The sequence below is a fragment of the Streptococcus sanguinis genome, from assembly GCF_019929145.1.
GTDB lineage: Bacteria > Bacillota > Bacilli > Lactobacillales > Streptococcaceae > Streptococcus > Streptococcus sanguinis_U.
In genome coordinates this window covers 519,044-576,714 of the sequence record NZ_JAHZOW010000001.1, presented here as the reverse complement: position 1 = coordinate 576,714, position 57,671 = coordinate 519,044, and the positions used below count along the sequence as shown (strand labels likewise).

At 41.8% G+C, this 57,671-nt stretch carries 53 protein-coding genes, 4 tRNA genes, 2 pseudogenes and 1 CRISPR repeat array (2 of these 60 running past the window's edge); of the genes and pseudogenes, 12 read left to right on the top strand and 47 right to left on the bottom strand.

The window, feature by feature from the left end; translation table 11 throughout:
- From K1I94_RS02880 to K1I94_RS02855, 6 genes are all read left to right on the top strand, one after another.
- Nucleotides 1-851, top strand: the 3' portion of a protein-coding gene (locus K1I94_RS02880) for a ribose-phosphate diphosphokinase (protein WP_223314337.1). It extends 106 nt beyond the left edge of the window; 851 of the gene's 957 nt are visible here — the last part of the coding sequence; its start codon lies beyond the left edge, outside the window; the stop codon is at nucleotides 849-851.
- A gap of 10 nt (nucleotides 852-861) precedes the next feature.
- Nucleotides 862-1,974, top strand: coding sequence for a cysteine desulfurase family protein (locus tag K1I94_RS02875; RefSeq protein WP_317627921.1), 1,113 nt, complete (start codon nucleotides 862-864; stop codon nucleotides 1,972-1,974).
- Nucleotide 1,975: 1 nt separating this feature from the next.
- Nucleotides 1,976-2,323, top strand: a complete 348-nt coding sequence (locus tag K1I94_RS02870; protein WP_111675786.1) for a DUF1831 domain-containing protein — start codon at nucleotides 1,976-1,978, stop codon at nucleotides 2,321-2,323.
- A gap of 118 nt (nucleotides 2,324-2,441) precedes the next feature.
- On the top strand, nucleotides 2,442-2,663 hold the full coding sequence (locus K1I94_RS02865; RefSeq protein WP_032909716.1) for a DUF4649 family protein: 222 nt from the start codon (nucleotides 2,442-2,444) through the stop codon (nucleotides 2,661-2,663).
- Between the two features lie 123 nt (nucleotides 2,664-2,786).
- Nucleotides 2,787-3,434 carry a redox-sensing transcriptional repressor Rex gene (locus tag K1I94_RS02860; protein WP_060976342.1) on the top strand — a complete coding sequence of 216 codons (648 nt, stop codon included), beginning with the start codon at nucleotides 2,787-2,789 and terminating at the stop codon, nucleotides 3,432-3,434.
- Between the two features lie 24 nt (nucleotides 3,435-3,458).
- Nucleotides 3,459-4,151: a gamma-glutamyl-gamma-aminobutyrate hydrolase family protein gene (locus tag K1I94_RS02855; protein WP_060976341.1), complete on the top strand. Its 693-nt coding sequence runs from the start codon at nucleotides 3,459-3,461 to the stop codon at nucleotides 4,149-4,151.
- A gap of 69 nt (nucleotides 4,152-4,220) precedes the next feature.
- On the opposite strand, the gene radC is transcribed toward K1I94_RS02855, so the two are convergent.
- From radC to gyrA, 3 genes are all read right to left on the bottom strand, one after another.
- A complete protein-coding gene (radC, locus tag K1I94_RS02850) occupies nucleotides 4,221-4,904 on the bottom strand; it encodes a RadC family protein (RefSeq protein WP_002900302.1) in 684 nt (227 codons plus the stop codon).
- Nucleotides 4,905-5,059: 155 nt separating this feature from the next.
- Nucleotides 5,060-5,815 carry a class A sortase gene (locus K1I94_RS02845; RefSeq protein WP_002904537.1) on the bottom strand — a complete coding sequence of 252 codons (756 nt, stop codon included), beginning with the start codon at nucleotides 5,813-5,815 and terminating at the stop codon, nucleotides 5,060-5,062.
- 14 nt (nucleotides 5,816-5,829) lie between these two features.
- A complete protein-coding gene (gene gyrA, locus K1I94_RS02840; protein WP_221761857.1) occupies nucleotides 5,830-8,289 on the bottom strand; it encodes a DNA gyrase subunit A in 2,460 nt (819 codons plus the stop codon).
- 194 nt (nucleotides 8,290-8,483) lie between these two features.
- On the opposite strand from gyrA, the gene K1I94_RS02835 reads away from it, so the two are divergent.
- The gene (locus K1I94_RS02835) at nucleotides 8,484-9,470 is read left to right on the top strand and encodes an L-lactate dehydrogenase (protein ID WP_002895436.1); all 987 of its coding nucleotides are present in this window, start codon (nucleotides 8,484-8,486) and stop codon (nucleotides 9,468-9,470) included.
- A 46-nt stretch (nucleotides 9,471-9,516) separates the two neighbouring features.
- On the opposite strand, the gene K1I94_RS02830 is transcribed toward K1I94_RS02835, so the two are convergent.
- The 13 genes and pseudogenes from K1I94_RS02830 to parE all read right to left on the bottom strand — a co-directional run bounded on the left by K1I94_RS02830 (nucleotide 9,517) and on the right by parE (nucleotide 21,766).
- Nucleotides 9,517-9,933 carry an NUDIX hydrolase gene (locus K1I94_RS02830; RefSeq protein WP_223314336.1) on the bottom strand — a complete coding sequence of 139 codons (417 nt, stop codon included), beginning with the start codon at nucleotides 9,931-9,933 and terminating at the stop codon, nucleotides 9,517-9,519.
- 58 nt (nucleotides 9,934-9,991) lie between these two features.
- Nucleotides 9,992-10,063, bottom strand: a tRNA-Arg gene (locus K1I94_RS02825).
- 87 nt (nucleotides 10,064-10,150) lie between these two features.
- The gene (gene rpsA / locus K1I94_RS02820) at nucleotides 10,151-11,353 is read right to left on the bottom strand and encodes a 30S ribosomal protein S1 (RefSeq protein WP_002897515.1); all 1,203 of its coding nucleotides are present in this window, start codon (nucleotides 11,351-11,353) and stop codon (nucleotides 10,151-10,153) included.
- Nucleotides 11,354-11,516: 163 nt separating this feature from the next.
- Nucleotides 11,517-11,588 (bottom strand) — tRNA-Gln (locus K1I94_RS02815).
- A 13-nt stretch (nucleotides 11,589-11,601) separates the two neighbouring features.
- Nucleotides 11,602-11,682, bottom strand: a tRNA-Tyr gene (locus K1I94_RS02810).
- Nucleotides 11,683-11,731: 49 nt separating this feature from the next.
- Complete coding sequence (locus tag K1I94_RS02805) at nucleotides 11,732-11,962, bottom strand: DUF2969 domain-containing protein (RefSeq protein ID WP_002895433.1); 231 nt, start codon at nucleotides 11,960-11,962, stop codon at nucleotides 11,732-11,734.
- 105 nt (nucleotides 11,963-12,067) lie between these two features.
- Nucleotides 12,068-13,093, bottom strand: a pseudogene (locus K1I94_RS02800) (branched-chain amino acid aminotransferase); the annotation flags it as partial.
- 169 nt (nucleotides 13,094-13,262) lie between these two features.
- On the bottom strand, nucleotides 13,263-15,713 hold the full coding sequence (parC, locus tag K1I94_RS02795) for a DNA topoisomerase IV subunit A (RefSeq protein WP_223314335.1): 2,451 nt from the start codon (nucleotides 15,711-15,713) through the stop codon (nucleotides 13,263-13,265).
- 81 nt (nucleotides 15,714-15,794) lie between these two features.
- Nucleotides 15,795-16,595 carry a HEPN domain-containing protein gene (locus K1I94_RS02790; protein WP_223314334.1) on the bottom strand — a complete coding sequence of 267 codons (801 nt, stop codon included), beginning with the start codon at nucleotides 16,593-16,595 and terminating at the stop codon, nucleotides 15,795-15,797.
- A complete protein-coding gene (locus K1I94_RS02785; protein ID WP_398578206.1) occupies nucleotides 16,585-17,082 on the bottom strand; it encodes a restriction endonuclease subunit S in 498 nt (165 codons plus the stop codon). The genes K1I94_RS02790 and K1I94_RS02785 overlap by 11 nt, the downstream gene beginning before the upstream one ends.
- Nucleotides 17,083-17,117: 35 nt before the next feature.
- Nucleotides 17,118-17,714: pseudogene (locus K1I94_RS02780) on the bottom strand (restriction endonuclease subunit S); the annotation flags it as partial.
- Nucleotides 17,715-17,773: 59 nt separating this feature from the next.
- Nucleotides 17,774-19,807 (bottom strand): HsdM family class I SAM-dependent methyltransferase, encoded by a 2,034-nt coding sequence (locus K1I94_RS02775; RefSeq protein WP_223314331.1) that lies wholly within the window; start codon nucleotides 19,805-19,807, stop codon nucleotides 17,774-17,776.
- Nucleotides 19,808-19,822: 15 nt separating this feature from the next.
- Nucleotides 19,823-21,766 (bottom strand): DNA topoisomerase IV subunit B, encoded by a 1,944-nt coding sequence (gene parE, locus K1I94_RS02770; RefSeq protein ID WP_223314330.1) that lies wholly within the window; start codon nucleotides 21,764-21,766, stop codon nucleotides 19,823-19,825.
- A 190-nt stretch (nucleotides 21,767-21,956) separates the two neighbouring features.
- Between parE and plsY the strand changes: the two genes are divergently transcribed.
- The gene (gene plsY, locus K1I94_RS02765; protein WP_223314329.1) at nucleotides 21,957-22,607 is read left to right on the top strand and encodes a glycerol-3-phosphate 1-O-acyltransferase PlsY; all 651 of its coding nucleotides are present in this window, start codon (nucleotides 21,957-21,959) and stop codon (nucleotides 22,605-22,607) included.
- A gap of 39 nt (nucleotides 22,608-22,646) precedes the next feature.
- Here plsY and nt5e read toward each other — a convergent pair whose 3' ends face one another.
- The 13 genes from nt5e to K1I94_RS02700 all read right to left on the bottom strand — a co-directional run bounded on the left by nt5e (nucleotide 22,647) and on the right by K1I94_RS02700 (nucleotide 35,939).
- Nucleotides 22,647-24,806, bottom strand: coding sequence for a cell surface ecto-5'-nucleotidase Nt5e (nt5e, locus tag K1I94_RS02760; protein WP_223314328.1), 2,160 nt, complete (start codon nucleotides 24,804-24,806; stop codon nucleotides 22,647-22,649).
- 167 nt (nucleotides 24,807-24,973) lie between these two features.
- Complete coding sequence (locus tag K1I94_RS02755) at nucleotides 24,974-26,242, bottom strand: dihydroorotase (protein ID WP_223314327.1); 1,269 nt, start codon at nucleotides 26,240-26,242, stop codon at nucleotides 24,974-24,976.
- Between the two features lie 12 nt (nucleotides 26,243-26,254).
- Nucleotides 26,255-26,719, bottom strand: a complete 465-nt coding sequence (locus tag K1I94_RS02750; RefSeq protein WP_002904550.1) for an NUDIX hydrolase — start codon at nucleotides 26,717-26,719, stop codon at nucleotides 26,255-26,257.
- Nucleotides 26,720-26,727: 8 nt separating this feature from the next.
- Complete coding sequence (locus K1I94_RS02745; protein WP_223314326.1) at nucleotides 26,728-27,381, bottom strand: uracil-DNA glycosylase; 654 nt, start codon at nucleotides 27,379-27,381, stop codon at nucleotides 26,728-26,730.
- A gap of 10 nt (nucleotides 27,382-27,391) precedes the next feature.
- Complete coding sequence (locus tag K1I94_RS02740) at nucleotides 27,392-28,024, bottom strand: hypothetical protein (RefSeq protein ID WP_223314325.1); 633 nt, start codon at nucleotides 28,022-28,024, stop codon at nucleotides 27,392-27,394.
- Between the two features lie 51 nt (nucleotides 28,025-28,075).
- Nucleotides 28,076-28,828, bottom strand: a complete 753-nt coding sequence (locus tag K1I94_RS02735; RefSeq protein WP_223314324.1) for a DUF4336 domain-containing protein — start codon at nucleotides 28,826-28,828, stop codon at nucleotides 28,076-28,078.
- Nucleotides 28,825-30,363, bottom strand: coding sequence for a glycosyltransferase family 39 protein (locus K1I94_RS02730; RefSeq protein ID WP_223314323.1), 1,539 nt, complete (start codon nucleotides 30,361-30,363; stop codon nucleotides 28,825-28,827). The genes K1I94_RS02735 and K1I94_RS02730 overlap by 4 nt, the downstream gene beginning before the upstream one ends.
- A 110-nt stretch (nucleotides 30,364-30,473) precedes the next feature.
- A complete protein-coding gene (gene pyrE, locus K1I94_RS02725; RefSeq protein ID WP_002906489.1) occupies nucleotides 30,474-31,103 on the bottom strand; it encodes an orotate phosphoribosyltransferase in 630 nt (209 codons plus the stop codon).
- Nucleotides 31,104-31,182: 79 nt separating this feature from the next.
- Nucleotides 31,183-31,875, bottom strand: coding sequence for an orotidine-5'-phosphate decarboxylase (gene pyrF, locus K1I94_RS02720; protein WP_002912559.1), 693 nt, complete (start codon nucleotides 31,873-31,875; stop codon nucleotides 31,183-31,185).
- A gap of 248 nt (nucleotides 31,876-32,123) precedes the next feature.
- The gene (locus tag K1I94_RS02715) at nucleotides 32,124-33,062 is read right to left on the bottom strand and encodes a dihydroorotate dehydrogenase (protein ID WP_223314322.1); all 939 of its coding nucleotides are present in this window, start codon (nucleotides 33,060-33,062) and stop codon (nucleotides 32,124-32,126) included.
- Between the two features lie 11 nt (nucleotides 33,063-33,073).
- Entirely contained in the window at nucleotides 33,074-33,880 is an 807-nt protein-coding gene (locus K1I94_RS02710; RefSeq protein ID WP_263281124.1) for a dihydroorotate dehydrogenase electron transfer subunit, read from the bottom strand.
- A 208-nt stretch (nucleotides 33,881-34,088) separates the two neighbouring features.
- Complete coding sequence (locus K1I94_RS02705) at nucleotides 34,089-35,063, bottom strand: hypothetical protein (RefSeq protein ID WP_002897495.1); 975 nt, start codon at nucleotides 35,061-35,063, stop codon at nucleotides 34,089-34,091.
- A 30-nt stretch (nucleotides 35,064-35,093) separates the two neighbouring features.
- Nucleotides 35,094-35,939, bottom strand: coding sequence for a hypothetical protein (locus K1I94_RS02700; protein ID WP_125330383.1), 846 nt, complete (start codon nucleotides 35,937-35,939; stop codon nucleotides 35,094-35,096).
- A 246-nt stretch (nucleotides 35,940-36,185) separates the two neighbouring features.
- Between K1I94_RS02700 and K1I94_RS02695 the strand changes: the two genes are divergently transcribed.
- Nucleotides 36,186-37,094 carry a LysR family transcriptional regulator gene (locus tag K1I94_RS02695; protein WP_002895403.1) on the top strand — a complete coding sequence of 303 codons (909 nt, stop codon included), beginning with the start codon at nucleotides 36,186-36,188 and terminating at the stop codon, nucleotides 37,092-37,094.
- Nucleotides 37,095-37,135: 41 nt separating this feature from the next.
- Here the strand turns inward: K1I94_RS02695 and K1I94_RS02690 are convergent, their stop codons facing one another.
- The 6 genes from K1I94_RS02690 to rpiA form a co-directional block, all read right to left on the bottom strand.
- On the bottom strand, nucleotides 37,136-37,867 hold the full coding sequence (locus tag K1I94_RS02690; RefSeq protein ID WP_223314320.1) for an NAD-dependent protein deacylase: 732 nt from the start codon (nucleotides 37,865-37,867) through the stop codon (nucleotides 37,136-37,138).
- 11 nt (nucleotides 37,868-37,878) lie between these two features.
- Entirely contained in the window at nucleotides 37,879-38,640 is a 762-nt protein-coding gene (locus tag K1I94_RS02685) for a hypothetical protein (protein ID WP_223314319.1), read from the bottom strand.
- On the bottom strand, nucleotides 38,637-39,350 hold the full coding sequence (gene deoD, locus K1I94_RS02680; RefSeq protein ID WP_223314318.1) for a purine-nucleoside phosphorylase: 714 nt from the start codon (nucleotides 39,348-39,350) through the stop codon (nucleotides 38,637-38,639). The genes K1I94_RS02685 and deoD overlap by 4 nt, the downstream gene beginning before the upstream one ends.
- Before the next feature lie 334 nt (nucleotides 39,351-39,684).
- On the bottom strand, nucleotides 39,685-40,497 hold the full coding sequence (locus K1I94_RS02675) for a purine-nucleoside phosphorylase (protein WP_002912574.1): 813 nt from the start codon (nucleotides 40,495-40,497) through the stop codon (nucleotides 39,685-39,687).
- 29 nt (nucleotides 40,498-40,526) lie between these two features.
- Nucleotides 40,527-41,738 carry a phosphopentomutase gene (locus K1I94_RS02670; protein ID WP_223314317.1) on the bottom strand — a complete coding sequence of 404 codons (1,212 nt, stop codon included), beginning with the start codon at nucleotides 41,736-41,738 and terminating at the stop codon, nucleotides 40,527-40,529.
- Between the two features lie 13 nt (nucleotides 41,739-41,751).
- Nucleotides 41,752-42,429 carry a ribose-5-phosphate isomerase RpiA gene (gene rpiA / locus K1I94_RS02665; protein WP_223314316.1) on the bottom strand — a complete coding sequence of 226 codons (678 nt, stop codon included), beginning with the start codon at nucleotides 42,427-42,429 and terminating at the stop codon, nucleotides 41,752-41,754.
- A gap of 175 nt (nucleotides 42,430-42,604) precedes the next feature.
- Between rpiA and mnmE the strand changes: the two genes are divergently transcribed.
- A complete protein-coding gene (gene mnmE / locus K1I94_RS02660; RefSeq protein WP_125332573.1) occupies nucleotides 42,605-43,978 on the top strand; it encodes a tRNA uridine-5-carboxymethylaminomethyl(34) synthesis GTPase MnmE in 1,374 nt (457 codons plus the stop codon).
- Between the two features lie 96 nt (nucleotides 43,979-44,074).
- A CRISPR array of direct repeats spans nucleotides 44,075-45,364; the repeat unit is 36 nt; unit sequence GTTTTGGAACCATTCGAAACAACACAGCTCTAAAAC.
- A gap of 90 nt (nucleotides 45,365-45,454) precedes the next feature.
- Here the strand turns inward: mnmE and csn2 are convergent.
- The 11 genes from csn2 to K1I94_RS02605 form a co-directional block, all read right to left on the bottom strand.
- Nucleotides 45,455-46,117 (bottom strand): type II-A CRISPR-associated protein Csn2, encoded by a 663-nt coding sequence (gene csn2, locus K1I94_RS02655; RefSeq protein ID WP_002897481.1) that lies wholly within the window; start codon nucleotides 46,115-46,117, stop codon nucleotides 45,455-45,457.
- Nucleotides 46,107-46,451, bottom strand: coding sequence for a CRISPR-associated endonuclease Cas2 (gene cas2 / locus K1I94_RS02650; protein WP_002897479.1), 345 nt, complete (start codon nucleotides 46,449-46,451; stop codon nucleotides 46,107-46,109). Before cas2 ends, csn2 begins: the two co-directional genes overlap by 11 nt.
- Nucleotides 46,448-47,314, bottom strand: coding sequence for a type II CRISPR-associated endonuclease Cas1 (gene cas1 / locus K1I94_RS02645; protein WP_223314315.1), 867 nt, complete (start codon nucleotides 47,312-47,314; stop codon nucleotides 46,448-46,450). The genes cas2 and cas1 overlap by 4 nt, the downstream gene beginning before the upstream one ends.
- Nucleotides 47,314-51,426, bottom strand: a complete 4,113-nt coding sequence (cas9, locus tag K1I94_RS02640) for a type II CRISPR RNA-guided endonuclease Cas9 (RefSeq protein ID WP_223314314.1) — start codon at nucleotides 51,424-51,426, stop codon at nucleotides 47,314-47,316. The genes cas1 and cas9 overlap by 1 nt, the downstream gene beginning before the upstream one ends.
- A gap of 307 nt (nucleotides 51,427-51,733) precedes the next feature.
- Nucleotides 51,734-51,805 (bottom strand) — tRNA-Arg (locus tag K1I94_RS02635).
- A 40-nt stretch (nucleotides 51,806-51,845) separates the two neighbouring features.
- On the bottom strand, nucleotides 51,846-52,193 hold the full coding sequence (gene rplS / locus K1I94_RS02630) for a 50S ribosomal protein L19 (protein ID WP_002900259.1): 348 nt from the start codon (nucleotides 52,191-52,193) through the stop codon (nucleotides 51,846-51,848).
- Nucleotides 52,194-52,311: 118 nt separating this feature from the next.
- Nucleotides 52,312-52,638 carry a fluoride efflux transporter CrcB gene (gene crcB, locus K1I94_RS02625; protein WP_223314313.1) on the bottom strand — a complete coding sequence of 109 codons (327 nt, stop codon included), beginning with the start codon at nucleotides 52,636-52,638 and terminating at the stop codon, nucleotides 52,312-52,314.
- A complete protein-coding gene (gene crcB, locus K1I94_RS02620) occupies nucleotides 52,635-53,009 on the bottom strand; it encodes a fluoride efflux transporter CrcB (protein WP_002912583.1) in 375 nt (124 codons plus the stop codon). Before crcB (K1I94_RS02620) ends, crcB (K1I94_RS02625) begins: the two co-directional genes overlap by 4 nt.
- Nucleotides 53,009-53,272 (bottom strand): chorismate mutase, encoded by a 264-nt coding sequence (locus K1I94_RS02615; protein WP_223312982.1) that lies wholly within the window; start codon nucleotides 53,270-53,272, stop codon nucleotides 53,009-53,011. The genes crcB (K1I94_RS02620) and K1I94_RS02615 overlap by 1 nt, the downstream gene beginning before the upstream one ends.
- A 277-nt stretch (nucleotides 53,273-53,549) precedes the next feature.
- Entirely contained in the window at nucleotides 53,550-54,932 is a 1,383-nt protein-coding gene (gene sufB, locus K1I94_RS02610; protein WP_004186747.1) for a Fe-S cluster assembly protein SufB, read from the bottom strand.
- 124 nt (nucleotides 54,933-55,056) lie between these two features.
- Entirely contained in the window at nucleotides 55,057-55,497 is a 441-nt protein-coding gene (locus K1I94_RS02605) for a flavodoxin (protein WP_002915076.1), read from the bottom strand.
- A 105-nt stretch (nucleotides 55,498-55,602) separates the two neighbouring features.
- Here K1I94_RS02605 and K1I94_RS02600 point away from each other — a divergent pair, with 105 nt between their 5' ends.
- Together K1I94_RS02600 and K1I94_RS02595 are read left to right on the top strand one after the other, a co-directional pair.
- Nucleotides 55,603-56,538: a DHH family phosphoesterase gene (locus tag K1I94_RS02600; RefSeq protein ID WP_223314312.1), complete on the top strand. Its 936-nt coding sequence runs from the start codon at nucleotides 55,603-55,605 to the stop codon at nucleotides 56,536-56,538.
- Nucleotides 56,539-56,645: 107 nt separating this feature from the next.
- On the top strand, nucleotides 56,646-56,888 hold the full coding sequence (locus K1I94_RS02595) for a type B 50S ribosomal protein L31 (protein WP_002895374.1): 243 nt from the start codon (nucleotides 56,646-56,648) through the stop codon (nucleotides 56,886-56,888).
- 209 nt (nucleotides 56,889-57,097) lie between these two features.
- Here K1I94_RS02595 and K1I94_RS02590 read toward each other — a convergent pair whose 3' ends face one another.
- Nucleotides 57,098-57,671, bottom strand: partial view of a CAP domain-containing protein gene (locus tag K1I94_RS02590; protein WP_223314311.1) — the final stretch only. The gene runs 1,355 nt beyond the window's last position; 574 of the gene's 1,929 nt are visible here — the last part of the coding sequence; its start codon lies beyond the right edge, outside the window; the stop codon is at nucleotides 57,098-57,100.

Below are 57,671 nucleotides of genomic sequence, written 5' to 3'. Positions count from 1 at the left end.
GCCAATTCTCGGACGGCGAGATTCAGATTAACATTGAAGAAAGCGTTCGTGGCTATGATATTTACATCATTCAGTCTACTAGCTTCCCTGTCAATAATCACTTGATGGAGCTCTTGATTATGGTGGATGCCTGCAAGCGTGCAAGTGCTAATACGATTAATGTTGTCATGCCTTATTTTGGTTATGCCCGTCAGGATCGGACTGCTGCTCCTCGCGAGCCAATCACAGCTAAACTGGTTGCCAATATGCTTGTCGGTGCTGGAGTGGATCGCGTGATTTCTCTGGATCTTCATGCCGTACAGGTCCAAGGATTCTTTGATATTCCAGTAGATAACCTCTTCACTATCCCACTCTTTGCCAAACATTATTGCAATATGGGGTTAACGGGAGATGATGTCGTTGTCGTCAGCCCTAAAAACTCTGGTGTAAAACGCGCCCGCAATTTGGCTGAATATCTGGATGCCCCTATCGCTATCATTGATTATGGCGAAGATGAGGCGGGTCGCTCTGAGGGATATATCATTGGAGATGTTGAGGGTAAGAAAGCTATTCTGATTGACGACATTTTAAATACCGGTCGGACTTTCTCTGAAGCAGCTAAAATTGTCTGTCGCGAAGGTGCAGTCGAAATCTATGCTGTATCCAGTCACGGTCTCTTTGCGGATAAAGCTTCGGAATTACTAGATAATTCTCCTATCAGGGAAATTCTTGTGACAGACTCTGTTGATACCAAAGAAAAAACACCTAAGAATCTCCACTACATTACAGCTAGTGAACTGATTGGTGATGCCATTGTCCGCATCCAAGAGAGAAAACCAGTCAGCCCACTCTTTGCCTATCAAAAGAAATAAGGTAACCAGAGTGATTTATTTAGATAATGCCGCTACAACTGCTTTGTCGCTCGCTGCAATTCAAGCAATGACCAAAACTATGACTGTCTTCGGAAATCCTTCCAGTACGCATAGCCATGGTCGAGAAGCTAGTAAACTCCTTAGGCAGGCGCGTGAAGATATTGCTCAAGCCCTGCATACTCAAAGCAATAAGATTCTTTTTACTTCAGGCGGCACTGAAAGCAATAATACTGCTATCAAAGGCTATGCCCTTCGTCACCAGAACCGAGGGAAGCATATTGTCACCACTGCTATTGAACACCATGCTGTCTTAGAAGTGGTGGAGTACCTAGTAGATAAATTCGGCTTCGAAGCTACTTTTGTTCAGCCGGTAGATGGTCAGATTCGAGCGGAGGATATTAAGAAGTCTCTTAGACCTGACACTATTCTTGTGTCCGTCATGGCAGTTAATAACGAGACGGGTGCCATGCTCCCCATTAAGGAAATTGGTGAATTACTGCAAGAACATCCTGCTGCTTTTCACGTTGATGCTGTCCAAGCAATTGGTAAACTTCCCATCTATCCTGACGAGCTAAGGATTGACTTCCTCTCTGCTTCAGCGCATAAGTTTCATGGTCCCAAAGGCGTTGGCTTCCTTTATGCCAAGAAGATGGATTTTGACAATTTCATGCATGGTGGTGACCAGGAAGAAAAACACCGGGCCGGAACTGAAAATCTAATCTCTATCACAGGCATGGCGGCAGCACTATTGGAAAGCATGGAACATCTAGAGGAAAATCTAGAGCATGCGCAAGACTTAAAAAACAGCTTACTTGCTGACTTATCAGACATTGACTTTTACTTAAATGAAAGTCAACCAAGCTTGCCATATGTCATCAATTTGGGATTTCCCAATCAAAAAAATGATCTGCTTCTGCTTCAAATGGATTTAAACGGCTTTTCCATTTCAACAGGATCAGCCTGCACAGCCGGAGCTATACAACCCAGTCATGTCTTGCAGGCTATGTATGGCAAGGATTCCAACCGCTTGTATGAGTCCATTCGGATCAGCACTTCGGACCAAACGACTCTGCAAGAGATTCAATCATTTACAAAGAAATTAAAAGAAATTTTAGGAGGATAAGATGGCCTTTCAAACATCTGTTAGCTTAGCAAACTGTGAATATACCTATTCACTTCACCCAAATGTCAAGAAATTTACCTTGCGCGACAATACTTTCGCGGAAAGCAAGGTCGGAAACTATGAACTTTCTCGTCTGCTGGAAACTGTTCCCAACAGCGGAAATGGTTTTCTGCTGAAAATCATCGTCAATAAAGATTTGAATGGTTTCAAAATCAACATCACTGATAAATCAGGCCTGCGCTTGGTCAATATTTTCAAATCAGAAGACCATCACATTATCCAGCAAAAATTTTATTTCTTGATGGATAGCCTGGTTGAAAGAAATATTTTTGAAAAGACACCACAATAAGCAAGATTCTCGCAATTTTGCTTTTTTGATTTAGACTCTTAAAAAAACGAGCTTGACTTCTACTTAGAACACTTGAAGAATATCAAAATGAACATTTAAACAAATGAAAGGATTAACGATGGTTGAACTGACCTATTTGGACTCATATAAGGTGCAACGAACACTCACCTACGACGACTTTGACGAATTTCTTCTAGCCTTCTCTGGCTGCGTCACGGTTCCTGACTCGCTCAAAGTACTTTCTATCACTTATAACGGACACCAGCTGCCTTTTACAGGGCTAATTGGAGACTTGTACCGCCAGATGTACCAGTTAGACCTAAGTCCTTACCAGGACTAATCCTTCGCAGTTACAACATAACATAAACTTTCACTCTTTTCTTTTTTAGTGAATCAAACACTCTTAATTAGTTGATTTTTTCACAAACTTCCTATAAAATAGAATTAGAAAGGTTGTGATTTTGTGAAAACTGAAAAAAATACTACAATTCCCCGAGCTACTGCTAAAAGGCTATCGCTCTACTATCGTATTTTTAAACGTTTTAATGCTGAGAAGATTGAAAAAGCAAACTCCAAGCAAATTGCAGAAGCCATTGGTATTGACTCTGCTACTGTAAGACGAGATTTTTCTTATTTCGGTGAACTTGGCCGCAGAGGATTTGGTTATGATGTCAAGAAATTGATGAACTTTTTTGCTGACCTCTTGAACGATAATGCTATTACCAATGTCATGATTGTTGGTGTTGGTAATATGGGACGTGCTCTGCTACACTATCGTTTTCATGAGCGCAATAAAATGAAGGTTGTAATGGCTTTTGACGTAGATGACCATCCAGAAGTTGGCAGCACAACCAGCGATGGGATTCCTATCTATGGAATTTCCCAAATCAAAGAAAAAATACAGTCAGGAAATGTGCAAACTGCCATCCTAACTGTACCTAGCGTAAAAGCTCAAGAAGTCGCATCTATCTTAGTTCAGGCTGGTGTCAAGGGCATTCTCTGTTTCTCACCTGTAAACCTATCCCTGCCTAAGGATGTGGTCGTCCAGTATGTTGACCTGACTAGCGAACTGCAGACTCTGCTCTACTTCATGAGAAAAAATGATTATTAATTTGAAAGAGGTATTAAACACTCTATGAGTAAACCTATTATTGGAATAACCGGAAATGAAAGAGAAATCCCAGACGATCACTTCATCCATATGAGCTATACGGCGACAGGATTCGTTGAGGGTGTCAAAGAAGTTGGCGGAATTCCAATGATTTTGCCAATCGGTGATGAAGAAATGGCTAAACAGTATGTTTCCATTGTCGATAAATTAATCATCACAGGCGGTCAGAATGTATGCCCTCAATTCTATGGTGAAGAGAAAACCATTGACAGCGATGATTATCTACTCAAACGGGATATTTTTGAATTAGCTTTAATCAAAGAAGCTCGCCGTCAAAATAAACCAATTTTCACCGTCTGCCGCGGAACCCAACTTTATAATGTAGCCCTAGGAGGTACTCTTCATCAAGATATTGAAGATCATTGGCAAGATAGCTCTGCTGAGTACACGACTCAAAGCATGGTGACCAAGAACGGTTCTATTCTGCACGAAATCTATGGACCAGCATCTGAAATCAACTCCTTCCACCATCAGAGTATCAAGGATTTAGCGGCTGGCCTAGAAGTCATTGCCTATGATCCTAGAGATAAAATTATTGAAGCAATAACTTCTACTGACGGCAGTCCATTCCTTGGTGTCCAATGGCACCCAGAGTTCTTGTTTGGCTCCAGAGAAGGAGACCTAGCTCTGTTTGATTATGTTGTCAATACTCTTTAAAAAGCCTCTACTCCTAGATAAACTTCTGTTCTACACGAATAGAAGTTTTTTATATTCAAGTAAATCAAATTATATCATATCTGTCTCTTCTCGGTAGCTATAGTAGTTGGACTTAGACACAATCAAATGATCCAAAAGAACCAAGCCCATCATCTCACACGCTTCTTTCATATGCTGGGTCACCTCATCGTCATTTCTGCTGGGAACGACTGAGCCTGATGGATGATTGTGTACCAGTATGATAGATGTCGCTAGATGCTTGAGAGCGTAGTGGAGAATCTCTCTTGGCTCAGCAATGCTTCTGCTGACTGTCCCCATAAAAATAGTCTGCTGATGCAGAATTTGATTTTGACTATTAAGATAAATAGCAACCAAGCACTCCTGCCTCATATCTCCCAATTCCTGCTGCATCTTCTGGGCTAATTTTTGACTGCCCATAATCTGCTCTTTCTGCAGAACCTCTGCTCGGTTAATCCGACGTCCTAATTCGATAATGGCCTGCAGCTCCACAGCCTTAATCGGACCGATTCCAGAAATAGTCTGCAATTCCTGCAAAGTTAAATACTTAAGATCGTTCAAACTGGAAATCGATGATAAAATTCTTTGAGAAACTTGAAAAACAGTTTCTTTTTTGTTGCCTGTCCTGAGGAAAATTGATAGAAGCTCTTGGTTACTGAGTTTTTCAGCCCCTTCTCTCATCAGACGCTCCCGCGGCATCATGCTAATATCATCTTGAAATGAAATGCTATACATAGAAACCTCCTTACCTTATTATTCGGAAAAAGAGTCAAAATCAGCAAGAATAGATACAAAAAATCTTTCGTCCAGAACAAATTTTAGATAAAAAAACACTCCAAAAGTAGAGTTCTTCCTAACCTTTGGAGTGAAATTTTTTTAGTCTCTTGCCTTTAAATCTGCATTTGATTATAGGACTTACTGAAAGATTCAAGAACATCCTTAGGAGCCTTGTCATACTCGACAGAGCCTTCTAACGTTCCCTTGACAATCGTTCGATTGGTTGCTGCAGCATCCTCACAAGTAACCAAAGTAATCTCTGTAACGCCTTCGGTATCCTCAATCAAATCCGTTCGATCTGGAGTTACCGTTTCAACACTAGTGATTACATAAGTATAGACATGCTCTTTATCAGTGATATAGATCTTCATGCCAGCCTTAGCACGATCCAGTGGGGAAAAGAGCATGTTGCTAGCCCCTGTGATGCCAAAGACATGGTGGCTAGCCAAGGCATAATTCCCCTGCCCCATCTGCTGAGTCTCTTTCATCGTACCAGCACCATAATACAATCCAGCATTATCCAGTCCTTTGAAGATCGGCAAATTCATGGATACTTCTGGAATTGAGATGCCTCCGATAACAGGCAGTTGCTGAGCTTTCCACTGAGCATTGATAACTGCTTCTGTAGAAAGTGACTCTACCTTATTAAAATCAAAGCTAGTCTCAGCATTTTTATTTTTATTAATAGAGTCTTTGGAAACCTTGCTGACCTGATATTGGTTGGTATGCCAAACCATAATCATGTTTCGGATTTGCGCATTAAAGATTAAACCCAGAGCCACAATAATTAATAATGACGCAACAATATTGATAAAAATATTTCTTTTGCTTTTTTGTTTTCTTTTTCGACTTCTTTTTCCTTGTACCATATAGAGGTCCTCTTTTACGATTCGTTTTCTTCCTCTGCTACATCTTCTTTATCATCTGCTTCGACGCTTGTAAAGGTGACAATCTGTGCATTTTGGTCCAGACGCATGACCTTAACTCCCATGGTTGAGCGGCCAGTCTGAGAAATATTCGCCACACTTGTCCGAATGATGACACCAGTATTAGTGATAATCATCAAATCTTCCTCGCCAGTTACTGTCATCAGACCGGCAAGAGGTCCATTCTTATCAGTGATATTGGCTGTTTTAATCCCTTTACCACCACGGCCCTTGGTTGGATACTCACTAGCAAGAGTTCGCTTACCATAGCCTTTTTCGGTGATGACAAGCACTTCGTCTCCCTCAGCAATCACACCAGCTCCAACGACCTGGTCCCCCTCTCGAAGATTGACTCCGCGAACACCAGTCGCTATACGGCTCATGCTCCGGACAGCTGTCTCATTGAAGCGGACAGAATAACCAAACTTAGTACCAATGATAACGTCTGCAGCACCGTCCGTCAGAAAGACATTGATTAACTCGTCTTCATCCTTCAAATTCAAAGCTTTGAGACCATTCTGACGAATATTAGCAAATTCTGTCACACTGGTCCGTTTGACCACCCCATGACGGGTAGTAAAGAAGAGATAGGAATCATCACTTCGGTCTTGCTGAACATTTATGATAGTCTGAATAGTCTCTCCTTCATCAAGCTTCAAGAGATTGACTACTGGCAAGCCCTTGGCTGTCCGACCGTACTCAGGGATTTCATATCCTTTGAGACGATAGACTCGGCCTTTATTGGTAAAGAAGAGCAGTCTATCGTGGGTGCTTGTTGAAACCAGCTCTTTGACAAAGTCATCGTCTTTGACACCAGTTCCTTGAACACCGCGACCACCACGTTTCTGAGCAGTGAATTCAGCCTGATTCAGACGTTTGATATAACCTTTATTAGACAGGGTAATCAAAACATCCGCTTCCTCAATCAAATCTTCATCTTCAAGAGAAAGAACTTCTCCCACCATCAGCTCAGTTCGGCGATCATCCGCAAATTTACGTTTGACCTCGTCTAACTCTTCCTTGATAATAGCGATAACGCGCTCTGGCTTAGCCAAGATATCAGCTAAGTCTGCAATCAAGGCAATCAGTTCATCGTATTCTGACTGGATCTTATCACGTTCCAAACCAGTCAGACGGCGCAGACGCATATCGAGGATAGCCTGACTCTGGCGCTCAGATAGCTCAAACTTAGCCATCAATTCAGCCTGTGCTTCTGCGTCCGTTTCGCTATTACGGATAATCCGAATCACTTCATCAATATGATCCAACGCAATCAGCAAACCAGCTAAGATATGAGCTCGAGCTTCTGCCTTTTCTTTATCGAAGACAGTCCGTCGAGTCACCACTTCTTTTTGGTGCTCAATGTAGGCCAACAAAATCTCACGCAGAGACAGAATCTTCGGCACACCATTTTGAATAGCCAGCATATTGAAGCTGAAATTGGTCTGCATCTGAGTCAGCTTGAAAAGATTGTTTAGAATGACATGTGCAGAGGCATCACGACGAACCTCAATGACAAAACGGACCCCTTCACGGTTAGACTCATCACGAACAGCTGTGATACCATCAATTCGTTTTTCCTGCACCAGACGAACAATATGCTCATGGACCTTGGTCTTATTAACCATGTATGGAAACTCGGTTACGACAATTCGCTCACGGCCGTTTTTCATTTCTTCAATTTCAGTGCGAGAACGAAGAACAATCGAACCCTTCCCTGTTTCATAAGCCCGGTGAATACCGGACTTGCCCATAACCAGTGCTCCTGTCGGAAAATCTGGTCCAGGAAGGACTTCCATGATATCGCGAGTTGTTGCATCCGGATTGTCCATAACAAGCTTAACTGCATCAATAGACTCACCAAGATTATGCGGTGGGATATTGGTCGCCATCCCAACTGCAATCCCTGTCGCTCCATTTACGAGTAAGTTAGGGAAGCGAGCAGGAAGAACTACAGGCTCTCTCTCGCTGGCATCATAGTTGTCAATATAATCTACAGTGTTTTTATTAATATCGCGAAGCATCTCCAGAGCAATCTTGCTCATACGTGCTTCTGTATAACGCTGGGCAGCAGCCCCATCTCCGTCCATAGAACCGAAGTTCCCATGGCCGTCTACCAGCATATAACGATAGCTCCACCATTGAGCCATCCGCACCATCGCTTCATAAATAGAGGAGTCACCATGCGGGTGATACTTACCCATGACATCCCCTGTGATACGAGCTGATTTCTTGTGAGGCTTCTCAGGCGTCACGCCAAGCTCATTCATCCCATAGAGAATCCGACGGTGAACAGGCTTGAGACCATCACGAACATCTGGAAGTGCCCGAGCCACGATAACGCTCATTGCGTAATCGATGAAACTAGTCTTCATTTCGCTAGTCAGATTAACATTTACTAAGTTTCTGTCTTGCATTAAAAAATGCCTTTCTTTCATATTAAACTATCCTATATTATACCACATTTTCTTTAATTTTTCAGTATTTTGAACCGTTTGTAAAAACGTTTACATCGCTAGATATACAAGTTGACCGTGACAAAATATACCAAAAGTGGTAGAATGAATGTGTACGGGAAATATTCCCTAAAAAAATAAGGAGATGTTTAGAAATGACTGCTACTAAACAACATAAAAAAGTCATCCTTGTTGGTGACGGTGCTGTAGGTTCATCTTACGCATTTGCTCTTGTAAACCAAGGTATTGCTCAAGAACTTGGTATCATTGAAATCCCTCAATTATTTGAAAAGGCTGTCGGTGATGCTGAAGACCTTAGCCACGCCCTTGCTTTCACTTCACCTAAAAAAATCTATGCAGCTACTTATGCAGACTGTGCGGATGCTGACCTCGTTGTTATCACTGCAGGTGCACCTCAAAAACCAGGTGAAACTCGTCTTGACCTTGTTGGCAAAAACTTGGCTATCAACAAATCTATCGTTACTCAAGTCGTAGAATCAGGCTTTAACGGTATCTTCCTTGTTGCTGCTAACCCCGTTGACGTTTTGACTTACTCAACTTGGAAATTCTCTGGTTTCCCTAAAGAGCGCGTTATTGGTTCAGGTACTTCACTTGACTCAGCTCGCTTCCGTCAAGCTCTTGCTGAAAAGATTGGTATCGATGCTCGTTCTGTCCATGCCTACATCATGGGTGAGCACGGTGACTCTGAGTTTGCTGTTTGGTCACACGCTAACGTTGCAGGTGTGAAATTGGAGCAATGGTTGCAAGCTAACCGTGACTTGAACGAACAAGACTTGGTTGATCTTTTCATCTCCGTTCGTGACGCAGCATACTCAATCATCAACAAAAAAGGTGCTACTTACTATGGTATCGCGGTTGCCTTGGCTCGTATCACAAAAGCTATCCTTGACGATGAAAATGCTGTATTGCCATTGTCAGTCTTCCAAGAAGGCCAATATGGCGTTGAAAATGTCTTCATTGGTCAACCTGCTATCGTTGGTGCACATGGTATTGTACGCCCAGTAAACATCCCACTGAACGATGCTGAAACACAAAAAATGCAAGCTTCTGCTAAAGAATTGCAAGCAATTATTGATGAAGCATGGAAGAATCCTGAATTCCAAGAAGCATCTAAAAACTAATTATAAAAAAACATCTCCTGATAAAAGGGGATGTTTTTTAGTTGTTTTATATAGGTTTGTCGACAAAAATATCTATTAAATAAGGCACGATGAGCTCGCTCTCTATGTCTTTCAAAGAAGTAATCCAGACAAAGTCTGAATGCTCTTCTGGATCTAATATAATATCACGCTGCTCCGTAATCCTACCCGCATAAACCAAGCGTGTGAAAACAGTATCTTTGCTAGAATCAAACTGGCTATCTTCATGGATAATCCTATCAATCCGAATCTTTTGATTAACCTCCTCCATAGCCTCGCGTAGAGCCGCCTCTCTGGGAAGTTCATTCTCTTCTACACTTCCACCTGGAATATCCCAATAAGATGGATAGACATTAGGAAGGCCTCGCTTTATCTTAGACCGTTTGATAAGCAAATACTTCCCCTCTTTCTCGATTAAGGTATGAGAGATTAATTTTACTGTCATTGCATGTGTTCCTCCAAGAAAGAGCAAAAAAGACTCCGAAGAGTCCAATTTTAAGTCATCCACCCTGAGAGAATCGAACTCCCATCTCAAGAACCGGAATCTTGCGTGATATCCATTACACTAAGGGTGGCAACTAATTCATTATAACTGATTTTCTCTGAAAATACAAGTGAAAATCAGAAAAAGAAGTTGAGATTTCTCAACTTCTTTTAACTAATCACAATTCAATATCGCCAAACAAATCAGCCATTGAGAATCCAGTTTGAGTTTCTGGAAGTTCAAAGTCACGTTTTTCTTGACGTTTTGGACGACGAGGACGTGATTGGCGTTTCTCATCTTTTTGTCCTTCTTCTTGAGCTGGACGTTCTTCAAGAGCCTTGATAGAAAGTGATACACGCTCATCAGCAGCATTCACTTCAAGAACCTTAACAGTCACTTCTTGACCAACCTTAAGGGCATCTTTAGGGCTTTCAACACGTTTGTGTGAAATTTGTGAGATGTGAACCAATCCATCGATACCTGGCAATACTTCAACGAAAGCACCAAAATCGGTCAAACGTTTTACAGTTCCTTCGATCACATCGCCTGCAGCAAGTTTTTGCTCAACACCATCCCATGGTCCAGGCGTTGTTGCTTTAAGAGAGAGGGATACGCGACCTTCTTCTTCGTTCAAGTCAAGGACTTTCACTTCGATTTCATCGCCAACTGATACAACAGACTTAGGTGATACGTTACGCTCATGTGACAATTCAGTCAAGTGAACCAATCCATCAACTCCGCCAAGGTCAATGAAAGCACCGAAGCTAGTGATGCGAGCAACTTTACCAGTTACAATATCACCAACATTCAATTTACCAAAGACTTCAGCACGTGCTGCTGCAGCTTCAGCTTCTACAACCTCACGACGTGAAAGGATGAAGCGGTTTTCTTTTGGATCTACTTCTTTAATCTTAGCATCAAACTCTTGACCTACAAAACGCTCAGTGTTACGAACGAAACGAGTATCAAGCATTGAAGCAGGGATAAATCCACGAAGTCCTTCAAACTCAACTGAAAGTCCACCTTTAACAGCACGAGTGCCCTTAACAGTGACAACTTCTTCTTCACGACCAACCAATTTGTCCCAAGCTTTGCGAGCTTCCAAACGTTTTTTAGATACCAGGTAAGTTACGGTGTCTGTATCTTTACCTACTACTTGACGAAGAACAAGCAATTCAAGTGTTTCACCTGGTTTTACAAGGTCGTTGATATCAGCGTCGCGGTCGTTTGTCAACTCACGAAGAGTCAAAACACCTTCAACACCAGTTCCAGCGATTGCAACATTAGCTTGGTTAGCGTCAACAGTCAATACTTCAGCAGTAACGACGTCACCTGGCTCAACTTGGCTAACACTGTTTAGCAAATCTTCAAATTCATTCATCTAAAAAAATCCTCCAACAATCAAGCTTTCGCTTGACATACTACTTATTTATTTTCCTAAGCACCCGCAAATGACATTGATCTATCGTTAACGATTTCCATCCTATAAAGAAATAAAACACCTAAAGACATTTTATTATTTTATCAGATCTATTACCTAAGAACTGGGGTAGCTGGATTCGAACCAACGCATGAGGGAGTCAAAGTCCCTTGCCTTACCGCTTGGCTATACCCCATTAATATAAAGAATGGAGAGAGAGGGATTCGAACCCCCGAACCCGAAGGAGCGGATTTACAGTCCGCCGCGTTTAGCCTCTTCGCTATCTCTCCGACAATCAACGCTATCTATTATAACATTGATACAATGAAAATGCAAGCCCTATTTGCTTAAATTATAGGTTTCAATCAAAGTTTCCACGGCTCTTTCAAGTTTTTTATAAAAACTTTCAGCATTTCCATTTTTGATAATTGCAAACTGGCCATCTAGTTCAGCAATCTCGCCAATAACCTTCTTGCCAATAGCGAGACTATAACCGTCAAATTGGTCTGCTCCGACCTTCACTTTACTATCTGTGATTTGAATTTCAATTTTTTTATCTTTTTTACTCATAACTTACCTCTTTCAAATTTCTATTGTACACGAAAAAGGCTGACTACGCAAGCTATCTTGGGCTAGAATTACAGAAAAACTGCCCCATCAAGGACAGTTTTTAGATTATACTTTTACAATCCAACCTTCTGGCGCTTCAACATCGCCGAATTGAATACCAGTTAATTCGTCATATAGCTTGCGAGTGACTGGCCCGACTTCTGTCTCGCTATAAAAGACATGGAAATCATCTCCATGCTGGATACCACCGATAGGAGAGATGACTGCAGCTGTTCCACAAGCGCCAGCTTCAGTAAATTTACCCAAGTCTGCCAGAGGAACGTCTCCTTCGATCGGTTTGAGCCCTAGTCTATGCTCGGCCAGGTATAGCAAAGAATACTTGGTGATAGATGGCAAGATAGACGGACTGAGCGGTGTTATAAACTCATTATCCTTGGTGATACCAAAGAAATTGGCAGAACCTACTTCTTCAATCTTGGTATGGGTTGCTGGATCCAGATAAATCACATCTGAAAAATGCTTATCCTTGGCAATCTTTCCTGGTAATAAGCTAGCAGCATAATTGCCTCCCACTTTTGCTGCACCTGTTCCGTGCGGTGCAGCGCGATCATAGTCATCTGACACAATGAAGTTAGTCGGAGTCAGACCGCCTTTGAAGTAATTGCCAACCGGCATTACAAAGATAGTGAAAATGTATTCTTCAGCTGGTTTCACGCCAATAATATCGCCGACTCCAATCAAGAGAGGTCGAATGTAAAGAGTTCCACCTGTTCCATAAGGTGGAACATATTCTTCATTAGCTCGGACAACCTGCTTGACTGCATCCACAAACATTTCTGTAGGAACTTGCGGCATAAGTAAGCGGTCGGCAGTTCGTTGCAGACGCTCCGCATTTTTATCCGGACGGAAGAGTTGAATACTGCCGTCCTTAGTTCGATAAGCCTTTAGACCCTCAAAAGCCTGTTGGCCGTAGTGAAGGCAGGGAGAGGACTCAGAAATATGGAGTGTAGCGTCCTCCGTTAATGTTCCTTCTTCCCACTGGCCATTGCGATAGTAAGCTATGTAGCGATAAGGCAGTTTCATATATGAGAATCCTAGATTTTCCCAGTCAAGATTTACAGTCATGATCTTTCTCCTCTTCTTCCAAACTTCATTTTTAGATACTCCCTATTTTACACCTTTTTGAGATATTTTCAAGTATTATTTTCAATTTTCAGAAAATTTTGTTATGCAATCTTCTGTGCCACTATCAAACTTTTAGAAATTGAAAAAAACCAGCTCCTGCGAACTGGTTTGATGATTATTTGATGTAAGCTGAGAAGACTTCTTCGTCTGAAATGGTATCAGAAATGAAGCTGCCGTTGCTGGTTCTCTCAGACAGGCTGAGATCAGCTAGATTGATCTCATAGGCAGTTCCTTTATTAGAAAGCACCTGCAAAATCTGCTCCTCACTAGCTTCTGCTTCTGTTGTGAAGAGATCAAAGTCCACTGCTTCGCCAAAGACTGGTCCAGCCACAAAGACGCGATGTGGCTTGGCCTTAAGCTCTCTCAGAACTTGAAGACCGCGATTTGCCCGACTGGTAACAGGAATATCTGCGACTGCCATACGCTTGAGCGAACCACGCTGAGTCAAGAGGTAAAGTGAGTCTGTATTGGCGATAAAGGCTGCCGCTAGGACATCGTCTTTCTTGAGATTGATGGCTTTAACCCCAGCTGCCTTAGCTCCGATGACTGGTACTTCCTCGATATTGAAGCGGAGAGCATAGCCATTCTTGGTCACGAGCATAACATCATCCAGCTTAATCGGCGCCAGAGCAATGACCTGGTCGTCTTCATTTTTTAGTTTAGCAAACTTAAGCGATTTGGACTTGTAGGTCCGCCAAGGACTGAACTCCTTGCGCTCTACACGCTTGATTTGTCCCAGTTTGGTCGCTGCAAAGTAAGTCCCCTCTTCAAAGCTATCAAGCAATTCTGTATAGATAACCTCTTCCTTGGTATCAAAGTTGCTAATGGTCTGGCTGAGGTGTTCTCCGATTTCTTTCCAGCGGATGTCTGACAGCTCATGAACAGGCCGGTAAATGACATTTCCAAGACTGGTGAAAATCAATAAATGCTGAGTTGTCTTGGCTGGGCTGACGAAAATCAGTCTGTCATCGTCACGCTTGCCCATCTCCTCTAGGGTTGAAGCAGAGAAAGAACGCGGACTGGTCCGTTTGATATAACCAGAACGTGTCACGCTGACATAGGTCTCTTCCTCAACAATCAGACTAGCTGTATCAATCTCGATGGCGTTCGCCGTATCCTGCAGCTCACTGAGCCGCGGATTGCCAAACTTCTTCTTGACATCGCGGAGCTCCCGCTTCATAAGATTATACATGGTGCGCTCATCGCCGATAATGGCAGCCAGCATCGCAATCTTCTCACGCAGCTCTGCTTCTTCCTCTTCCAGAACCACTACGTCTGTATTTGTCAAACGGTAGAGTTGGAGAGTGACGATAGCCTCAGCCTGCTCCTCGGTGAAATCATAGCTAACTTTAAGATTTTCCTTGGCGTCTGCTTTGTTTTCGGAAGCACGAATCAGGGCAATCACCTCGTCCAAGATGGAAAGCACCCGAATCAATCCTTCCACGATATGGAGCCGTTTCTCAGCCTTGGACTTGTCAAAACGGCTGCGAGCTAGAATAATCTCCTTGCGGTGGGCAATATAGCTGGTTAAGATTGGCACAATCCCCACCAAACGAGGTGTGAAATTGTCAATAGCCACCATGTTGAAGTTATAATTAACTTGCAAATCAGTGTATTTGAAAAGATAGTTGAGAATCAGCTCGGTATTGGCGTCTTTCTTGAGCTCAATGGCAATGCGAAGACCGTCCCGGTCGGATTCGTCCCGAACCTCAGCAATACCGGCCACCTTATTATTGACCCGTACATCGTCAATCTTCTTGACCAAGACCGCTTTATTAATCTCGTAAGGAATCTCAGTGATGACGATTTGCTCTTTTCCGCCCTTCAGCTTTTCAATCTCAGTTCTGGAGCGCACCACGACGCGACCTTTACCAGTCTCATAAGCTTTCTTAATCTCATCTCGTCCTTGGACAATAGCTCCTGTCGGGAAGTCTGGACCAGGCAGAAACTCCATGAGTTTCTCCACCTTGGCCGACGGATGGTCAATCATATAGATAACCGCGTCAATGACTTCCGCTAGATTATGAGGCGGAATATCCGTCGCATAACCAGCGGAAATCCCAGTTGCTCCATTGACCAAAAGATTAGGAAAGGCTGCTGGCAGAACAGTCGGCTCCTTCTCAGTATCGTCAAAGTTCCAAGCAAAAGGAACAGTATCTTTCTCGATATCCTGCAAAAGATAGCCAGCCATCTCAGACAGCCGCGCCTCAGTATAACGCATAGCCGCCGGCGGATCACCGTCCATAGAACCATTGTTCCCGTGCATCTCAACGAGAATCTCACGGTTTTTCCAGTCCTGAGACATGCGGACCATAGCATCGTAGATGGAGCTGTCACCGTGAGGGTGGAAATTTCCCATGATGTTCCCGACTGACTTAGCTGACTTGCGGTAGCCCTTGTCAAAGGTGTTGCCGTCCTTGTTCATCGAATAAAGAATACGGCGCTGAACAGGCTTCAAGCCATCTCGAATATCCGGCAAGGCCCGCTCTTGAATGATGTATTTGGAGTAGCGACCAAAGCGCTCTCCCATAATGTCCTCAAGGGACATGTTTTGAATGTTGGACATATTTTTCTCTTACTATTCTTCTTATTATCATACTTTCACTTTAGTAGGATGAATAATCCTACTAAAGTGAAAGTATTTTTCCTATATCACCACATCAAGAAATTCTTTAAATTTTTGAATATCTTCTTGAAAAGTATCTTCCTTTATATCGTTTAACATATCATGTGCTTCTTTAAGTGATTCATAAATTTCATTTAAGTAATAAATATCGTATTTTTCCTCACTAAAATACAATTCTTCAATTTGACCAACACACATTGATAAACTAGTGGCTATTTCTTCTTTATGAAAAGTAAACTCTTGATAATTTTCATGGTCTTTTAATTTTATAAGATTTTTGCCATAATCTTGAATATTTTTTATATATTTTCCCTCTATTATTTCTGAATAATGGATATTTAGATATTCGACAAAGTGAAGTGCATCAGTGTATTCAATACCTTCTGTATGTATATTACCATGGGCATAATCATGCCTAGCTTTAATTAATTTTATATATGCTTTCTTATAGGTATCTGTTATTTTAGGAAGATAAAGTTTAAAATTAGAATCAAAAATTTTCAACTCCGATTTTATCCTATCTAAATCAGGTGTAATAGGATGTGATTCAGGAGGAATCTGTTTTAAAATAAATTTATCCTTAAAACTTTGAGTCTCCTCTTTAAAATCAACTTCCAGTAATTTATATATCGTGTCTTTTAATAGTTGCTCAGATAAAGAATAGATCGCAACAACTAATGAACTTCCTAAATTATCTAATAAAGAATCTGATATAGTGATGAAGCCAGATGCCTGAGTAGAAAGTTGTTTTAACTGATTGTAGCTCGCAATAGAATTTTCTATATTCTCTATACGTTCTTGATACGAAAATTTATAATCCATCAACAATCTCCTTAGTCGCAGCAATTTTTTTGTCAGCCCATGTAACAAGATCCTTGATAACTAACTTCTCAACTACGCGAATAAAGTCTGACATAAATTTATAGTCGATTTGGTTATTTGTTTGAGGAACATCAAACTTAAAATTATGAGTTTGAGAGGCCCGCAACTTACTTCCAAAGTCGTATTTCCCTATTAGTGATTTTTCAATGATAGTCTTGAGATAAAGCAGAGCCTTACTATCTTTCATTTTATCATTCCAAAATACCCCTGTATCATCTCCAGCACCAAACTCATAACCTCTATAAAATGTATTACCAAAAATATCGATGGTTAGAGAATGTTTTGGAAAAACGCGAACATCATTTCCAATATTTTGAACAACACCTGTATTGGTCGTACCAGCCATCACAAAAGGCAAATCTCCGTTTATCTGGTCGTCTTTCTTTAAACGTCGCCCTTGATGAATATTCGGAAACAACGTTAGCATTGTAACTGGAGAAAGCCGAAATACCCCCGACTCCTCTACTCTACTCTACTCTTAGTATCGGAAAGTTTTTCAAACTTGTCAAGTACTTTTTCATCATTTTTTGTAAGGTGATAATCTCTGAGATTTGTTACAGTTAGGTAAGCCTCGAGCGTCTCGATGCGTTCAGCCTCGAGCGTCTCGATGCGTTCAGCCTCGAGCGCTTTGATGTAGTTTTCCATATATTTAAATGCCGGCTTATTGTTGTAGTAAGGTACAGTAACTAAAATCTCTTTTGCCTTATCTCTATTAAATTTGTTTCCATAGTCAAATTTCCCTTTTGTAGCAGTTCTAAAACATATTACAAAATACAGCAAACTGTACTTGTTCCACTCTTCATATGGAAACATTCCCTGTACATGCGAGTAACCTATAAAATCATTTGGTTGATAAAAAATACTATCCGATGTAGTTGTATCAGAAAAAGTAATTATATTTCCCTGCTCTGTAGGTTCTAAATCAACAAAACCCCCAATTCCATTATTTTGGCTAGAATTAACTACCACTGGTACTGAACCAGAATTAGCAAACAGTTTCTGATTTGTTAGACCATAATTTTTAGTAGGACGAATATGAAACAATTTTCCCACTTTGACTTCTCTCCATTCGCCCCCGCTAGCTTCAAATTCTTCATTTAATTTCTGAAGACGAGGGCTTAAGCTTTTTTTGAGTCATCATCTCCCTTGTTTTTTAGAAGTTGGTCAACTTCCCAAGCTAGGTAGTCGGCAACAGTCTTTTTAAAATCGTCCAAGGTTGGTTTGGTATCAATTACTTGATGCTGCTCAAAATTCCAGTCATTACCTTTATCAGTGATAAAATCTTCAAAATAGACTTGTTCTAAATTCCAGAGCTCTTGATCAACTTTTGCACGAGTTCCAGCTTTGTAAATCTTGATAATATCCTGGTAACGCTGAACAGGACTATCTATTTCTGAAATTCCTCGTTTTGCACGTTTATATCCATCATTTCTGAAATCAATAAATTTAACCATCTGCTCATAGTCATGTTTTTTATGAGCTTCAAAAATATAAATAGAGGTTTGTACTCCTGCCATGGGAACGAATAGATCAACTGGCATTTTGATTGAAGCTAACAATGTATGTTTCTTCAAGATAGCCTTAGCAGTCTCTGTCGCCTTACCTGACCCAGCACTGTCTTGGATAATGATAGCACCAAGTCCGCCTTTCTCCATTTTATCCAGGCCATAGGCAATGAATGGCAGGCCATTTTCTTTGTAAGAAAATGGAGGATTTAACAAGACACGATCTGCTTTAAAGTCTGCAAAAAGACTTTCAGGACGATTAAAAGCAGAACCTTTTTCAATACGACTAGAACCGTCTCCACGCAAAATCATATTAGTTGTCGCTAGGGTGTACATTTCTGCATTGAGTTCAATCCCTAAAAGATTATTTCGTTTAATGTTTCTAATTGTTTTTTCTGCTCTAGTTGTTCCTTTACCATACTTTTCATTAGCACTATCTGTCATTAATTCCATAGCAGAAATCAAAAATCCAGCAGAACCGGTTGCTAAGTCCATCACCTTGTTATTCATATCAATGTCAAGAATTTGAGACATCATTTTGGTCACATAAGGAGGAGTCAATACGATTCCGATTTCCTTCCCATCACCAAGAGCATACTTAAGGAACTCAGAGTACATCTCTCCCATAATATCAATATGGCCACCTAAACCATCAATTGATTTAAAGATATATTCAAAAATGAAAGTGAAAATTTGCTTTGTCACTGATGATGAGCCATCAATAAACTTAGCAACTTCTTTATCCGTCTCATGTAATTCATCTCGTTGACTGTCCTTGGAAATTTCAGCAAAAGATGCCATCATCAATTTCAATTTTTCAGGATTAATATTTCTTTCATCTAAAAAAGATTTAATTTGATCAACAACTTTTTTACCATCTCGTTTAGATGCCGATTGGATACCTTTAAGATCATCAGGAGTTAAACCATCATCTACATGTTTTCCATCGCTATCTACTACTTCCTGCATAGCCAAAAGCATACCAGACACATACAAAACTCGCTGTGGAGCAGTAATATTATGATTGTGCATAAGCTTATTTAACTTTTTAGCATAATTTTGCAAAGTTGCCTGGCTATCAATAAGGATTTGATGCTTGTCTTCTTCACTAAGTTTTGCTTCATTATAAAATTCAGCAAAAGTTTTTTCATTTTCGAGAAAGTCTAAAGTTGTGACAGTTGTAACTTCTTTATAGGCATTTTCTGCAGAACCAAAAACATAATAGACTTTAATAGCAACATTTTCGGCATTATCACCTGCAATTCCAATCGCAATAACTTCATTGTATTTCCCGCTGTCAATTACCTTTCGAGAATAATGAATAGCACCATTTACAGCAAAAGAATTAACTGAGTTATAGTCAAATTTCAATCCATCTTTTGTTTGAGCTACCAATTTATTCAGTTTAAGCTTGTCCTCAATGATAACAGGCACTTTGTATCTGTCAACATATTTTTCAACATGAAAGTCTGGCGTACCAGTCTTCGTCTTCATTTTAGTCTTAGCAGCTCCTTTCAGAGCTGATTTAAGCTTAGGACTCATTGCCGATTCTTCGTTAAAATCTACAAGTTTGACTAATCCTAAACCCTCTAACTGTCGTTTTACCCAATCGTTCACATCTGATTCTAATTTCCAATTTACTGTCATGTTTTATCTTTCTTATTAAAATGCTGTTACTTCCTCAAGCGTAAACTTGACGTTATCCTCAATCCACTTGCGGCGTGGTTCGACCTTGTCGCCCATGAGGACATTGACGCGGCGTTCGGCGCGGGCCAGGTCTTCGATGGTGACACGGATGAGGGTGCGAGTATCGGGATTCATGGTGGTCTCCCAGAGTTGGTCGGCGTTCATTTCACCGAGCCCCTTGTAGCGCTGAAGCATGGCACCCTTGCCAAACTTGCGGCGCAGGTCGTCCAGCTCACCGTCGGTCCAAGCATACTCGACAACTTCGCTCTTGCCCTTGCCCTTGGACATCTTGTAGAGAGGCGGCAGGGCAATATAGACGCGGCCAGCCTCGACCAGCGGGCGCATATAGCGATAGAAAAAGGTCAGCAGCAAGGTCTGGATATGGGCACCGTCAGTGTCCGCATCGGTCATGATGATAATCTTGTCATAGTTGGCATCCTCAAGGGTAAAGTCTGTACCAACACCCGCTCCAATCGTGTAGATCATGGTGTTGATTTCTTCGTTCTTGAGAATATCGGCCATCTTAGCCTTAGCAGTATTGATAACCTTACCGCGCAGGGGCAAGATGGCTTGGAACTTACGGTCACGGCCTTGCTTGGCAGAACCACCGGCAGAGTCTCCCTCGACCAGATAGAGTTCGTTCTTGGCTGGATTCTTGGACTGGGCCGGAGTCAGCTTACCAGAGAGCAAGCCCTTGTCTTTTTTATTCTTCTTGCCATTCCGACTTTCGTCACGCGCCTTGCGAGCCGCTTCTCTGGCATCTCTGGCCTTGATAGCCTTGCGGATAAGATTAGATGCCAGCTCACCATTTTCCAAGAGGAAGAAGGTCAGCTTGTCAGAGACGATGGAGTCCACGGCCGGACGAGCCAAAGGGCTACCCAGCTTGTCCTTGGTCTGGCCTTCAAACTGCAGGTGCGCCTCAGGGACCAGGATGGACAGGACAGCAGCCAGACCCTCGCGGTAGTCCGAGCCTTCCAGATTCTTGTCCTTTTCCTTGAGCAGGCCCGTCTTTCTGGCATAGTCGTTCATGGCTTTGGTGATAGCAGTCTTGAACCCCGTCTCGTGGGTACCGCCGTCCTTGGTGCGGACGTTATTGACAAAGGACAGGATATTATCGGCGTAGCCGTCGTTATACTGGAGGGCCACCTGAACTTGAAAGCCGCTTTCCTCACCCTCGAAATAGAGGACAGGAGTCAGGGTTTCTTTGTCTTCATTGAGATAGCTGACAAAGTCTTCAACCCCATTCTCATAGTGAAACTCTACTTCTTCGCCAGTCCGCGCATCGGTCAGCGACAGACGGACATTCTTAAGAAGAAAAGCTGATTCCTTAAGCCGCTCAGCAATAGTATTGTACTTGAAGTCCGTCGTTGAAAAAATCGTATCATCCGGCATGAAGGTCACTTTGGTCCCAGACTTAGACTTAGGTGCAGTGCCGATTTTCTTGAGCGTAGTGACTGGTTTCCCACCATTTTCAAAGCGCTGCTTGTAAACAGTACCATCCCGCGTGATTTCCACTTCCAGCCAGCTAGACAGGGCATTGACAACAGAGGACCCTACACCGTGGAGACCGCCCGAGGTCTTATAGCCGCCTTGGCCGAACTTACCGCCAGCGTGGAGAACGGTGAAGATGACCTCAACCGTAGGAATACCCATAGCGTGCTTGCCGACTGGCATCCCGCGTCCGTGGTCTGCGACAGTCAGACTTCCGTCTTTGTTTATCGTCACATCGATTCGGTCACCGAAGCCTGACAGGGCCTCATCGACAGCATTGTCCACAATCTCCCAGACCAGATGGTGGAGTCCCGCTCCGTCGGTCGATCCGATATACATTCCTGGACGTTTGCGGACCGCGTCCAACCCTTCTAATACCTGAATAGCATCGTCATTATAATTGTTAATATTAATTTCCTTTTTTGCCACAAGAACCTCCTAATGATTCATCTTTTCTATCTTACAAGTTTTTGGCAAATATTGCAAAGATTTTTTTGAAAATAATGCTGATAAGGACTGATTTTACACGAAGAACAATCCAATATCCGAGTAGACATTTCCTGCTATAAATTCTATCCTTTTCTATTGTAAGAAAGCGAAATAATGGTATAATAAAATCATGATGAACACGATAATTGGATTAATACTAGCATATTTACTGGGCTCTATTCCGACTGGGCTTTGGATTGGGCAAATTTTCTTTAAGAAGAACCTGCGGGAATACGGCAGCGGCAATACCGGAACGACCAATACTTTCCGAATTTTGGGAAAGACAGCGGGGACGGCTACTTTTGCTATTGACTTTCTCAAAGGAACTGCAGCGACCCTGCTGCCTTTCTTTTTGCATATTGAGGGTGTTTCGCCGCTTGTTTTTGGTCTCTTGGCTGTAATCGGCCATACCTTTCCTATCTTTGCTGGCTTTAAGGGCGGCAAGGCCGTGGCAACCAGTGCAGGGGTTGTTCTGGGCTTCTCACCTGCCTTCTTTGTCTATCTGATTGTCATCTTTGCCAGCATCCTCTATCTAGGAAGTATGATTTCTCTGGCAAGTGTGCTCTCAGCAGTCATAGCTATCCTGTCGGTTCTGCTCTTCCCTCTAGTTGGCTTTATACTGCCCAGCTACGACCTCTTCTTCACTCTGATTATCATTGCGCTGGCTTTGATTATTATCCTCCGGCACAAGGACAATATCCAACGTATCAAAAAGAAAAAAGAAAACTTAATCCCTTGGGGCTTGAATATCACACATCAAAATCCTGAGGCTAAGAAATAAAACGGAAGTGAACAACTTCCGTTTTATTGTGTCTTCTAACTAGTCTTCTTTATGACTTTTCTTAATTCCTGCCAATCCCAAGAATCCTAAAACCATACCAACTAAGCTCAGGGCAACGGCTGATTCGCTGCCTGTCTGTGGCAGTCCTTTAGCTGCAGGATCCTTAGTAAAGGTCTTGGCAACATGGACAGGTACTTGCTTGGTTTGTTTTGGAGTGTTGATCAGTGGTGCTGCCTGTTTTCCAGGATCAGCTGCTTTGGCACCAGCTGGGTAGGAAGCTGCATTGGCCGGATCTGTTCCTTGCTTGATTTCTTCAATATCTGTATAACCATCGCCATCTGTATCCTTAGTGGATGAAATAGAGATAGCACGGGAGTTTGGATTGATGACCGCATAGGCTGTCAAATCTGCTTTTGCCAGATAGTCAGCAAAGGCCACATCCATAGATGGTCCTTCTTCGCGAGGGCCGCTCAGCATAGTATAGCCGTCACCACCAGCAGCCAGGAAGTCGTTTGTCGTCAGATAGTAGGTCTTATTTGGATCAAGAGGCTCATAAACACCAGTTTCTTTGTTCTTAATCTCAATGTGGAGGACACGCTGATTAGCTGGCAGAGTGGTGTCGTAGTAAACTTTAGCTCCAGAGATTTGCAGGTAACCACCGCTTGGTTCCAGCAAGGGTTGTCCGTTCTCATCCAGCACAGGCTTGCCATCTTTTTCCTGAAGGATAGAGCCCAGAGATTTGGCAAACATATCTGCGATATTTTGACCAGTCACCTTGATTTGAGAAATAGTGTTCCCAAAAGGCAATACAGCGATAACATCTCCCTTGGTGATTGGCTTGTCTTTAGCAATAGTTTCACGCAGGCCGCCTCCGTTAGTAACAGCCAAGTCTGTTTTATTGGCAAAGCCAGTTTGACCATAATCGTAGAGAGCATCGGCTACGACATTACCCAGATTGGTTTCCCGAACGCGGACATTTTCACGATCGCCATTAAGCTCTACAGGACTGTTAGCCACGATAACCTTGGCATTATCTGCGTCGTATCTGGCTTTAATCTTGCTGACCATGTCTGCTACAACTGGGTCTGGAGCGACTTTTTTAGCTGTTTCGGCAGGGATTTGCTGAGGATTTCCCAGAAGTTGATTGGCCTTGAAAGTCACTTTACCGATATTGTGTAGGTAGCTACCAGTCTGGTTGTAGGTGACATTATCGCCATAAGTCGTAGACTCTACTGTGTGGGAGTGGCCGTCAATAACGGTTACGCGCTTGCCCTTGAGCTTAGGATTTTTAGAAAGAGCTTCAGCCAATGTTGAGCCACGCCACTCAGTCGGCGTGGTCGTGTCAACACCCAAGTGAGCTAGAACAACGTAGTTTTTGTAGTTCTTTCCTTCTGCCGCTGCGCGTGCTTCGATTTCGTCAATAACCCGATTAACCTCTGTGATTGGATCAGTGAAGGTCACACCTTGGATGTTTTTAGGGTGAGTTTTTGTAGCAGTTTCTGGTGTTGTCACACCGATTACTACGAATTCGTCTCCCTCAACCGCTGGATCCTTGTCTACAATGGTAGAGGCTTGGAAAACTCGAGCATTATTAGCGTAGGTATTGGAGCTGAGAAGTGGGAATTTAAGAATTTCCTTGTATTTCTTTGCCTCATCTAGACCAAAGTCAAACTCATGGTTCCCGACTGCCATAGCATCGTAGCCTATTTCATTGAGGATTTTAGCCCGTTCTTCCCCTTTTGAACTATTGGAAATTGGCAGACCCTGGAAAGCATCCCCCGCATCCACAACTAACGCTTTAGGGTTTTTAGCACGCTCTTCCTTGATAACAGTAGCTAGCTTAGCATCACCGATAACGCCTTTTTCCTCTACGATGCGGCCATGCACATCGTTAGTATGGAGAATCGTAGCCTCTGGCAGATTTTCGGACTGGGCTGGTGCTGCAGCGGCTTCTGTCGCTGCTGGAGCAGCCGGAGCCGCTGTATTCTGACTATCTGCTGCTGGCTTTTCTTCTGCTGAAGCTGCTGGAGCAGTTGGTTGCGCTTCAGAAGCTGTCTCAGCAGCTGGCTGATTGGTCAACTCAGTCGTTGCCGGCTCTGGACTAGCCTGTGCCTCTTCTGCAGAGACTTGATGAGCCAAAAAAGCAGGTGCCAAAAGCACTGTTGATAGAACAGGTAAGATGAAAAATTTCTTCTTCATATAACGAACACTCCTCTTTAGTATTTTGTTATATTATACATCTTTTTTGCTTAAAAAGGAACTAAATCAACACTATTTCAACAAACATTCGGTTTTTCAGAAAATTACTAGAAAATTTTCTGTGTTAAAAAAGGCTCTGAAATTCATCAGAGTCTGAACTATATTTATTATCCCTCAAAGACAACTTCCCCATCACAGATGGTAAACTTCACTTGGCCTTTAAGCTTTTCACCAACGAAAGGTGAATTGGTAGCCTTGGAAGCAAAATGGTCCGTCACAAGTCTATCTGCTTCTGGGTCAAATATTGTCAAATCGGCTGGACCATCCTGAGCAATAAAGCCAGCATCAAAACCATACAACTGAGCCGGATTAAAAGTCATTTTCTCCAAAAGTTCCATCAAGCTCAGATGACCAGCATCTACCAAGTAGGTCAGTCCCAGAGAAAGCGAAGTCTCAAGACCAGTCATGCCAGAAGGCGCCTGAGTGATGTCTGCTACATTTTTCTCGTCAGCATGATGTGGAGCGTGATCCGTCGCAATGACAGAAATGACACCAGACTTGAGCCCCTCAATAACCGCTAGCCGGTCCGATTCTAAGCGCAGAGGCGGATTCATCTTAGCATTGCTGCCCTTGGTCAATAGCAGAGCTTCTGTCTTAGAGAAGTGCTGAGGTGCTGCTTCAGCGGTGACTTGAGCGCCTAGCTTCTGAGCGAATTCCACCACTTTTACACTCTCAGCCTTGGACAAATGCTGGATATGCACATGAGCCTTTGCATCATAAGCAATCATGACATCGCGGGCAACCATGCTGTATTCTGCCACACCTGTCGCGCCACAGATATGAAAATGCTCTTTGGCAATATGCTCGTTAAAACCGAGTATGCCGTTGAGATTGGGATCTTCCTCATGCAAGCTGATAAAGGTGTTATTTTTACGCGCTTCTACGAGCGCTTGACGGACAATGCCAGCGTTGGTCAGTGGAATACCGTCATCAGAAAAACCTACTGCACCAGCTGCCAAGAGACCTTGGAAATCTGTCAGATGCTGTCCATCAAAATTCTCTGTGATTGTCGCGACCGACTTGATATGGATATTTTCACGACTAGCCGAGTCCAGCACTTCCTTCAGAGTTTCAACTGTAGAAATGGTCGGATTGGTATTGGCCATCATTACAACGGTCGTAAAACCACCTGCTGCTGCTGCCAAGGCCCCCGTGTGAATATCTTCCTTATGAGTCTGGCCCGGCTCCCGGAAATGCACATGTATATCCACCAAACCTGGAGCCACAACCAAACCACTGGCATCAATAACTTTTGCTCCTTCTGCCTGCAAATCTTGACCAATTTTAACAATCTTCTTCCCCTCAACCAAGAGGTCGGAAATTTGGTCAAAACCAGTCTTAGGATCCATAACTTGTCCGTTTTTGATTAATAGCATCGTCTCATCTCCTTATTCGTAAAAATCCACCTGAGTATCCAGCAGCTTATCTCCGTCATAAACAAACTTTGCAGAAAAGAAAGGCTTGTCTTCTAGAAGCCACTCAACAAAGGTATGATCGCCTTCCCAGGTTGGTTTAGACAAAACCTGATCATAGGGCACCCATTCCAAAGTCCCTTCGTTGCAGTCAATCAGTTCCCCCTCAAACTCAGTCACCTTGAAGACATAGGTGTACCAGTCCAAGTCGGGAGTAAACTCTGGAAAAGTAATAACGCCTTTGAGAACAGGTTTAGCCTTTAGTCCTGTTTCCTCTAGAATCTCGCGTGCTGCGCATTCCTGAGGGGTTTCTCCTCGCTCTAACTTACCGCCGACACCAATCCATTTCCCAGCGTGGACATCGTTAGGCTTTTTGTTGCGATGCAACATAAGAAACTCCCGGCCATTATCGATATAACAAATCGTTGCTAACTGAACCATACTACCTCCTAAGCCAACCAATCGATAGGTTCCAAGCCCTTATTCACTAAGAAATCATTGGTACGAGAAAAAGGTTTACTACCAAAGAAACCACGGTAAGCAGACAGCGGGCTTGGGTGAGCCGACTCGATTATCAAATGTTGAGGATTGCTTATCAAGGCTTTTTTCTTGCGGGCGTATGAACCCCATAGGATAAAGACGACTGGATCAGACTTTTCATTGACTACCTTGATAATAGCATCTGTAAATGGCTCCCAGATTAAACCTGCATGCGCATTGGCCTGACCAGCAGGCACAGTCAGCCCAGCATTGAGCAAGAGAACACCTTGCTGAGCCCAGGAAGTCAAATCATGCGACTCTTTCACTCCGATATCATCAGCCAGTTCTTTGAGAATATTTTGCAAAGAAGGCGGAGCTGGAATATCATCAGGTACTGAAAAACTCAAGCCCTGTGCCTGTCTTGGTCCATGGTAGGGATCCTGCCCCAAAATAACCACCTTAACATCTGCTAAATCTGTCGTCTGAATCGCATTAAAAACCTTTTCCCGAGGTGGGTAAATGGTCCCTGAAGCATACACTTCGTCTAAAAAATGATTGATTTTTGCAAAATAACCTTCCGGCAGCTGTTCCTTAATCAAAGCGTGCCAAGCTGAATGCTGCATACATGTCTCCTTACGTCTCAATTTCACGAACTTTTTCATCTAGCTCTATGGCCGGATAATGGTCAGCTAGATAAGCTCTAAAGCGACTCCAATTTTTCTCTTTGTACTTAAGTGGCATAAACTGTTCCCTATAGTCTTGATTTCTAACAATAAGGAAGAACTTCGGTGGCAAAAGAGACTTGCTTTTCTTGCCCTTGTATCGACTATATTTCTGATATTTATTCAAGAAAATCTGCCAAATTTGAGAATCCAACTTTCTAAAACAGAAATAGTTATGATAAGTAATGAGGCAATTCTTATAAATCAAAAGCTTTAATTCTTTGTCGTGAAAGTCGACCTCTTCTTCTATTGTTTCAAAATCAGGAGTTGGAGATAATTCCTCCGTCATTATTTTAAGATATTTTCTATGCCTGCTGATATGCTCAGTTAATTCAAGAAATCGAACAAAAGCGAAACCAGAAATAATAATTCCACCAGCGACCCCTACATAAGCACTTTTTCTTTCACTCTTACTCGCTTCTTCCCGAACATATCCACTTCCATTATGAACCAAATAAGAAAAAGCAAAAACGGTCAGCAAAATCAGAAGCATAAGAAAAACGATTTTGTATATAAAATTAAAAAACAAACTTCTCTGTATCATAAAATTTTAGGAATATCCTCCTTGGAACAAGGCAATAAGTATTTTCTTTTCCTATCTTATCCACCTAAGCGCTCTTCTGAGTTCTGCTGTGCCATTTTCCAGAAAACAACGACCATGAGCTAGTATGATTTTCTCCGGTTGCCAAGCCAGCATCTGATCTAGACATTCTTTGGCTTCTTTTTGATGACCGATAAAGGTCATGCGGTAGTCAATAGGTGTCTGGCCATCCGGAGCTGCAACTCGAACTAATTTATAAGCTTTGCCGCGAATCTGACTTGGAAAATACTCTGTTTCAAAATTCTCAATCAAATCTGTCAAAATCAAGGTCTGACTGTCCTTATGAAAAAAGACAACTTCCTCAATATAAGTACTTCCCTTGAAAATCAACTGATCTATCTGACCTGCCCAAGCTTCTGGAGCCTCATCTGTCAGCTTTTCATCAAAAGAGACTGGTATTTTCTGCTTGGCTGCTCTCTCTTCCACTCCTGGGCTAGACCAAGCAATTGCCTCAGGATAACGCTTCTTCCAGTCAGCTATATAAGCATAGTGAATCTTATTAGGCGACACAAGGTGTGCAACTGGTCCCAAAGCTTCCAACTGGTCAAACAAAGCTTGATTTGGCTGAATTGGTGAATGACACCAGAGCTGGCCATTTGCTAACTTAATGACAGTCATGCGGGTAGAAAAGGGCAGATTTGTCAGCACCGCATCCATCTCAATCAAATCACCATCAACAATCCAGATATTCTCGGCGATGGGCTTCAAGCTATAAAGCGGTTCATAGATAGGAACAGGTCTTTTCATTCTAAAGACTCCTTCTTTCTAGTCCAAAAGCGAAACTTCCCTAGAGCTTGTGGGTACTGGGCTAATCCTAGGGCGGATAGAATCAAAATCTGTGGCAAAAACTGAATCAGATAACGCGTCTTGCCTCCTTCGAAAATCTGCAGAAAAAGCAGGCCACCAAAAACAGCTAAGGTTAGAAAATTCAGTTCATCACTGGAGCGATATTTCCAAAGGCCAAAGACAAGTCCTGCCGCCATGACAATCCAAACCACCTGCTTGGACAGCGAGAAATAGACAAATTCTGACTTGTCAGTGTTCAGGAAGAAGTCACGGACAAACTGAGTTAAAGGATTATCTTTCGTATCTTGGTAAAAAGGCGATATATAAGGCGTCTTTTCATTTTCAACACTGCGGTAAAGCCAGCCCAAATCTCCTTCTGCTACAGTCAGAGACTGCTTGTGGAAGAGATGATGAGCTAAAGTCAAAGGATTATATTCACTTAAGCGCCGCTTGATTTCCTTGATAACATATTCCTTGGCAAACATGCCATTGTTATAGTCATACTGCTTGTCGGGCTCAATATACTGCAAGAGCCCTTCTTTCATATCTTCCTGATTGTGGCCATTGAAGGTCAGACCTAGATTGATAAAGAGCAGGGGACCTTTTGCTAGTCCCTCTCCCTTCATAATCGGCACTTCCGTCTGATGCTTGGACCAGTAATGCAGCGGGGCGTAGCTAATCACAAAACTGCAAGCAAAAACGACTAGTGTCAGAAAGAACTTCTTCCAGTTCTTTTTGAAAAAGAGGACTCCGAAGACAGCTATCAGTAGAATCATTACTGTTGGTCTAAAGAAGAAAGCTAGACTAGTCATCAGCCCAAGCAAAATACTGCGCCAAACCAGCTGTCGGCTGGTTTCCTCTCCCTTCAGCAATCCCAGAACTAGGAAAATCTGCAGACTAATGAAAGGCAGGGGCGGAATATCCGTATACATTGAAAAGAAATAAGGAGAAAATCCCAGTAAAAGCACATAAAGACTAAAGACAGCATCTGCAGTTTTTTGGGAAAAATACTTTTGGCAACCCTTATAGAGAATCAAGGCCGTTACGTTAGTATAAACAATATTCAAGGCCTGCATGACCCATAGACCAGATTCCCCAAATACATTAAAGAAAAAACGCTCGTAGAGAAAGAGTGAGACATTGTTAGGGTTGCGGGTCAGATAGCTGGAAATGGAGCTTTCTTTCAGAGTTTTGAAAGCCCCTGTAAAGACTACTGCTGCATCCCGCCTAATCAAAAGCTCAGCTGAAAAGAGCATTATCAGCTGAAAAATAAAGGCAGCTAGCATAATAAGAAATTTATGCTTCATCAACCAATGATAAGCTTTTTCTAGCAAATGCCGATAGCGATAGGCCAGATAAGCCAAGCCAACAAAGGCAATTATAGCTATACTATTCAGCTCTGCAACATGCCAGATGGCAATCAGAAACCAGTGAACAGCCGTAATTAGCATAACTTTCTGTAATATCGAAAAGGATAGATGATAAATCTTAGACATAGCTCTATTATACCAAATACCGAGACTTTAAGCCATTTTAAAAGGCAAGACAAGGACGTTTTACAGAAAAATGACCTGAATAAGAGTCAGATCATTTTATTTGTATTCGTCTAAACATGCCAATTTTCTTGGTCATGCTTAAATTTCTCAAGCAAGGCCAAGCCCTCAGGACTGACATAACCTTCTGCTTCAGCCAGAGTGATTAGCTCAGTGTAGTTAGAAAGGGTTACTAATTTCACACCCGCATCATTAAAGTTCTTTTCTGCTTTTGGTAGCTCATAGGTAAAGATAGCTGCTGCGCCAATCACATCCGCACCTTCACGTTTCGCTGCAGCAATCGCATCCAAGACCGAACCACCAGTAGAGATTAAGTCTTCAATGACAACCATCTTCTGCCCAGGCGCTACGCGACCTTCGATTTGATTGCCCGCTCCGTGATCTTTTGGTTTGCTGCGGATATAGGCAAATGGCAGGTTCATCTTATCTGCAATAATGGCTCCGTGAGGAATGCCCGCTGTCGCAGTTCCGGCAATGACTTCTACATCTGGAAATTCCGCCCGAATCTTTTCAACGAAACCATCTTCAATCAAGGTTCGAGTCTCTGGATAAGCCAAGGTCACACGGTTGTCCGTATAAATAGGTGACTTGATACCTGATGCCCATGTAAAAGGTTCTTCTGGCTTCAAATACACAGCTTTGATTTTCAATAAATCACGCGCAATCTCTTTTGCTAAAGTCATCTTTTGCTCCTTATAAATTTGAATGTTTATGATGCTGTCAATTTCGTATAACGATTTAATTCGAATCTCTTGTTATTGTCTAGCTATTCCACTGCTTCTTAATCTCGTGGTAGGCATCCCAAGGATTTTCAGCTTGGATAATCGGACGGCCGACTACAATATAATCACTGCCAATTTGATGAGCTTCTTGTGGAGTCATGACCCGCTTTTGGTCACCGATTTCTGATCCAGCTGGCCGAATACCCGGCGTTACACAGAGAAAGTCTTCAGCAGTTGCCGCCTTAATCAGTTCCACTTCTTGAGCTGAGCAAACTACGCCATCCAAGCCAGCTTCTTTAGCCTTCCGAGCATAATTTACAACAGACTCCTGAACCGTAGTTTGGATATTTTGGCAATCACGCATATCTTCCTCGCTGGTCGAGGTCAGCTGGGTCACCGCAACCAACTTAGCCTTATCCCCCAAGACCTTCTTAGCTTCGCTCATCATCTCTACACCGCCTGCTGCATGGACCGTCACCATGTCGATGCCAAAAGTACCTAAGACAGACATGGCTGAGCGGACTGTATTAGGAATGTCGTGCAGTTTCAGATCCAAGAAAATGCTGTGTCCAAGACCTTTCAGATAATGAACGATTTCTGGACCGATGGCATAGAAGAATTCCATGCCGATTTTGACATAGAGTTTTTCATCTTCCGGAAAATGCTCCAAGAAATCTTTGACATCATCAAAAGATGGAAAGTCGAGGGCGATAATAGGCCGTTCTTCACGCATGAGGGGAAAATCTCCTTTTTAATTTTTAACTTTAAAGAACTCTGCTAGGCACTCCTATATCCAAATTGACCTTCACGCTAGGCTCAGAGACATAGAAAAAACCTTGTCCGAGAGCAAGGTTACACGAAAATGTGGCAGTATCTGCCATTCAAACGTATGTACCTTAGTAGCCTCTCTGGACTTCTTTAAAGGTTATATTTAGTTCATTCTATAATTTCACAGCAGGATTGTCAAGTAAAAATGTAACTTTAAAGCAAATTCTCTCGAACTTCTTTTCGTAAGCTTTCAAGACTTTCGATGCCATATTTATCCATAACCTTTGGCAGGTCTTCAATAATGGTAGGACAAGCATAAGGATCCGTGAAATTAGCAGTTCCCACCCCAATAGCTGAAGCGCCCGCTATAAACATCTCCAGGGCAGCCTCCGCCGAATCAACTCCACCCATACCAATAATGGGAAGTTTGCTTGCTTGCGCCACTTGACGGATTAGCTTGAGAGCTACCGGAAAGACAGCTGGACCCGACATACCGCCTGTACCATTAGCGATAATAGGCTTGCGCGACTTCAAGTCAAATCGCATACCTACCAAGGTGTTAATCATAGTAAAACCAGCAGCACCAGCGTCTTCAACAGCCTTGGCTACCTGAGTAATGTTTGCTACGCTCGGAGTTAATTTGACATAGACTGGTACAGCAGAAGTCTCTACTGCTGCCTTGGTTGCTTCGTAAGCCAACTCCGGAACTTGGCCAATCAAAAGGCCAGCATTTCCATGGTCAACATTAGGGCAGGAGATATTGAGCTCAATAGCCTTTACATTAGAGGCTTGAGAAATTTTCCCAGCCACTGTGGCATACTCTTGATTAGAAAAGCCCGCTACATTGGCGATGATTGGTAGGTCGGGATAATGTTTTTCCAGCCAGGGCAGTTTTTCAGCTAGAACAACCTCAACACCTGGATTTTGTAGGCCAATGGCATTGAGCATACCAGCTGGCGTTTCTGCCACACGTGGAGTGGGATTGCCAAAGCGGGGGTTCAAAGTCGTAGCCTTTATCATGATAGAACCCAGTAAGTCCAAGTCATAGTATTTGGCATATTCTTGTCCAAAGCCAAAGCAGCCTGATGCTGGAATAATTGGATTTTTCAAGTCCAAGCCTGGCAAAGAAACTCTTAAACGTTTGTCACTCATTCTCTCCCCTCCTAGACAATAATCGTGCCCGTTTCAAAGACCGGACCGTCTTCACAAACGCGCTTATTGACTGACTCGTCCTGACCTGCCACATGAACGACGCAGGCATAGCAGGCGCCCATACCACAAGCCATACGAGACTCCATGGAGAGATAAGCATGCGGATGGTCCTGAAACTTACGATCGACATACTGGAGCATGGCTGGCGCTCCACAGGAATAGACAGCCGCATAGTCTTGAGTCATCTCATCTACCACCGCTGATACATAGCCCTTGCGACCGTAAGAACCGTTATCCGTCGTGACAATGACTTCGGCGTATTTTTTCATTTCTGCTTCTAAAATGACAGCAGATTTATCAGAGAATCCCAGTACAGCTGTCACTTGAGCTCCCTTGGCATGCAATTCTTTTGCAACCTCAAGCAGGGGAGGGATACCAATCCCACCACCGATAATCAAAGCGTGGTCACCTGCCCTTACAGGACTCAAACCAAAGCCATTGCCCTGAGGTCCCATAACATCAAGAAACGAGCCGACTGGCAGTTGAGAAAAAATAGCTGTCCCGCCGCCTTCTATCCGATAAATAATGCGACAAGTCAGATTGTCTCGGTCAATCTCTGCGATTGAGATAGGCCGGCGCAAAAGCTTGCTGTCATCTGGTACCCGAATATGTAAAAACTGCCCAGCCTGCATCTGCATGACCATTTGCCCCTTTAGAATCATGGAAAAAATATTAGGCGCAATCTCTACTTGCTCCAGCAGCTCCATCTGTTCCAGCATAATCTTGCCAAATCTCTTTTTACAACTGTCACTAACCATGACAACCTCACTTTCTACAAGAAAAAACCTCGCCGCAGCAAGGTTTCGCAAAAAACAAGACAGCCAATTGCCTCTTATACCGTTTTTCCCACCTTGCAGCCTCACTGGACTTGATTAAAGGTTAAATTGTAAACATTATATCGTTAGAGATGAGGAATGTCAAGGCATAAAAATATCAGAATTTTCATTTGTACGACTTACCTCAGCTTTACCAGCTCTTGTCAAATTCACTTCTTGCATCCGCAAGACGAAAGCTGCCATCCTCCTGCCTCTTGAAAATCAAAGACACCCTATCCAATTTTCGTTCAGCAGGTGGACGATGAATATTAAAATAATTCACCCGCAACGATAACGGGCTATAATCTGTATCGCTTCCAGAAAAATTACTATCTGAAGGCAGTCCAAATCGAGCAACAATCTCCTGATATGTCATTCCACCTTTTCCATATTGACTATCACCTACTGTCAATGTATCCATATCTTCTGGCTTCCACTTAAAAACAAACTCATTTTTGATAGCTGGTAGGTTATGAATGTCATCCAAGTAAACTGCCGTTTTAGTTATTAAATAGTACTTTTTTCCATTGGAATCGGGGTCATAAAAACCCAAACTGATTTCCTGAGGATGTCCTGATGAACCATATCTCGGAACATCTACAATTCTTGTCTTATAAGTTAGTGTCAATCCATTTTCGGTAAAACTCACATTTGAACCCTTACCGTATTTCGTAATAACCTCTTCCAAAGTCGGATTATTTTCCCACTCCCCGACTTTGGCTATTTTGAGTTCTACAAAATTGTCTAATGTCCAATTAAAAACAAACTTTTTTTCATCTTCCTCAACAATTTTCTTTTTCAGTTCCTTCTGTTTTTTGTCCATTTCTAACTCAGCTTCATCTTGCTGAGTAGTAGAGCTTTCTTTACTAACTGACGACACTGTCTTATTATATTTGTACTTAAGGTTGGCTCTAGGAATCTTTTGAGAAAAATAATAGAAGCCAAAGAATAAAGCAAATGACAAGGTTAAACAAAGAAGAATAAAGGCCGAATTAATCCTTTTTTTCTCCTCCTGTATGGCCATCATGCTAAGTTCTTCTCTTTTTATCTTTTGTTGTTGATAAAGTTCTTTTTTTATGGCTCTAAATGAATTAGCATCATGTTTTTTCTTGCTACTCCTTCTCAAGATTATCTCCTCTGTCTTTTTTATTTTAGTTTACTGGTTTTGTTTAGAAACCAAACGCCATGTTCCATCTTCTTGCTTATAGAATTCTAGATTGACAGACTTCAATTGTTCCGGATTTGTCAAAGAATGAGGATTATGATAAGTAACTCGCATTTGAAGTTGATTGTCCTCTCCCAAAATCGTCTGATACAGCGGCAAACCAACATTTGAAACAATCTCATCATACACCGTACCTTTGTCAGTACCTTCTCTAGCACCAATAACAAGACTATCTATATATTCTTGTGTCCATAAAAAGTTTCTATTAGGATTTTGATCCACCTTAATTTCATCACTTGCAAGGTTAGAATGGTACTTGGAAATGAGCTTATAGACACCATCAAATTCAGCAAAGGTTAAAGAAACATAACCAAGAGCACCATCCTTCTCTTTCCAAAAAAGACGAATATGCTTTTGAATTTCATTATTTGATGAAAAATCAATCCACGAACCAGCTTCAACAGGTCTTCCAAATTCTCTTAAAACATCTTCCAAGGCCGCTCCGCCTTTAGCTTTGTCCATGGGTAGAGAAACTGCCTTGTCAACCGTCCAAAGAAAGGAACCACTTTTTTCTGGAGGAACTGTAAGACTTTCAGCGAATTTTTTTACTTCAGTCTTCTTATCCTCTAATTTTTTTGATGGTGAAATAATCTGACTTGACTGGCTCACCGGTTGCTTAGATTTAGTCTTTTGCGATATAGAAAGCATCAAAAAAACTGCTCCAACGATAGAAAAGCCAATAATGGCTAATAGAACGAATGGTAAGAACTTAGACTTAGATGTCTCCTTCTCTAACTCAAGAGCAATATCTTCAAAAGAATCTTCTTTTCTCTTCATAACTACTCCTTTTACAGTCTAAAAATCATCATATCACGAATAACTTGAAATTGCAAAACCTGTTTCATTATAAAAGACTTGATAAAATCGCTCTATAATTCCGATAAGAATAAACTTTAAAAATGTCACTATATCCAATAGAATTGCTTTTACCATCTGTCCATTTTAATAAATTCAATTATAAAAACATGCTACCTTTCATTGATTTACCGGGAAAAAATCCCCAGTTTGTGATAAAATAGTCCTATGAGAATTCAACAGTTACACTATATTATCAAAATTGTCGAGACCGGTAGCATGAATGAGGCTGCCAAGCAGCTTTTCATTACTCAGCCTAGTTTGTCCAATGCTGTGCGGGATTTGGAAAATGAAATGGGCATCGAGATTTTCATTCGCAATCCCAAGGGAATTACCTTGACCAAGGACGGCATGGAGTTTCTTTCCTATGCCCGGCAGGTAGTTGAGCAGACTCAGCTTCTAGAGGAGCGATACAAAAACCCTGTCGCCCACCGTGAGCTTTTTAGCGTGTCTGCCCAGCACTATGCCTTTGTGGTCAATGCTTTTGTTTCCCTGCTTAAAAAAAGCGATATGGAGAAATACGAGCTCTTCCTGCGTGAAACTAGGACTTGGGAGATCATTGACGACGTAAAAAACTTCCGCAGCGAAATTGGCGTCCTCTTTCTCAATAGCTACAACCGCGATGTCCTATCCAAGATGCTGGATGACAATCACTTGATTGCCACTCATCTCTTCACAGCGCAGCCCCATATCTTTGTCAGCAAGTCCAATCCGCTAGCCAAGAAAAAGCTGGTCCAATTATCCGACTTAGAAAACTTCCCCTACCTCAGCTATGACCAAGGGACTCACAACTCCTTCTACTTTTCTGAGGAAATTCTCTCTCAGGAACACCATAAAAAATCTATCGTGGTCAGCGACCGTGCGACCCTCTTTAACCTTTTGATCGGTCTGGATGGCTACACGATTGCAACCGGTATCCTAAACAGCAACCTCAACGGAGATAATATCGTGTCAATCCCACTGGACATTGATGATCCGATTGAACTGGTTTACATCCAGCACGAAAAAGCTAGCCTATCCAAAATGGGAGAACGATTCATTGAGTATCTGATTGAGGAAGTACAGTTTGATAAATAAACTGCAAGAAACACCTGAAAAAGCTATCTCAGGTGTTTTTTCTATTGTTTCAACTTCCCCAACACTTCTCCTATCTTACCCTCAATGACTAGATCTGCATGGCTGTCTTGAGGGATACTGGTCTTATTGATGACGACTAAATGCTTACCTGCAAAATACTGGATGAGGCTGGCTGCGGGATAGACGACTAAGGAAGTCCCGCCGATTATCAGCAGGTCTGCTTGATGGATAGCTTGAGCTGCCTGCTGGAAAACTTCCATATCTAGCGGTTCTTCATAGAGGGTCACATCTGGCTTTATAATACCGCCACAGTCAAGGCAGCGAGGAATGGTACCGTGCAGAGCCAGAAAGTCGTCTAAATCATAGAACCGTTGACAATTCAAACAGTAATTTCTATCCGCACTCCCATGAAGTTTGAGAACCTTTTTCGAACCGGCCATTTCATGCAAGCTATCGATATTTTGAGTCACCACAGCCTTGAGCTTGCTCGTCTTCTCCAAGTCTGCCAAGTAGACATGAGCAGCATTGGGCTTAGCATCCGGATAGAGCAGGTACTTCTTGTAAAAGTCAAAAAACTCCTGCGGATAGCGCTCAAACATAGTGTGAGAAACCAGCTGCTCTGCTGTAAAATGCCGTCCCAGCTTGACACTGTATATCCCATCTGAGCTGCGGAAGTCCGGAATATTGGACTCCGTCGAAACACCCGCCCCACCAAAAAAGACGATATTCTGACTTTGGTCTATCAATTCTTGCAGCCTTGCAATCTTATCCATCCTGCTACTCCTTATAAGAGACTTTCTATGACCGCATTCGCTCGGTCAAAGTAAAAAGGTTCCCTCTGATAAACTATACCTGTCTCCTGCGCCAAATCAACCAGAAGCTCCATAAAGTGTTGAGACGAAAAACCTGTCGTCCTGTGCAATTCTTCCTCATCAAAAGGCTTAATAAGATGAGCCAGTGGATTTCGGACCGACTTTTCTAACTCTCTTAGCTGCTGTGCTGATTCTTTGACAGATTCAGGAAAATGTAACTGCAAAATCAGCTCCGTCAAACTAGAAGAATTGACCGTGCTTTCTGCATGAAAATTTTGCAGGTCAGGATTATCAGAATTTCGCATCTTTTCAAACTTCCAACGGTCGTAACTAGCCCCTCGTGAATTATGAATATAGCTGTCAATATCCGGTATTTGCATGCGAATCAGCCGCATAAAAATCCGATAAATAGCCGGACTAACAGCTCGGATAAAGTCAATCAGCTGCTCATTTCTAAGCTTGGCTTCAAGGTCATAAAGGTAATTAGCCAGCTGCTCATCCGATTCATTTTCATGGCAAAAAAGCTGAAAATCAGCTAGGTCAGACCCAGTGATTTCCAACTTTAGATTCATCATAGATTGGATGTTGAGCTCTCTTCGCTCCGCTAAAGCCCCAAGAAGACAGACCAAGTCAGACTGGACATTGCTTCCTGCTCGCTCAGACAGCTTATACGCATAAGCATAGTCATAGCGGGAAATAGCAAAGAGAATGGCTTCTTTGACATCTAGTTTCATGCTTCTGCAATCAAGGTTTCCAAACCAACCTTCATCATATCGGTAAAGGTATTTTGGCGTTCTTCTGCTGTCGTATCCTCTTCAGGATTGACCAAGCTGTCAGAAATAGTCATGATAGCAAGAGCGTCCACATGGTGTTGAGCTGCCAAGTAGTAAAGAGCAGCCGCTTCCATTTCCACTGCCTTAACGCCCCACCTACCAAGCTCGATGTTCTTTTCAAAGTAGTTTGAATAAAAGACATCAGACGACAAAACATTCCCAACATGGGTTGTCATACCAAGACCTTTGGCGATATGGTAAGCCTTATCTAACAAATCAAAGCTAGCGATTTGCGGAAAATCATACTGTGGCCAGTCATTACGAATAATGTTGGAATTGGTTGCAGCTGCCTGCGCCAAAACCAATTCACGGACATGGACATCAGCATTCAGCGATCCAGCAGTTCCCACACGGATCAGCTTTTTCACACCGTAGTCAACAATCAACTCACGCGCGTAGATAGAGATTGAGGGCATTCCCATCCCTGTCCCCATAACAGAAACACGCTGGCCTTTATAAGTTCCAGTGTAGCCGAACATATTGCGGACTTCATTGAAGCAAACAGCATCTTCTAGGAAATTCTCCGCAATAAATTTTGCGCGAAGCGGATCTCCCGGAAGAAGAATTTTATCAGCAATTTCACCTGCCTTAGCAGAAATATGAATAGACATAGTTAAGATACCAAACCCGTCAAAAGCAAAGGGAAAATAGGAGATGGTCGCAGTGAGCGATGCTCGCAAGACCAACTATCTTTTCCCCACCGCTTTTAGGGTGGGTTCAATTCCTTTCTTTCTTAATTTTAATATTCCATAGAAAGACTAGCCCGAGTTCAATTCAGACTCAGACGCCCTTCCTTTCTGTATTTATTTGAAAGATAGTTTTCCTCTCGTGTTCAAATCTGAACAACTCACCCTACCTTTCTTTAGTTTAATGATTTTATCAGCTAGATAGAAAGGCTGTTCCGGATTTAATTACCAACCCAGACACTACGCCTTTCAACATTTTTTACAATTCAGCAAGTGTTTCTTTAAGCAATCGTTTGAAATCACCCTTGACACGTTCTGTTACTTCCACCACTTCCTCATGATTAAGCTCTTCTTGGAACCCAGCAGCAAAGTTTGTAATGCATGAAATCCCAAGGACTTTCAAACCAGAATGTGCTGCTACAATCACTTCAGGAACAGTAGACATGCCGACTGCATCCGCTCCAAGCGTCTTATAAGCACGGATTTCTGCAGGTGTTTCATAAGTTGGTCCAGTTACACCGATATAGACACCCTCATCCAGCTTGATACCAAGCTTATCAGCAACTTTATGAGCGACGGCACGGTATTCTGGAGTGTAAGATTTAGACATATCAGGGAAACGTGGACCAAATTCATCCAGGTTTTCACCAATCAAAGGATTTTGACCCGTCATATTGATGTGGTCAGTGATCGCCATAAGCGTACCAGGGCCATAGCCGATACCACCGGCAGCATTGGTCACAATAACACCTGTCGCACCAAGGGCCTTCATCACACGCACTGGGAAGGTAACGATGTCTAAAGGATTTCCTTCATAGAAATGGAAACGGCCTTGCAGTGCCAAGACTTTCCGTCCTGCCAAGTCTCCATAAACTAATTTCCCAGCGTGACCAACAACAGTTGAGCGACCCCAGTTTGGAATATCCGCATAGTCTAGACTAACGGCATTTTCGATTTCAGAAGCCAATTCTCCCAAACCAGATCCCAAAATCAGACCAAACTCAGGCTCTGTCATACCTTTTTCTTTTAAGAAGGCTGCTGTTGCTTTGATTTTTTCTGATAAGCTTGTCATAAAACATTTTCCTCACTCTCTTATAATGCTTATACCAATTTGTCCAAGAAGCTTTCGCCAATCATCGCCTTGTCCACTCCGAAGTTTTCAGCAATAGTAGCTGAGATATCTGCAAAGTGTCCGACAGGAATATGTCCATGACCGCTCAGCGATTTTCCGAAGACCAAAAGCGGAATGTATTCACGAGTATGGTCGGTTCCAGCATAGGTTGGGTCATTACCATGGTCAGCAGTAATCATGAGCAAATCATCTTCACGCATGTTTTCAATGATTTCTGGGATGCGCGCATCAAACTCTTCCAAACAATCACGGTAGCCATGTGGATCACGGCGGTGACCATAAAGAGCATCAAAGTCTACTAGGTTAGTGAATGAGAAGCCTTCTTTGAAATTCTCGTCTTTCAGAGCTTTGACCAAAGTATCCACACCATGATTGTTAGACTTATTATGTCCCATATCATGGTTGATTCCAGCGCCGTTGAAGATGTCGTTAATCTTACCAACAGAATAGGTAGCAATTCCAGCTTCATTGAGCTTGTCAAGTACAGTTGGATTGAACGGAGAAACTGCATAGTCGTGACGGTTGGCTGTACGAGTGAAGTTGCCTGGCTCACCTACATAAGGACGAGCGATAATACGTCCCAGAAGCGCAGGGCGTTCCAAGGTAATAGAGCGGGCGAATTCACAAATACGATAAAGCTCTTCCAAAGGAATCACTTCTTCGTGTGCCGCAATTTGCAATACTGGGTCAGCTGAGGTGTAGATAATCAGCTCGCCTGTTTCCATCTGACGAGGGCCAAAGTCATCAATAACTGCTGTACCAGAGTATGGCTTGTTAGCCTCACGAATGACCTTGCGACCAGAAAACTCTTCAATCTGAGTCAGGATTTCTTCTGGGAAGCCATTCCAAAAAGTATCAAAAGGCTCAGTAATATTGAGACCCATGATTTCCCAGTGTCCTGTCATCGTGTCTTTTCCAAGAGATACTTCTTCCAGCTTGGTATAGTAGCCGCTAGGATTTTCTTCTTGAGGAACGGTCTTCAAAGGAACAGGACGCTCGATATTTCCCAGACCGATCTTAGCCATGTTTGGTACATTCAGCCCTACCGTTTTGGAAATATGTCCCAGAGTATCTGAAGCACCATCTGGTACCCCTGCATTGACAAAGTTATTAGCATCTGGTGCAGCCCCGATACCAACAGAGTCCATGACTACCAAGTGAATACGATTAAATTTTGGCATAAAACACCTCTTTCTATTTATTGGCCTCTAAAACTTGAAGACCCGATTTTCCAGCAACAATGACCTTGTCTACCATTTGATTAAACAGCCCATGCTCCACTACGCCCACTATATGATCTAATTCTTGAGCAAACTCAACTGGATTTTCAATCACACCTAAATCTAAGTCGATAATGAAATTCTGCATGTCCGTAACAAAACGCTGACCGTCCTTCTGACGAAAGGCTGGGTTATAGCCCGCACGCTCAAAGCGACGAAAGAGCTGCTCAGCACCGTACTGAACAACTTCTACTGGTAGCTTGAAGGCGCCTAACTTCTCTACCATCTTGCTCTCATCGACTACCCAGATATAGTGCTTGGTGGGCACCGCTACGACTTTCTCCATGAGAAGTGCGCCACCACCGCCCTTGATACCGTTAAAAGTGGCGTCAACCTCATCAGCTCCATCAACTGTCACATCAACAAAGTCAACTTCATCAATGGATTTGAGCGGAATACCTAAACCTTCCGCCTGTTTGCTAGTGACACTGGAAGTCGTAACAGCTGTAATCTTCAATCCTTCTTCCTTGATTCGCCGACCAATCTCTTCGACAAAATAATAAGCAGTCGAACCAGTCCCGAGACCGACAATCATCCCGTTTTGGACAAATTCAGCAGCCTTGATTCCTGCCAGTTTCTTTAGATTTTCCATAGCACCTCCTAGAATCACACTACTTTTATTATATCATGATTCTCACTAACATGAAAGTGTTTTCTTTACCAGACTTAAATTTCATTTATTCCGCTTGGTAATCGAAAGCCTTGCTCCTCCTTGATTTTTGCGTTACAATTAGAGTAATTGATTTTAAATACAAGGAAAATACAGTATGATTACCAGAGAATTTGATACAATCGCTGCGATTTCTACGCCTCTTGGCGAAGGAGCAATCGGTATCGTCAGACTAAGCGGAACTGACAGCTTTGCTATTGCCCAAAAAATCTTCAAAGGGAAAAATCTAAGCAAAGTAGAAAGTCACACACTCAACTATGGCCATATCGTTGATCCTCAAAATCAGGAAATTCTGGACGAGGTTATGCTTGGCGCTATGCGCTCTCCCAAGACCTTCACGCGCGAGGATATCATCGAGATTAACACTCACGGCGGAATTGCGGTCACGAATGAAATCCTGCAGCTTGCTATCCGAGAGGGCGCTAGAATGGCTGAGCCTGGTGAGTTTACCAAGCGTGCCTTTCTCAATGGGCGCGTAGATTTGACTCAGGCTGAGGCTGTCATGGACATCATCCGTGCCAAGACCGATAAAGCAATGAACAATGCTGTCAAGCAGCTGGATGGCTCCCTCTCCAATCTTATCAACAATACCCGTCAGGAAATTCTCAACACACTAGCTCAGGTCGAAGTCAATATTGACTATCCCGAGTACGACGATGTGGAAGAGATGACGACCCAGCTTATGCGAGAAAAAACAGCTGAGTTCGAGGCTCTGCTGAGCAATCTTCTCGATACTGCACGACGAGGTAAGATTTTACGCGAAGGCATTTCCACTGCTATCATCGGCCGGCCTAATGTTGGCAAGTCCAGCCTACTCAACAATCTCCTGCGCGAGGACAAGGCCATTGTGACTGATATCGAGGGTACGACTCGGGATGTGATTGAGGAGTATGTCAATATCAAGGGCGTGCCGCTCAAACTCATCGATACCGCAGGGATTCGAGAAACCGATGACCTTGTGGAGCAGATTGGAGTTGAGCGCTCTAAAAAAGCCCTGCAGGAAGCCGACTTGGTCCTCTTAGTTCTCAATGCCAGCGAACCTCTGACGGATCAGGACAGACAATTGCTCGAAATCAGCCAAGACAGCAATCGCATCGTCCTGCTTAACAAGACTGACCTTGAAGAAAAGATTGAGCTGGACCAGCTGCCAACTGATGTCATCAAGATTTCTGTCCTCCACAATCAAAATATCGATAAAATTGAAGAACGCATCAATCAGCTCTTCTTTGAAAATGCTGGTATCGTCGAGCAAGACGCCACCTACCTGTCAAATGCCCGCCATATCTCCTTGATTGAAAAAGCTCTGGAAAGCTTGCAAGCCGTCAACCAAGGCTTGGAAATGGGTATGCCGGTAGATCTTCTCCAAGTCGATATGACCCGCACCTGGGAAATCCTCGGCGAAATCACTGGTGACGCTGCACCAGACGAACTCATCACCCAACTCTTCAGCCAATTTTGCTTGGGGAAATAGAGAACAAAAGGACTGATTTACTCAGTCCTTTTTATAACAAAAAACGAAACAACACAGCTCTAAAACACTTTGACAGGTTTCACCCTCACAGACGGCGTTTTGGAACCATTCGAAACAACACAGCTCTAAAACACCAGTTTATTATATTTTCCAGACTTAAGAGTTTTGGAACCATTCGAAACAACACAGCTCTAAAACCGGTCTTTTGACCACTGCTGCACATTTTCGGTTTTGGAACCATTCGAAACAACACAGCTCTAAAACAGCACGAAAGATGCAAGAAATCGAGCAGATGTTTTGGAACCATTCGAAACAACACAGCTCTAAAACGAACGAGTGATCCCAATTCCTAACATGTTTGTTTTGGAACCATTCGAAACAACACAGCTCTAAAACCGTTCCTGTAACACGGGGTTTAAGCATAAAGTTTTGGAACCATTCGAAACAACACAGCTCTAAAACAAAAAGCAACGTAAGAATATGATTTCTATTGTTTTGGAACCATTCGAAACAACACAGCTCTAAAACATAGCACTGAAATAAATATCGCCATCTTTTGTTTTGGAACCATTCGAAACAACACAGCTCTAAAACACCTCTCACTATTATCCTGCTTACCGATAGGTTTTGGAACCATTCGAAACAACACAGCTCTAAAACAAGAGGTCTTTCATAGTAATGATACGCTTAGTTTTGGAACCATTCGAAACAACACAGCTCTAAAACACTAATTGGGTTCAGCCAATGCTTATTATTGTTTTGGAACCATTCGAAACAACACAGCTCTAAAACTTATGCTTGATTTCTCAGGCAAGAGAATATGTTTTGGAACCATTCGAAACAACACAGCTCTAAAACTGGCTTATTGCATATGTATTTGGATTTGTGGTTTTGGAACCATTCGAAACAACACAGCTCTAAAACCTTTATCCGTAGCTTTAAAATATTTCTTAAGTTTTGGAACCATTCGAAACAACACAGCTCTAAAACCCAGCTTGATAGTGTGTTTCGTAAGTTTGTGTTTTGGAACCATTCGAAACAACACAGCTCTAAAACACTATGAATATGATAAATTAATAAAATCGAGTTTTGGAACCATTCGAAACAACACAGCTCTAAAACAAACTATTTAGGTTATCCTGTTTCTGTTAGGTTTTGGAACCATTCGAAACAACACAGCTCTAAAACTATGCCAACCTTTTGATACACTAATATTTAGTTTTGGAACCATTCGAAACAACACAGCTCTAAAACATTAGTAGACCATGGATATTTAGCATGACTGTTTTGGAACCATTCGAAACAACACAGCTCTAAAACATAGTTCCACTCTTTAAACTCAGGATTAAAGTTTTGGAACCATTCGAAACAACACAGCTCTAAAACCTCGCAGAAAAATTTTTCTTACGAAATTTCGTAATCGCGCTATTTATCTCAGCTAGACTTCAATTCGTTTGATTCCATTTATTACTCTTATTATACCATATTTTCAGGGTTTAAGAAATAGTCTTGATCCAATACATATTGCGGAAAATCGTAGACTTTTCTAGGTTCGACAAATAAAATATCTTGTTGAGTTAGTTGTATATACTCGATTAATCTATCCAACTCTTCTTTTGATAGATAAGCTACCACATTAATGAAGACTAGTAGTTTCTTTTTTGAGAGATATTTAAAGACTTGAATTATTTCTGAAATTTTTTCAAAAGGTGTGTCGCTCATGGTCTCGACTTTGACACCAAGGTCATCAATCAGTTCTTGGATAGTGATTTCATCATATTCTAGATCCAATTCGTTTTCCAAACACTCAAATCCCAGCAGTTCTGTAATCTCAGCTAACAACTGTTCGATTTTTGACTTTACTTCAGGTTTATCATTAAGTTGATTTTCCAGATCGGTATGTATCAGTTTGAGCGTTTGTGGAGAGTTGAGATTGTAACCCAAAATATCTGTAATCAGAAGCAGCTCTGATTCTTTTAAAGCTTTTAAATGAGTGTCAAATAATTTCAGCTCTCCTTCATCAGAATATTGGTAAAATTGCTTGACGGTATTTGAAAAGATAAACTGATCTTCAAGCACCAAAAAGGTTGCGTTTTCAATAGCTAATGGTTCATCCAATAGCGGGAAATTAATCTTCATCTCCAGGCCCCTCTCCTAGAAAGACCAAGCGTGTATCCGAGTTTGCTGCGCTGGTATTTCGCTCACCACTTAAGTAAATCATGCGAGAAAATTGCTTTTCCGTGACAGTTAAAAGAGTAATATTTCCCTTTTTAGGATTGTGCGTCTTAAGGCGTTCAATCATAGCACTGTTGGCAGAGTTGTTGAGCAAGAGCTTGCTATAGATGGAGAATTGGTGCATGATAAATCCTTCATCTATGAGGAACTTTCTAAATTTCCGATAAGCCTTGCGTTCCTCTGCAGTATCAACAGGCATATCAAACATTAAAATCATCCGCATATATCGATAACTCATATCCTAAACTCAGGAACTCCTTTCTCTGGTTGATTGAGTGCTTGAATGACTTTCTTAGTATAGTCACTGACGATATTGGTCAGATACATATCTTTGCCATTATAGTGAAAGGTATCCGAGAAAATAGTGAAAAGTTCTCGCTTGATTTTGACAAAGGAACTACTTCGATTTTCATAGACGATTCTGTCAATAATCGGACGGAAAGGCTCCATAATATCGCTAGCTAGGTTGAATTGATTAAACTGATTAGCATGCTTCAAGCCAAACTGAGTCATGCAGCCAGACAAAACAATCTCACGCGCAAACATACTTACAATCAAGGTGTAGCCATAGTCCAAGGCGGCATTGATATCATTATCCTGCTCACGACTAAAATCATTCCCAAACAAGGTGTTGAAATAAATCCGAGCTGCGTGCCCTTCGCGGTTACTAGGATCAAATAAATCCAAACCATGGTAGAGATCGATGACGGACTGAGATTTTTCCAGAAAACCACAACTCCCCAGATAAAAAGCCTGATTGAGAATCTTTTGTGCAATAATGGTTGTCCAAACTTGTGCTTTAGCCTCCTCGCTCCATGTGATTTGCCGAGAGAGTTGCAAACTGGAATCGTGTCGACCGTAGTAAGGCATTAAGCATGCAGTTGGCAAGCGTTTATCATCACAAAAGATGACCAGAATATTTTCATCCACCAAGCGTTTTATCAGCATAGTGGAGAGAATGATATCCGTCGTCTCCAAAAGTAAGATGTCCACCTCGGACAGGTGAATCAACTCTGTCCGAGAGGCATCTTTAAAAATCAAGTGATTGTTCTTGTAGGAAAGCTTAGAGTGCGTATTGACAACAACGGTTCTCCATCCCATTATTCTTCTCCCAGTTTGCTCAAGTCAATCCGAGTCTCGTAAAGACCAGTGATAGACTGGTGGATGAGGGTGGCGTTGAGGATTTCGGATACAGTTGTGTATCGTTTTCGATCAACATCTTTGCCAAAAAATTTAAAGGCAGCAGGAGCACCCAAAGCAGTAAAGGTCAACAAATTGATAAATGAATTTGCTAGAATTTCTATATCTGCTTGCTCATTGTCTGCATATAAGTCCTTGATTTTTTCCAGATTCGCTTCAGCGAGGATATATTTTTGAGAGAACTCAGATACAAGATTTAACAAATCTTTAAATTCATTTCGGTGTTTCTGAATGTATTCTAAATGTTCTGGTTCGTCTAGTTTATGGAGGTTTTTAGAATGGTAGAGCAAGGTTGTTAAGCATACTGGAAGCACTATTTCATTGCCTTTTTGAAGTTCTTTTGCACTTGCAAGTAATCGTCTGCGACCATTTTCCAGTTCAAATAAACTATACTTAGGTAGGCAGAGGATGTTTTCTTTACGGACATTATGATAGCCTTTATTTTCAAGGAAAGTTATTGGATTTTCCTCAAAAGCGGCTTTTTCCATGATTGTGATACCAACTAGAGTTTTGACAGTCTTCAGTTTTTTCGCTTTTCCTTTTTCGATATCGGCAATGAGCAAGATCGAATAGGCGATAACAGGGCTATCAAATCCCCCATATTTAGTAGTGTCCCAAAGAATATCCTTTGTTTTTCGAGGGATTAGCTTGTCAGAATTTCCTTTAGGAAGGATGGACTCTTTAGAGAAGCCTCCTGTTTGCACTTCTTGTTTCTTCACAATATTCACCTGTGGGTAGGAAAGTACTTTTTTGATTGTTGCGAAATCTTTTTCTTTATCCCAAGCTATTTCTCCTGTATCTTTCGAATACTCGATATTTTCTCTTTTTCTGATAGTTCCATCTGCGTAAAGCACCTCTTCTTTGAAGAAATTCAACAAGTTTGAGTAAAAGAAATACTTCTCAGTTGCTTTTTCAATTTCTTTAGAGGGTTTGAATCTTGAGATGTATTTCTTAAGGTCGTACTTTTGATAGTCACCATAGACGAATTCAGACTCTAGTTTAGGATATTTCTTAAGGATAGCCTTAGCCACCACCGCATTTAAGTAGGCATCATGCGCATGGTGGTAGTTATTGATTTCCCGCACCTTGTATAACCCAAATTCTTTACGGAAGTTGGAAACTAGATTGGATTTCAAAGTGATGATTTTGACGGTACGAATTTTCTGGTTCTTCTCATTCACTTCTGTATTGAAACGGGCATCCAAAATCTGTGCAACATTTTTTGTGATTTGCCGCGTTTCAACTAGTTGGCGTCTGATAAAGCCAACTTTATCACGCTCATCTAGTCCACCTCGTTCAGCTTTGGTTAAATTATTAAATTTACGTTCTGAAATCAATTTGGAATCCAACAATTGTTGCCAAAAAGCTTTTCTTTTTTGAACAACTTCTAAACTTGGAACATTATCAGATTTACCACGATTATCCTTTGAACTAGTCAAGACACGGTTATCGATCGAATCATCCTTTATAAAGGCCTGTGGAATGATGTGGTCAATGTCATAGCTGCTCAGTTGGTTGATATCAAGAGGTTTCCCAGTATACATATCCTTCCCATTTTGGAGATAGTAAAGGAAGAGACGGTCATTTTTAAGTTGAATATTATCTGTAGGATTTTCTTTTAATATATTTGAATCAAGCCCAGGTGCTAAATTTTTTAGTGCATCTTCAATGCGTTTATATCTTTGTTGGGAATTCTTTTTCCCTCGGGCAGTTGTCTGATTTTCTCGTGCCATTTCAATCACAATCGACTCAGGAGCATAGCCCATAACTTTGACAAGTTCATCAACAATCTTGATACTTTGTAAAATTCCTTTTTTGATAGCAGGACTGCCTGGAAGTTCTTGGACAACTTGCTTCACATCATCTGTTTTACCAACTACTTGTGCTTTTTGGATAATTTCTTTGAAGGATAGTCCGTCATCATTGATCAACTGCATAAAATTACGATTGTTATAACCATCATCAATCAAATAATCAAGAATCGTTTTGCCAGTTTTTTTATCACAGATACCGTTAATCAGCTTGGCAGAGAGTTTTCCCCAACCAGTATAATGTCGACGAGTCAGTGCTTTAATCACTTTTTCATCAAAGATGGAGTCATATTGAGCAAGGCGTTGCTTAATCATCTCACGATCTTCAAAGATTGTGAGAGTATGGACTATATTTTCAAGAATCTCTTCATTTTTAGGGTCATCCATAAACTCTTTATCCTTGAAAATCTTGAGCAAATCATGATAAGTAGAAAGATTTGCGTTAAATTGTTTTTCAATTCCTTTTAGTTCAATTCCATCGTAGCCATCAACATTATGTAGATAATGGATGATGTCTTTTTCAGTTACTTTTCTTTTTTCTTTGAATAATTGATTGACAATTTGCTTCTTCTGCCCACTATCAAGAAATTGATAATCTCTCAATCCTTCTGCAATAAATTTTACTTTTGTTAATTCATTATAGACAGCAAATGTTTCGTATAATAGGCTGTGCTTAGGTAGAACTTTTTCCTCTGGTAAATACAAGTCATAGTTGGTCATTCTGTGAATGAAGTCTTCGGCAGATCTTGCCTTATCAACAACTTCTTCAAAATTCCAAGGTCTGATTGGCTCGTCCGAGTTTCGAGTAAGCCAAGAAAAATCACGATTGTCACGAGCCAACGGGCCAACGTAGTAAGGAATACGGAAGGTCAAGATTTTCTCAATCTTTTCTCTGTTTTCCTTCAGAAATGGATAATGTTCTCCTTGACGACGGAGAATGGCATTCATCTCTTGGAGATGAATTTGGTGAGGAATAGAACCATTATCAAAGGTGCGTTGTTTTCTCAAAAAATCTTCACGTTCAATTTTATCAAGGAAATAATCTGCTCCTTCGAATTTAGAGAGAAGATTTTTGATATATTTGTAAAACGCTTCTTGAGTGGTCTTGCCATCGATATACCCAGCATACCCATCTTTAGATTGGTCAGAAAAAACTTCAACATATTTTTCTGGAAGATTGTTTTTGATGAATTGTTTTAAAGCTGCCAAGTCTTTTTGGTGATTTTCATAGCGCTCAATCATAGATGCTGACAGTGGAGCCTTGGTTGAAGGATCTGTGACAGTCAAAATTCCTGATAGAAGAATAGCATCATAGAGTTTTTTAGCAATTAGAAAAAGGTCTGCAAAGTCATCTCCAATTTGTCCGAGCAAGTTTTCCAATTCCTCATCATAGGTATCTTTAGAGAATTGTAGTGGGGCTTTTTCTTCTAAGTCAAAATGTTTTTTAAAATCAGCTTGATTCCCTACAATCAACTTGAGAAATTCTGAAAATAAACCAGTGGATTTTTCATCAGGAAAGAGTTTTAAAACGTGTTCTCTCTTTGCAGATTTACTAATTTTATCAGTAAAAATTACTTCGACTTGTGCGTTTTGTCCACTAAGTGTACTTCCTTCAAATGTGTTGTCGTAAATGCTTATAAATTCATTAAAGATTTTTTGGATATCATTGTTTTTAATATCGAAGGATTCCTCATATAAAAAATGTCCGCGATATTTAATCATATGAGCTAATGCTAGGTAAATTAAGCGCAAGTCAGCTTTTTCTTTCGAATCCGCAAGTTGCTTTCTCAAATGATAGATAGTTGGAAATTTCTTGTGATATTCTTTTTCTTCTGCTAAGGTAGCAAAAATAGGGTATTTACTTCGTCTCTTATCCTCAGGAACTAAAAAGGAGTCATCTAGTCGATGGAAGAAGCTTTCATCTATTTCATTCATTGATTCTGTAAAAATTTCTTGAAGATAAAGAATACGGTTGCGTCGGCGAGTATAGCGCCGACGAGCTGTTCGTTTTAGACGTCTACTCTCTGCAGTATTTCCATCGTCAAATAATAAGGCGCCTAATAAATTTTTCTTAATATGACTTCTATCTGTATCCCCGAAAACTCTCATTTTCTTAGCAGGAACTTTATAATCATCAGTTACTACAGCCCATCCAACGCTATTTGTTCCTATATCAAGTCCTATTGAATATGGTTTCTTCATAAAAATCCCCTTTTATAAATTTGTTTTTTTATTTCAATATTTTAACACAAAAACGTTTACATTTAAAGAAAAATATTATATAATTACTTTGTTGGAACTATTCGAAACAACACAGCAAGTTAAAATAAGGCAGTGGTTTTTAAGCCCAGTCCGTATTCAACTTGAAAAAGTGCGCACCGATTCGGTGCTTTTTTATTTACTATAATAACCCTATTGTGCTCCTATTTCTTAAAAACAATTTATTTTAAAGATTTTTTATTTAAACACAGAAAAAAACTACGTTTGTCAACGTAGTTTTTCAAATCCATGTCCCCTGCCGGAATCGAACCAGCAACTACTCCTTAGGAGGGAGTTGTTATATCCATTGAACTAAGGGGACTTAGAGAAAAACTCTGCCCAACGACAGAGTCTTTCTAAGATTAACGGCGAATTTCTTTGATACGCGCTGCCTTACCTTGCAATGCACGAAGGTAGTACAATTTAGCACGACGGACTTTACCGTAACGAACGACTTCAATCTTGTCAACACGTGGAGTGTGGATTGGGAAAGTACGTTCAACACCGATACCGTTAGAGATTTTACGAACGGTGTAAGTTTCTGAGATACCAGCACCTTTACGAGCGATAACTACACCTTCAAAGATCTGGATACGTTCGCGACTTCCTTCGACAACTTTCGCGTGAACGCGGACAGTGTCACCAGGACGGAATGCAGGGATGTCAGTACGAAGTTGACCTTCAGTCAAGCTTTGGATTAATGGATTCATTCTTTCTACTCCTATCTTACTAATCTTAAGGTTCAAGACCGCAGCGGATTAGCCGTTTTTTGTGCTTCCATTAGGCACAAACTATATTATATCAAAATTTCTAAAAATGTAAAGATGTTTAAATGAAAATTCCCAAAAGAATCGCTAAAAAACCGAGGATATAAGTCAAAGCCAAATAGAGAACAAATTTCTTTCGCTCTGAAAAGAGAACAGCCAGCTCAGCGTTCATGGTAGAAAAAGTCGTCAAGCCACCACAGAAGCCCGTTGCTAAAATGACATAAAGCTGCTTGTCTTCTATATGATTATAAAAATATCCAATGAAAAAAGCACCTAGAATGTTTGCTAATAAAGTCCCAATCGGCAGAGATGCTCTGCTATTGACCTTGGAGAAAACATAACGCACAAGAGAACCAGCGCCGCAGCAGATTAACATCGCCCACATCATGCCTTCACCTGCTTTCCAGCCCATAAGGCGATTGCAAGGCCACCACCTACACTTAAAACTAGATAGATAAGAAGCTCCGTATAACGCCCTGAATCTGCTAGTTTGATACTGTCTAGCAGAAGACCAGAAAAAGTCGTCAAACCTCCGCAAAAACCGGTCGAAAGCGCTAGAATTAGACGCTGGGACTTAACTTTACTGCTAAGATAGCCCTTGATAATATAGACTAGCAAAAAAGTTCCCAAATAATTGACCAGTAAGGTACCTAGCGGAAATGAATCAGCAACAACTAATAAAAGAGCTATCTGATAACGCAGCCATCCGCCTACCATCGCAGATAAAGCCACAGCTATCGAGTTCTGTACTTCTTTCATTAGATATTTTTATTCTGAAATTCACGCGAACGTTTTAAAATGTCAGAAAAGGTAGCAACAATAGTTTCTTTGTAGCTCTTGTTTTCTACCTTATCCGCAACTCTGGCGAAAATCGCATCTTCTCTCTTACTATCCAATACAGCCGTACCCGTTAATTTTTTTAAAGCCACGACTTGGTCGACCAGATTCATGCGTTGCTCCAGTAAGGTAACGATTGCATCATCTACTTGATCGATTTCCTGTCTGATTTCTTCTAACGTCATCTACTTCCTCCTTATATTTTATCTATCATATCAAAAAATAGTAAAATTTTCTAGTTTAATTCTAAATAAAAAAGTCCACTGGACCTTAGATTAAAGGGAACTCGCAAGGGCGAGTCTTTATCTGCAACCTAAAACAGTCCCCCGAACCTTGGATTAAGGAGAACTCGCAAAGGCGAGTTTTTATCCGCAGATTAAAAATGTCCACTGGACCTTAGATTAAAGGGAACTCGCAAAAGCGAGTTTTTATCTGCAACCTAAAACAGTCCTCTGGACTGTTTTAGCCAACTGAGCCTTCCATGCTCATATTAATGAGTTGGTTGAGTTCGACGGCGTATTCCATTGGAAGTTCTCTGGTAATGGGTTCCATAAATCCGTTGATAATCATAGCTGTGGCTTCTTCTTCGCTTATTCCTCGGCTCATTAGGTAGTAGAGCTGGTCCTCAGATACTTTGGAAACCTTGGCTTCATGCTCTAGCGCGACATTTGAATTATGGATTTCATTAAAAGGAATGGTGTCAGAACTGGATTCACCATCCATGAGAATGGTATCGCACTCGATATGAGATTTGGAACCAGCACTATTCTTACCAAAGCGGACCTGACCACGATAGTCTGTCTTTCCACCATCCTTGGCCACTGATTTAGAAATTAAGGTACTGGATGTCTTAGGAGCATTATGAAAGACCTTGCAGCCCGCGTCCAAGTGCTGACCATAGTTGGCAAAGGACATAGAGAGGACAGAAGTTCTTGCGTTGCGGCCATTAAGGATGCTACAAGGATATTTCATATTGACCTTGCTGCCTAAGTTCCCATCAATCCACTCTAAGGTGCCGCCTTCATCAACAATTCCCCGCTCCGTTACAAGATTATAGACATTGTCCGACCAGTTTTGAATGGTTGTATAGCGGAAAAAGGCATCCTTTTTGACAATGATTTCGACATTTGCCGCATGAAGACTATTGCTTGTGTAAGTCGGTGCTGTACAACCCTCGATATACTGGATAGAGCCGCCCTCCTCGATAATCATCAAGGAGCGCTCAAACTGGCCGGCATTTTCACCATTGATTCGAAAATAGGTCTGAACAGGAACTTGACACTGGACATTCTTGGGCACATAGATAAAGGTTCCGCCGGACCAAACTGCACTATTAAGCGCAGAAAATTTATGCTCAGCATTTGAAATCACAGTACCAAAATACTGCTTGACCAAGTCCGGATATTCCTGGACAGCCGTATCCGTATCGGTGAAAATAATCCCCAGCTTGGCAAACTCTTCCTTCATATTGTGGTAAACCACTTCAGATTCATACTGAGCCACAGCTCCAGATAGGAACTGCTTCTCAGCTTCTGGAATTCCCAAGCGGTCAAAGGTTTTCTTAATCTCCTCTGGAACCTCATCCCAACTGCGAGCCCGATCTCCGCTTAGCTTCTGATAATAGATAACATCATCAAAGCGAATCCCTGACAAATCTGGGCCAAAGTCGGGCATAGGCAGCTTATGAAAGAGTTCCAAGGAGCGCAGACGATAGTCCAACATCCACTGGGGCTCATTCTTGATTTCTGAGATTTCTCGAACAACTTCTTCGGTCAACCCTTTACCAGTCGAAAAGAGCGGCTTGACATCATCATGAAAACCAAAAGCGTAGTCACGTTCTTTCATAGGAAGTCCTCCTTTATCTGATGGATAGCGCTTACCTATATTATACTCCTAATCATGAGAATTGTCAGAAAATAACACTTTCGCAAAATAAAAACGGCCGCAGCCGTTTCCTCTATTTATCACTTTAAACTTTATTAACCAAGCCTTCCGCAAAAGCTTCCAAGCGTGCAATATCATCATCTTCCGCAGATAGATCCACTTTAACGCTTTCTGCACCCTTCACTGCTCCTGTAGCAGCAAAAGCAGCATCAAAGTCATCGACAGCCTTGCAGAATTCATCATAGAAAGTATCGCCCGAACCGACCACTCCGTAGACCTTGCCAGACAAATCCAGACCAGACAAGTCTTCGTAGAAGTCCATCATTTCATCCGGCAGCTCACCATCACCATAAGTATAGGTCGCTACAATCGCAATATCTGCTTCCAAGAAATCTTCTGCATCGACAGTGGTGCACTCGTCCACTTCGACTTCTACATCCAGGTCTCTTAGCTTATCCGCCACAATATCAGCAATTTCCTCAGTGTTTCCAGTCATGCTGGCAAATACAATTTTCGCTAAGGTCATATCTTCCTCCAAATTCTAATCTGCTCTCATTATATCATATCTTTTTTATTTTAAAAATAAAAACTCTTATGCTACAATGGGTAAAGAAAGTTGACGAGGTTATTTATGACTCTTTATCATGATATTTTAAGTAAGATCAAAGAATACGATACTATTATTATCCACCGCCATATGCGGCCAGATCCTGATGCTCTTGGTAGTCAGGTCGGACTGCAAAAGCTGCTTCAGTACCACTTCCCAGAAAAGACAATAAAAGTAACAGGCTACGATGAGCCCAATCTCATGTGGTTGGCACAAATGGACCAAGTCACAGATGAAGAATACCAAGAGGCCTTAGTCATCGTCTGTGACACTGCTAATACAGCCCGCATTGATGACCAACGCTATACGACAGGCGATTTCCTCATCAAAATTGATCATCATCCTGATGATGAGGTTTACGGAGATATTTCTCTAGTTGATACAAGCTCCAGCAGTGCCAGTGAGATGATTGCTCTCTTTGCCTTTGAAAATAACTTAGACTTGAGCAAGGAAGCTGCTGAACTCCTCTATGCTGGTATCATTGGCGACACCGGCCGCTTCCTTTATCCTTCTACTAGCGCCCGCACATTCGAAGTAGCTGCCAAGCTGCGCCAGTACGATTTCGACTTATCAACCTTGTCTCGCAAAATGGACTCTATCAGCCGCCAAGTCGCTAAACTGCAGGGCTATGTATATGAGCAATTGGAAATAGATGAAAATGGGACTGCGCGAGTCATTCTGCCTCAGGAAGTTTTACAAGCCTATCAACTGACCGATGCTGATACAGCAGCCATCGTCGGGGCACCTGGACGAATTGAAGATGTCGGTCTGTGGGCTATCTTTGTTGAGCAGCCAGATGGTCACTACCGTGTCCGCATGCGCAGCAAGGTTATTCCTATCAATGGTATTGCGAAAAATCATCACGGCGGAGGACACCCCTTAGCTAGCGGAGCCAATGCATTTTCAAAAGAAGAAATAGAGCAAATCTACACCGAGATGAAAGAATTGGCAAAAAAGTAAGAAATTAGTCTAAAAGTCTTGTCAAATCAATCAGAATTTGATAAACTATCAAAGTAACTAATCTATGGCTCGCAAAGAGACCATGGCAGAAAGGAAATTTTTGTAAAATGAGAAAAGATATTCATCCAGAATACCGCCCAGTTGTCTTCATGGACACTTCTACTGGCTACCAGTTTCTTAGTGGTTCAACTAAGCGTTCAAACGAAACAGTTGAATTTGAAGGGGAAACTTACCCATTGATCCGTGTAGAAATTTCATCAGACTCACACCCATTCTACACTGGACGTCAAAAGTTCACTCAAGCAGATGGACGTGTGGATCGTTTCAACAAAAAATACGGTCTCAAATAATCATAAGCACCAATCGGTGCTTTTTTTGTACTCAAAAGTTTCTTTTTGCCTTTTTAAACTTTAAAATCTGTCCACAACCGCCACTTTTGCTTCCTAGTTAATTCAACAAAAAAACTCCAAAAGTCAGACAATTAAAATCTAACTTTTGGAGTGTGGTTTATATGCAACCAAAGATTAAGAGCACAAATATTTAAGAATACAATTCCTTATTATTTATAGCTGTAAGCCCAGTAGTAAACACCATTTCCGTCTACAACTGTCGCTACTGCCCCTTCAGTTACGTTAGGATCAAGAAGCAATTCTCTCAGACCGCTGTTAGCCCATTTCTTAACGACAACAGATGGATCTTCATCACGACGTCCAACAAAGCCTGAGCTATCATATTGACGTGAGATTTCATTTACTTTTGGAAGTGCTTGATTTTGATAAATGTCTTCTGACCAAGTCAACTCTTTCAAGCCTTGCGCTTTACGCTCTTCATTGATTTTAGCGAAAGCTTCTTTAGCTTTTGAAACATAGTCATAGTTTGTATCGTTTGTTGCTTCAACACGGTAAACAAACTTAACATAACCAAATTCTACATCACTGTATTTCTTATCCTCAACACCACTCTTAAGGTTTGCAATCAAGACATAATCCTTAGCATATGGGTTTTCTTTGGTTTTTTCAAAGATTTCTGGATCTTCGATTTCCCATTCAACTTTGGCATCCCATCCTGCGTTATCAAGGAACTTAGGATTCATCTTTTCGATAACGTAGTTCTTGAACTCTTCAACGTTCTTG

Bases quoted from the DNA above. Each gene is read 5' to 3' on its own strand.
- K1I94_RS02870 (WP_111675786.1), top strand. From the start codon at position 1,976: ATGGCCTTTCAAACATCTGTTAGCTTAGCAAACTGTGAATATACCTAT.
- K1I94_RS02865 (WP_032909716.1), top strand. From the start codon at position 2,442: ATGGTTGAACTGACCTATTTGGACTCATATAAGGTGCAACGAACACTC.
- K1I94_RS02855 (WP_060976341.1), top strand. From the start codon at position 3,459: ATGAGTAAACCTATTATTGGAATAACCGGAAATGAAAGAGAAATCCCA.
- radC (WP_002900302.1), bottom strand. From the start codon at position 4,904: ATGTATAGCATTTCATTTCAAGATGATATTAGCATGATGCCGCGGGAG.
- K1I94_RS02845 (WP_002904537.1), bottom strand. From the start codon at position 5,815: ATGGTACAAGGAAAAAGAAGTCGAAAAAGAAAACAAAAAAGCAAAAGA.
- gyrA (WP_221761857.1), bottom strand. From the start codon at position 8,289: ATGCAAGACAGAAACTTAGTAAATGTTAATCTGACTAGCGAAATGAAG.
- K1I94_RS02835 (WP_002895436.1), top strand. From the start codon at position 8,484: ATGACTGCTACTAAACAACATAAAAAAGTCATCCTTGTTGGTGACGGT.
- K1I94_RS02830 (WP_223314336.1), bottom strand. From the start codon at position 9,933: ATGACAGTAAAATTAATCTCTCATACCTTAATCGAGAAAGAGGGGAAG.
- rpsA (WP_002897515.1), bottom strand. From the start codon at position 11,353: ATGAATGAATTTGAAGATTTGCTAAACAGTGTTAGCCAAGTTGAGCCA.
- K1I94_RS02805 (WP_002895433.1), bottom strand. From the start codon at position 11,962: ATGAGTAAAAAAGATAAAAAAATTGAAATTCAAATCACAGATAGTAAA.
- parC (WP_223314335.1), bottom strand. From the start codon at position 15,713: ATGTCCAACATTCAAAACATGTCCCTTGAGGACATTATGGGAGAGCGC.
- K1I94_RS02790 (WP_223314334.1), bottom strand. From the start codon at position 16,595: ATGGATTATAAATTTTCGTATCAAGAACGTATAGAGAATATAGAAAAT.
- K1I94_RS02785 (WP_398578206.1), bottom strand. From the start codon at position 17,082: ATGCTAACGTTGTTTCCGAATATTCATCAAGGGCGACGTTTAAAGAAA.
- K1I94_RS02775 (WP_223314331.1), bottom strand. From the start codon at position 19,807: ATGACAGTAAATTGGAAATTAGAATCAGATGTGAACGATTGGGTAAAA.
- plsY (WP_223314329.1), top strand. From the start codon at position 21,957: ATGATGAACACGATAATTGGATTAATACTAGCATATTTACTGGGCTCT.
- nt5e (WP_223314328.1), bottom strand. From the start codon at position 24,806: ATGAAGAAGAAATTTTTCATCTTACCTGTTCTATCAACAGTGCTTTTG.
- K1I94_RS02755 (WP_223314327.1), bottom strand. From the start codon at position 26,242: ATGCTATTAATCAAAAACGGACAAGTTATGGATCCTAAGACTGGTTTT.
- K1I94_RS02750 (WP_002904550.1), bottom strand. From the start codon at position 26,719: ATGGTTCAGTTAGCAACGATTTGTTATATCGATAATGGCCGGGAGTTT.
- K1I94_RS02745 (WP_223314326.1), bottom strand. From the start codon at position 27,381: ATGCAGCATTCAGCTTGGCACGCTTTGATTAAGGAACAGCTGCCGGAA.
- K1I94_RS02740 (WP_223314325.1), bottom strand. From the start codon at position 28,024: ATGATACAGAGAAGTTTGTTTTTTAATTTTATATACAAAATCGTTTTT.
- K1I94_RS02735 (WP_223314324.1), bottom strand. From the start codon at position 28,828: ATGAAAAGACCTGTTCCTATCTATGAACCGCTTTATAGCTTGAAGCCC.
- K1I94_RS02730 (WP_223314323.1), bottom strand. From the start codon at position 30,363: ATGTCTAAGATTTATCATCTATCCTTTTCGATATTACAGAAAGTTATG.
- pyrE (WP_002906489.1), bottom strand. From the start codon at position 31,103: ATGACTTTAGCAAAAGAGATTGCGCGTGATTTATTGAAAATCAAAGCT.
- pyrF (WP_002912559.1), bottom strand. From the start codon at position 31,875: ATGCGTGAAGAACGGCCTATTATCGCCCTCGACTTTCCATCTTTTGAT.
- K1I94_RS02715 (WP_223314322.1), bottom strand. From the start codon at position 33,062: ATGAGTGACAAACGTTTAAGAGTTTCTTTGCCAGGCTTGGACTTGAAA.
- K1I94_RS02710 (WP_263281124.1), bottom strand. From the start codon at position 33,880: ATGGTTAGTGACAGTTGTAAAAAGAGATTTGGCAAGATTATGCTGGAA.
- K1I94_RS02700 (WP_125330383.1), bottom strand. From the start codon at position 35,939: ATGAAGAGAAAAGAAGATTCTTTTGAAGATATTGCTCTTGAGTTAGAG.
- K1I94_RS02695 (WP_002895403.1), top strand. From the start codon at position 36,186: ATGAGAATTCAACAGTTACACTATATTATCAAAATTGTCGAGACCGGT.
- K1I94_RS02690 (WP_223314320.1), bottom strand. From the start codon at position 37,867: ATGGATAAGATTGCAAGGCTGCAAGAATTGATAGACCAAAGTCAGAAT.
- K1I94_RS02685 (WP_223314319.1), bottom strand. From the start codon at position 38,640: ATGAAACTAGATGTCAAAGAAGCCATTCTCTTTGCTATTTCCCGCTAT.
- deoD (WP_223314318.1), bottom strand. From the start codon at position 39,350: ATGTCTATTCATATTTCTGCTAAGGCAGGTGAAATTGCTGATAAAATT.
- K1I94_RS02675 (WP_002912574.1), bottom strand. From the start codon at position 40,497: ATGACAAGCTTATCAGAAAAAATCAAAGCAACAGCAGCCTTCTTAAAA.
- K1I94_RS02670 (WP_223314317.1), bottom strand. From the start codon at position 41,738: ATGCCAAAATTTAATCGTATTCACTTGGTAGTCATGGACTCTGTTGGT.
- rpiA (WP_223314316.1), bottom strand. From the start codon at position 42,429: ATGGAAAATCTAAAGAAACTGGCAGGAATCAAGGCTGCTGAATTTGTC.
- mnmE (WP_125332573.1), top strand. From the start codon at position 42,605: ATGATTACCAGAGAATTTGATACAATCGCTGCGATTTCTACGCCTCTT.
- csn2 (WP_002897481.1), bottom strand. From the start codon at position 46,117: ATGAAGATTAATTTCCCGCTATTGGATGAACCATTAGCTATTGAAAAC.
- cas2 (WP_002897479.1), bottom strand. From the start codon at position 46,451: ATGAGTTATCGATATATGCGGATGATTTTAATGTTTGATATGCCTGTT.
- cas1 (WP_223314315.1), bottom strand. From the start codon at position 47,314: ATGGGATGGAGAACCGTTGTTGTCAATACGCACTCTAAGCTTTCCTAC.
- cas9 (WP_223314314.1), bottom strand. From the start codon at position 51,426: ATGAAGAAACCATATTCAATAGGACTTGATATAGGAACAAATAGCGTT.
- rplS (WP_002900259.1), bottom strand. From the start codon at position 52,193: ATGAATCCATTAATCCAAAGCTTGACTGAAGGTCAACTTCGTACTGAC.
- crcB (WP_223314313.1), bottom strand. From the start codon at position 52,638: ATGATGTGGGCGATGTTAATCTGCTGCGGCGCTGGTTCTCTTGTGCGT.
- crcB (WP_002912583.1), bottom strand. From the start codon at position 53,009: ATGAAAGAAGTACAGAACTCGATAGCTGTGGCTTTATCTGCGATGGTA.
- K1I94_RS02615 (WP_223312982.1), bottom strand. From the start codon at position 53,272: ATGACGTTAGAAGAAATCAGACAGGAAATCGATCAAGTAGATGATGCA.
- sufB (WP_004186747.1), bottom strand. From the start codon at position 54,932: ATGAAAGAACGTGACTACGCTTTTGGTTTTCATGATGATGTCAAGCCG.
- K1I94_RS02605 (WP_002915076.1), bottom strand. From the start codon at position 55,497: ATGACCTTAGCGAAAATTGTATTTGCCAGCATGACTGGAAACACTGAG.
- K1I94_RS02600 (WP_223314312.1), top strand. From the start codon at position 55,603: ATGACTCTTTATCATGATATTTTAAGTAAGATCAAAGAATACGATACT.
- K1I94_RS02595 (WP_002895374.1), top strand. From the start codon at position 56,646: ATGAGAAAAGATATTCATCCAGAATACCGCCCAGTTGTCTTCATGGAC.